The sequence below is a fragment of the Pseudocitrobacter sp. 2023LY-00077 genome, from assembly GCF_055796175.1.
The window spans coordinates 57,672-104,755 of record NZ_JBSPEI010000017.1; the positions used below are offsets into that span (position 1 = coordinate 57,672).

General features: G+C 51.4%; 41 protein-coding genes and 1 tRNA gene (1 of these 42 only partly in view). 27 read left to right on the forward strand and 15 right to left on the reverse strand.

Annotated features, from left to right (window positions below):
• The 8 genes from ACWWFX_RS19880 to ACWWFX_RS19915 all read left to right on the forward strand — a co-directional run.
• On the forward strand, positions 1–1,206 hold the 3' portion of the coding sequence (locus ACWWFX_RS19880; protein WP_473224593.1) for an NADH:ubiquinone reductase (Na(+)-transporting) subunit B. 33 nt of this gene lie to the left of the window's left edge; only the last 1,206 of its 1,239 coding nucleotides appear in the window; the start codon falls outside the window, past its left edge; its stop codon occupies positions 1,204–1,206.
• Positions 1,199–1,993 (forward strand): Na(+)-translocating NADH-quinone reductase subunit C, encoded by a 795-nt coding sequence (locus tag ACWWFX_RS19885; RefSeq protein WP_015965773.1) that lies wholly within the window; start codon positions 1,199–1,201, stop codon positions 1,991–1,993. Before ACWWFX_RS19880 ends, ACWWFX_RS19885 begins: the two co-directional genes overlap by 8 nt.
• Positions 1,986–2,624, forward strand: a complete 639-nt coding sequence (locus tag ACWWFX_RS19890) for an NADH:ubiquinone reductase (Na(+)-transporting) subunit D (protein ID WP_015965772.1) — start codon at positions 1,986–1,988, stop codon at positions 2,622–2,624. Before ACWWFX_RS19885 ends, ACWWFX_RS19890 begins: the two co-directional genes overlap by 8 nt.
• Positions 2,625–2,627: 3 nt before the next feature.
• On the forward strand, positions 2,628–3,224 hold the full coding sequence (gene nqrE / locus ACWWFX_RS19895; protein WP_015965771.1) for an NADH:ubiquinone reductase (Na(+)-transporting) subunit E: 597 nt from the start codon (positions 2,628–2,630) through the stop codon (positions 3,222–3,224).
• A gap of 12 nt (positions 3,225–3,236) precedes the next feature.
• Positions 3,237–4,460, forward strand: coding sequence for an NADH:ubiquinone reductase (Na(+)-transporting) subunit F (nqrF, locus tag ACWWFX_RS19900; RefSeq protein WP_015965770.1), 1,224 nt, complete (start codon positions 3,237–3,239; stop codon positions 4,458–4,460).
• Between the two features lie 2 nt (positions 4,461–4,462).
• Positions 4,463–4,678, forward strand: coding sequence for a (Na+)-NQR maturation NqrM (nqrM, locus tag ACWWFX_RS19905; protein WP_188016906.1), 216 nt, complete (start codon positions 4,463–4,465; stop codon positions 4,676–4,678).
• Positions 4,679–4,855: 177 nt separating this feature from the next.
• Positions 4,856–5,911, forward strand: coding sequence for a DNA polymerase IV (gene dinB, locus ACWWFX_RS19910; protein ID WP_276223005.1), 1,056 nt, complete (start codon positions 4,856–4,858; stop codon positions 5,909–5,911).
• Positions 5,912–5,913: 2 nt separating this feature from the next.
• Positions 5,914–6,357, forward strand: coding sequence for a GNAT family N-acetyltransferase (locus tag ACWWFX_RS19915; RefSeq protein WP_473224594.1), 444 nt, complete (start codon positions 5,914–5,916; stop codon positions 6,355–6,357).
• A 38-nt stretch (positions 6,358–6,395) separates the two neighbouring features.
• Here the strand turns inward: ACWWFX_RS19915 and pepD are convergent, their stop codons facing one another.
• On the reverse strand, positions 6,396–7,853 hold the full coding sequence (gene pepD, locus ACWWFX_RS19920) for a cytosol nonspecific dipeptidase (RefSeq protein WP_473224595.1): 1,458 nt from the start codon (positions 7,851–7,853) through the stop codon (positions 6,396–6,398).
• A 253-nt stretch (positions 7,854–8,106) separates the two neighbouring features.
• Here pepD and gpt point away from each other — a divergent pair, with 253 nt between their 5' ends.
• The 3 genes from gpt to crl all read left to right on the forward strand — a co-directional run bounded on the left by gpt (position 8,107) and on the right by crl (position 10,375).
• Positions 8,107–8,565, forward strand: a complete 459-nt coding sequence (gpt, locus tag ACWWFX_RS19925) for a xanthine phosphoribosyltransferase (RefSeq protein ID WP_015965764.1) — start codon at positions 8,107–8,109, stop codon at positions 8,563–8,565.
• 106 nt (positions 8,566–8,671) lie between these two features.
• Positions 8,672–9,916 carry an esterase FrsA gene (frsA, locus tag ACWWFX_RS19930; RefSeq protein WP_473224596.1) on the forward strand — a complete coding sequence of 415 codons (1,245 nt, stop codon included), beginning with the start codon at positions 8,672–8,674 and terminating at the stop codon, positions 9,914–9,916.
• 57 nt (positions 9,917–9,973) lie between these two features.
• Positions 9,974–10,375 carry a sigma factor-binding protein Crl gene (gene crl / locus ACWWFX_RS19935; RefSeq protein WP_276222996.1) on the forward strand — a complete coding sequence of 134 codons (402 nt, stop codon included), beginning with the start codon at positions 9,974–9,976 and terminating at the stop codon, positions 10,373–10,375.
• 182 nt (positions 10,376–10,557) lie between these two features.
• On the opposite strand, the gene phoE is transcribed toward crl, so the two are convergent.
• Positions 10,558–11,622, reverse strand: coding sequence for a phosphoporin PhoE (gene phoE, locus ACWWFX_RS19940; RefSeq protein WP_473224597.1), 1,065 nt, complete (start codon positions 11,620–11,622; stop codon positions 10,558–10,560).
• 298 nt (positions 11,623–11,920) lie between these two features.
• On the opposite strand from phoE, the gene proB reads away from it, so the two are divergent.
• From proB to ACWWFX_RS19980, 8 genes are all read left to right on the forward strand, one after another.
• Entirely contained in the window at positions 11,921–13,024 is a 1,104-nt protein-coding gene (gene proB / locus ACWWFX_RS19945) for a glutamate 5-kinase (RefSeq protein ID WP_107193098.1), read from the forward strand.
• Positions 13,025–13,034: 10 nt separating this feature from the next.
• Positions 13,035–14,288: a glutamate-5-semialdehyde dehydrogenase gene (gene proA, locus ACWWFX_RS19950; protein WP_473224598.1), complete on the forward strand. Its 1,254-nt coding sequence runs from the start codon at positions 13,035–13,037 to the stop codon at positions 14,286–14,288.
• A 115-nt stretch (positions 14,289–14,403) separates the two neighbouring features.
• A tRNA-Thr gene (locus ACWWFX_RS19955) sits at positions 14,404–14,479 on the forward strand.
• 163 nt (positions 14,480–14,642) lie between these two features.
• The gene (locus tag ACWWFX_RS19960; RefSeq protein ID WP_473224599.1) at positions 14,643–15,839 is read left to right on the forward strand and encodes a tyrosine-type recombinase/integrase; all 1,197 of its coding nucleotides are present in this window, start codon (positions 14,643–14,645) and stop codon (positions 15,837–15,839) included.
• Between the two features lie 471 nt (positions 15,840–16,310).
• Complete coding sequence (locus tag ACWWFX_RS19965; protein WP_039556197.1) at positions 16,311–16,673, forward strand: hypothetical protein; 363 nt, start codon at positions 16,311–16,313, stop codon at positions 16,671–16,673.
• Positions 16,674–16,690: 17 nt separating this feature from the next.
• Positions 16,691–17,242, forward strand: coding sequence for an ABC-three component system protein (locus ACWWFX_RS19970; protein WP_473224600.1), 552 nt, complete (start codon positions 16,691–16,693; stop codon positions 17,240–17,242).
• 16 nt (positions 17,243–17,258) lie between these two features.
• Complete coding sequence (locus tag ACWWFX_RS19975) at positions 17,259–17,465, forward strand: ABC-three component system middle component 6 (RefSeq protein ID WP_201792913.1); 207 nt, start codon at positions 17,259–17,261, stop codon at positions 17,463–17,465.
• On the forward strand, positions 17,452–19,143 hold the full coding sequence (locus tag ACWWFX_RS19980) for a DUF2326 domain-containing protein (RefSeq protein ID WP_096164794.1): 1,692 nt from the start codon (positions 17,452–17,454) through the stop codon (positions 19,141–19,143). The genes ACWWFX_RS19975 and ACWWFX_RS19980 overlap by 14 nt, the downstream gene beginning before the upstream one ends.
• A gap of 175 nt (positions 19,144–19,318) precedes the next feature.
• Here ACWWFX_RS19980 and ACWWFX_RS19985 read toward each other — a convergent pair whose 3' ends face one another.
• On the reverse strand, positions 19,319–20,944 hold the full coding sequence (locus ACWWFX_RS19985) for a UvrD-helicase domain-containing protein (RefSeq protein ID WP_473224601.1): 1,626 nt from the start codon (positions 20,942–20,944) through the stop codon (positions 19,319–19,321).
• A 1-nt stretch (position 20,945) separates the two neighbouring features.
• Complete coding sequence (locus ACWWFX_RS19990) at positions 20,946–22,646, reverse strand: ATP-dependent nuclease (RefSeq protein ID WP_473224602.1); 1,701 nt, start codon at positions 22,644–22,646, stop codon at positions 20,946–20,948.
• A 205-nt stretch (positions 22,647–22,851) separates the two neighbouring features.
• Between ACWWFX_RS19990 and arsR the strand changes: the two genes are divergently transcribed.
• Genes arsR through arsC form a run of 5 tightly spaced genes read left to right on the forward strand, consistent with a single transcriptional unit; the run spans position 22,852 to position 27,156 of the window.
• Positions 22,852–23,202, forward strand: a complete 351-nt coding sequence (arsR, locus tag ACWWFX_RS19995; protein WP_473224603.1) for an As(III)-sensing metalloregulatory transcriptional repressor ArsR — start codon at positions 22,852–22,854, stop codon at positions 23,200–23,202.
• Positions 23,203–23,249: 47 nt separating this feature from the next.
• Positions 23,250–23,612 (forward strand): arsenite efflux transporter metallochaperone ArsD, encoded by a 363-nt coding sequence (gene arsD, locus ACWWFX_RS20000; protein ID WP_473224604.1) that lies wholly within the window; start codon positions 23,250–23,252, stop codon positions 23,610–23,612.
• 17 nt (positions 23,613–23,629) lie between these two features.
• On the forward strand, positions 23,630–25,381 hold the full coding sequence (gene arsA / locus ACWWFX_RS20005) for an arsenite efflux transporter ATPase subunit ArsA (RefSeq protein WP_473224605.1): 1,752 nt from the start codon (positions 23,630–23,632) through the stop codon (positions 25,379–25,381).
• 47 nt (positions 25,382–25,428) lie between these two features.
• Positions 25,429–26,718, forward strand: a complete 1,290-nt coding sequence (arsB, locus tag ACWWFX_RS20010) for an arsenite efflux transporter membrane subunit ArsB (RefSeq protein ID WP_473224606.1) — start codon at positions 25,429–25,431, stop codon at positions 26,716–26,718.
• 12 nt (positions 26,719–26,730) lie between these two features.
• Positions 26,731–27,156 carry a glutaredoxin-dependent arsenate reductase gene (gene arsC / locus ACWWFX_RS20015; protein ID WP_473224607.1) on the forward strand — a complete coding sequence of 142 codons (426 nt, stop codon included), beginning with the start codon at positions 26,731–26,733 and terminating at the stop codon, positions 27,154–27,156.
• Positions 27,157–27,186: 30 nt separating this feature from the next.
• Here the strand turns inward: arsC and arsA (ACWWFX_RS20020) are convergent, their stop codons facing one another.
• The 8 genes from arsA (ACWWFX_RS20020) to betI all read right to left on the reverse strand — a co-directional run bounded on the left by arsA (ACWWFX_RS20020) (position 27,187) and on the right by betI (position 34,953).
• The gene (gene arsA / locus ACWWFX_RS20020; RefSeq protein ID WP_473224608.1) at positions 27,187–28,944 is read right to left on the reverse strand and encodes an arsenical pump-driving ATPase; all 1,758 of its coding nucleotides are present in this window, start codon (positions 28,942–28,944) and stop codon (positions 27,187–27,189) included.
• 20 nt (positions 28,945–28,964) lie between these two features.
• Positions 28,965–29,327 (reverse strand): arsenic metallochaperone ArsD family protein, encoded by a 363-nt coding sequence (locus tag ACWWFX_RS20025; protein ID WP_473224609.1) that lies wholly within the window; start codon positions 29,325–29,327, stop codon positions 28,965–28,967.
• A gap of 75 nt (positions 29,328–29,402) precedes the next feature.
• Positions 29,403–29,948, reverse strand: a complete 546-nt coding sequence (locus tag ACWWFX_RS20030) for a sigma-70 family RNA polymerase sigma factor (RefSeq protein WP_473224610.1) — start codon at positions 29,946–29,948, stop codon at positions 29,403–29,405.
• Between the two features lie 8 nt (positions 29,949–29,956).
• Positions 29,957–30,670, reverse strand: coding sequence for an arsenical resistance protein ArsH (gene arsH, locus ACWWFX_RS20035; protein ID WP_473224611.1), 714 nt, complete (start codon positions 30,668–30,670; stop codon positions 29,957–29,959).
• The gene (locus ACWWFX_RS20040; protein WP_456147213.1) at positions 30,667–30,996 is read right to left on the reverse strand and encodes an ArsR/SmtB family transcription factor; all 330 of its coding nucleotides are present in this window, start codon (positions 30,994–30,996) and stop codon (positions 30,667–30,669) included. Before ACWWFX_RS20040 ends, arsH begins: the two co-directional genes overlap by 4 nt.
• Before the next feature lie 205 nt (positions 30,997–31,201).
• Positions 31,202–32,866, reverse strand: coding sequence for a choline dehydrogenase (betA, locus tag ACWWFX_RS20045; protein WP_473224612.1), 1,665 nt, complete (start codon positions 32,864–32,866; stop codon positions 31,202–31,204).
• 13 nt (positions 32,867–32,879) lie between these two features.
• Positions 32,880–34,352, reverse strand: a complete 1,473-nt coding sequence (gene betB / locus ACWWFX_RS20050; protein WP_473224613.1) for a betaine-aldehyde dehydrogenase — start codon at positions 34,350–34,352, stop codon at positions 32,880–32,882.
• Between the two features lie 13 nt (positions 34,353–34,365).
• Positions 34,366–34,953 (reverse strand): transcriptional regulator BetI, encoded by a 588-nt coding sequence (betI, locus tag ACWWFX_RS20055; protein ID WP_473224614.1) that lies wholly within the window; start codon positions 34,951–34,953, stop codon positions 34,366–34,368.
• Positions 34,954–35,081: 128 nt separating this feature from the next.
• On the opposite strand from betI, the gene betT reads away from it, so the two are divergent.
• Entirely contained in the window at positions 35,082–37,115 is a 2,034-nt protein-coding gene (gene betT, locus ACWWFX_RS20060) for a choline BCCT transporter BetT (protein WP_276224764.1), read from the forward strand.
• Positions 37,116–37,227: 112 nt separating this feature from the next.
• Here the strand turns inward: betT and ACWWFX_RS20065 are convergent, their stop codons facing one another.
• Both ACWWFX_RS20065 and ACWWFX_RS20070 read right to left on the reverse strand, forming a co-directional pair.
• Positions 37,228–38,112 carry an SDR family oxidoreductase gene (locus ACWWFX_RS20065; RefSeq protein ID WP_473224615.1) on the reverse strand — a complete coding sequence of 295 codons (885 nt, stop codon included), beginning with the start codon at positions 38,110–38,112 and terminating at the stop codon, positions 37,228–37,230.
• Positions 38,113–38,290: 178 nt separating this feature from the next.
• The gene (locus ACWWFX_RS20070; RefSeq protein ID WP_473224616.1) at positions 38,291–39,490 is read right to left on the reverse strand and encodes an L-dopachrome tautomerase-related protein; all 1,200 of its coding nucleotides are present in this window, start codon (positions 39,488–39,490) and stop codon (positions 38,291–38,293) included.
• Between the two features lie 391 nt (positions 39,491–39,881).
• On the opposite strand from ACWWFX_RS20070, the gene ACWWFX_RS20075 reads away from it, so the two are divergent.
• A complete protein-coding gene (locus tag ACWWFX_RS20075) occupies positions 39,882–41,435 on the forward strand; it encodes a peptide MFS transporter (protein WP_327622018.1) in 1,554 nt (517 codons plus the stop codon).
• Positions 41,436–41,511: 76 nt separating this feature from the next.
• Here ACWWFX_RS20075 and ACWWFX_RS20080 read toward each other — a convergent pair whose 3' ends face one another.
• Positions 41,512–41,919 (reverse strand): DUF1398 family protein, encoded by a 408-nt coding sequence (locus ACWWFX_RS20080; protein ID WP_276224776.1) that lies wholly within the window; start codon positions 41,917–41,919, stop codon positions 41,512–41,514.
• A gap of 865 nt (positions 41,920–42,784) precedes the next feature.
• On the opposite strand from ACWWFX_RS20080, the gene ACWWFX_RS20085 reads away from it, so the two are divergent.
• Positions 42,785–47,084 (forward strand): ESPR-type extended signal peptide-containing protein (locus ACWWFX_RS20085; RefSeq protein ID WP_473224617.1); only part of this gene is annotated, 4,300 nt, incomplete at its 3' end.

The following is a 47,084-nucleotide window of genomic DNA, read 5'->3' on the forward strand; positions in this document are numbered from 1 at the left end:
CCGCACTTTACCCACGGCGGCAAGCTGGAAAAATATTATCCCCTGTATGAGGCGGCAGCGACGCTGCTGTATACGCCGGGGCAGGTAACGAAGGGCGCGGCGCACGTGCGCGACGCCATCGACCTCAAACGCATGATGATTCTGGTCTGGTTTGCGGTCTTCCCGGCGATGTTCTGGGGAATGTACAGCGTCGGTCTGCAAACCATCCCGGCGCTGCATAAACTGTACGGCGCAGAACAGCTTCAGCAGGTGATTGCCGCAAACTGGCACTACAGCCTTGCGCAGGCGTTGGGCGTAAGTTTCGCCCCTGACGCCGGCTGGCTCAGTATGATGACGCTGGGCGCGGTCTTCTTTGTGCCGATTTACGCCACCGTATTCCTGGTGGGCGGTTTCTGGGAAGTGCTGTTCGCGATAATTCGCAAGCATGAAGTCAACGAAGGCTTCTTCGTCACCTCCATTCTGTTCGCGCTGATTGTTCCGCCCACCCTGCCGCTCTGGCAGGCGGCGTTGGGCATCTCTTTCGGCGTGGTGATCGCCAAAGAGATCTTCGGCGGCACCGGGCGCAACTTCCTCAACCCGGCGCTGGCCGGGCGCGCGTTTCTGTTCTTTGCTTATCCGGCGCAAATCTCCGGCGACCTGGTATGGACGGCGGCGGACGGTTTCTCCGGCGCGACGCCGCTCTCTCAATGGGCGAGCCACGGCGGTGAAACGCTGGTCAACGTCGCGACCGGGCAGCCGGTCACGTGGATGGACGCTTTCCTCGGCAACATTCCCGGTTCAATTGGTGAAGTCTCGACGCTGATGATTTTGCTCGGCGGAGCCATCATCATCTACGGGCGCGTTGCCTCCTGGCGCATTGTCGCCGGGGTGATGCTCGGCATGATAGCCAGCGCCACGCTATTCAACGTTGTGGGTTCCGACACCAACCCGATGTTCGCCATGCCGTGGTACTGGCATCTGGTGCTCGGCGGTTTCGCGTTCGGCATGATGTTTATGGCGACCGACCCCGTCTCGGCGTCGTTTACCGATAAAGGGAAGTGGTGCTACGGCGCGTTGATTGGCGTGATGTGCGTGCTTATTCGCGTGGTAAACCCGGCCTATCCGGAAGGGATGATGCTGGCGATTCTGTTCGCCAACCTCTTTGCGCCGCTGTTTGACTACCTGGTGGTGCAGGCCAACATTAAGCGGAGGAAGTCGCGTGGCTGAAGTTAAAAGTAACGATAGCATCGGTAAAACGTTGCTGGTGGTACTGGTGCTCTGCCTGGTGTGTTCCATCGTAGTGGCGGGCTCAGCGGTTGGGTTGAAATCGCGCCAGCAGGAACAGCGCGCGCTCGATAAACAGCGCAATATTCTCGCCGTCGCCGGGTTGATGCAGCAGGGCATGTCTACCGACGATGTGGCCGATATCTTTAGTGAACGCATCACCCCGCGTCTGCTGGATTTGAAAACCGGCAACCTGCTTGATAGCGACCCGGCGTCATTCAATCAGGCGCTGGCGCTGAAAGACCCGGAGCAAAGCGTTCAGCTCGACGCCCATGACGATCCGGCGGGCATTAAACGTCGCAGCAACGTGGTGGAAATCTATCTGGTCAAAGACGCTCAGCAAAAGGTACAGGAAATTGTGCTGCCGGTTTATGGAAACGGGCTGTGGTCGATGATGTACGCCTTTGTGGCGCTGGATACGGATGGCCGCACGGTGAAGGGCATCACCTATTACGACCAGGGCGAAACCCCGGGGCTGGGCGGTGAAATTGAAAACCCGAACTGGCGCGCGCAGTTTATCGGCAAAAAAGTGCTCGATGATAATGGCCGACCGGCGTTGAGAGTGGTGAAAGGCGGGGCCCGTCAGGGTGATGAATACGCGGTGGATGGCCTCTCCGGCGCCACGTTAACCGCTAATGGCGTACAGCATAGTTTTGATTTCTGGATGGGCGACCTCGGTTTTGGTCCGTTCCTGAAACAGGTTCGTGAAGGAGTGCTGAATAATGGCTGAACAGGGCGATATGAAAGAAGTGAAGCGCGTGCTGGTGGGGCCGTTGATTGCCAACAACCCGATTGCGCTTCAGGTCCTCGGCGTCTGCTCGGCGCTGGCGGTGACCACGAAACTGGAAACCGCATTTGTGATGACTATCGCGGTAACGCTGGTCACGGCGTTTTCGAGCATGTTTATCTCGATGATCCGCCACCATATTCCAAACAGCGTGCGCATCATCGTGCAGATGGCGATCATCGCTTCGCTGGTGATCGTCGTCGATCAGCTGCTACGCGCCTTCGCTTATGAGATCTCAAAACAGCTCTCGGTCTTCGTCGGCCTGATCATCACCAACTGCATCGTGATGGGGCGCGCGGAAGCCTATGCCATGAAAGCGCCACCGCTGGCGAGCTTTATGGACGGCATCGGCAACGGCCTGGGCTACGGTGCGATCCTGATGATTGTCGGCTTCCTGCGCGAGCTTATCGGTAGCGGAAAACTGTTTGGCATTACGATTCTGCAAACGGTGCAAAACGGCGGCTGGTACCAGCCAAACGGCCTGTTCCTGTTAGCGCCGAGCGCCTTTTTCATCATCGGCCTGCTGATCTGGGCGCTTCGCACCTGGAAGCCAGAACAGCAGGAGAAGGAGTAACCGATGGCTCACTATATCAGCCTCTTTGTCCGCGCCGTCTTTATTGAAAACATGGCGCTGGCGTTCTTCCTGGGGATGTGTACGTTCCTTGCGGTATCGAAAAAAGTCTCGACCGCGTTTGGTCTTGGTGTTGCCGTAACTCTGGTACTGGGTATTTCTGTCCCGGCGAACAACCTCGTCTACAACCTGGTGCTGCGCGACGGCGCGTTGATGGACGGTGTGGATCTCAGCTTCCTGAGTTTTATCACCTTTATCGGCGTGATAGCCGCGCTGGTGCAAATCCTCGAGATGATCCTCGATAAATACTTCCCGGCGCTGTATACCGCGTTGGGGATCTTCCTGCCGCTTATCACCGTGAACTGCGCCATCTTCGGCGGCGTGTCGTTTATGGTTCAGCGCGACTATAACTTTGGCGAATCCATCGTCTACGGTTTTGGCTCCGGCATCGGCTGGATGCTGGCGATTGTCGCCATGGCTGGTCTTCGCGAAAAAATGAAATACTCAAACGTGCCTGCGGGGCTACAGGGCTTAGGGATCACCTTTATCACCACCGGTTTGATGGCGCTTGGCTTTATGTCGTTCTCCGGCGTGCAGCTATAAGGGGCGAAGAAAATGGAAATTATACTTGGCGTGGCCATGTTCACCCTCATCGTACTGGCGCTGTCGGTGCTGATCCTGTTTGCCAAATCGAAACTGGTGAATTCGGGCGATGTGGTGATTGAAATCAACAACGAAGCCGACCGACAGATCCGCACGCCGGCGGGCGACAAGCTGCTGAATACGCTCTCCAGCAACGGGATTTTCGTCTCTTCCGCCTGCGGTGGCGGCGGTTCCTGCGGCCAGTGCCGCGTGAAAATTAAAGAAGGTGGCGGTGACATCCTGCCGACCGAACTGGCGCATATCACCAAACGCGAAGCCAAAGAGGGCTGCCGTCTGGCGTGTCAGGTGGCGGTGAAGCAGGACATGAAAATTGAACTGCCGGAAGAGATCTTTGGCGTCAAAAAATGGGAATGCGAGGTTATCTCAAATGATAACAAAGCGACGTTTATCAAAGAGCTGAAGCTGGCGATCCCGGAAGGCGAGGTCGTACCGTTCCGCGCGGGGGGCTATATTCAGATTGAATGTCCATCGCATAAGGTTGCGTACGCCGATTTTGACGTGCCTGATGAGTACCGTTCCGACTGGGATAAATTCAATCTTTTCCGTTACGTTTCCGAGGTTAAAGAACCGACGGTGCGCGCCTACTCCATGGCGAACTATCCGGAAGAGAAGGGCATCATCATGCTCAACGTGCGTATTGCCACGCCGCCGCCGAGCGTGCCGGATGCGCCACCGGGGATTATGTCCTCTTACATCTGGTCGCTGAAAGCGGGCGATAAAGTGACGATTTCCGGGCCGTTTGGCGAGTTCTTTGCCAAAGACACGGACGCCGAAATGGTCTTTATCGGTGGCGGCGCGGGGATGGCACCGATGCGCTCGCACATTTTTGACCAGCTTAAACGCCTGCACAGCAAGCGGAAAATCAGCTTCTGGTACGGTGCACGTTCGCTGCGCGAAATGTTCTATCAGGACGAATTCGAACAGCTGGCGCGTGACAACCCGAACTTCACCTTCCACATCGCGCTATCGGACGCGCTGCCGGAAGACAACTGGACGGGTTACACGGGCTTTATCCATAATGTTCTGTATGAAAACTACCTGCGTGACCATCCGGCCCCGGAAGATTGTGAGTTCTATATGTGCGGGCCGCCGATGATGAACGCGGCGGTCATCAAAATGCTCAAAGACCTGGGCGTGGAAGATGAAAACATCATGCTCGATGATTTTGGAGGCTGATGATGCTCACGGTATTTCTGGCGACATTTGCGATTTTTGCGCTGGTGATCCTCGGCATGTCGCTGGGGTACATCATTAAGCGTAAAAGTATCCAGGGCAGCTGCGGCGGGATTACCTCGCTGGGGCTGGAGAAAGTCTGCGACTGCCCGGAGCCCTGTGATGCGCGCAAAAAGCGCATGGCGCGCGAAGCGTTGCAACAGCAGAAGAGGATTTTGTAAACCCTCGCAAGCTGCGTACATTAATGCCCGGTGGCGCTTCGCTTACCGGGCCTACCTATCACTCGAGCAGTAGGCCGGATCAGGCGTAGCCGTCATCCGGCAATGCAGACTGTTTTCTCTCTTCTCACGCCCTCTAATTATACTGTATACTTGTCCAGTAACATCCGGGGGCTATGTATGCGCAAAATTATCCACGTCGATATGGACTGCTTCTTCGCAGCGGTAGAGATGCGCGATAATCCTGCGCTGCGCGACATCCCCATCGCCATTGGCGGCAGCCGTGAACGACGCGGCGTCATCAGCACCGCCAACTACCCGGCGCGGAAATTCGGCGTACGTAGCGCAATGCCCACCGGCATGGCGCTTAAGCTTTGCCCGCACCTCACGCTTTTACCAGGCCGTTTTGACGCCTACAAAGAAGCCTCTGAGCACATCCGTGAAATCTTCTCTCGCTACACCTCGCTGATTGAACCCTTGTCGCTGGATGAAGCCTATCTCGACGTCAGCGACAGCGTGCACTGCCATGGTTCTGCCACGCTTATTGCGCAGGAAATTCGGCAGACTATCTTCAACGAATTGCATCTCACGGCTTCCGCAGGCATCGCCCCGGTAAAGTTTCTCGCCAAAATCGCCTCCGATCTCAACAAACCCAACGGCCAGTTTGTTCTCACACCCGCCGACGTTCCCGCGTTCCTGAAAACATTGCCGCTGGAAAAAATCCCCGGCGTCGGCAAAGTTTCGGCTGCGAAGCTCGAAAGTATGGGGCTGAAAACCTGCGAAGACGTGCAGAAAAGCGATCTCGCCATGCTGTTGAAACGCTTTGGTAAATTTGGCCGCATATTATGGGAACGCAGCCAGGGCATTGATGAGCGCGCCATCAATAACGAACGGCTGCGAAAATCGATCGGCGTGGAACGCACGCTGGCGGAAGATATTCACGACTGGTCAGCGTGTGAAGCGATTATCGAACGTCTCTACCCGGAGCTGGAGCGACGGCTGGCGAAGGTCAAACCCGACCTGCTGATTGCCCGCCAGGGCGTGAAACTCAAATTTAATGACTTCCAGCTCACGACTCAGGAACACGTCTGGCCGCGTCTGAACAAAGAAGACCTGATCGCCACCGCCTACAAAACCTGGCACGAACGCCGTGCCGGGCGCGGTGTCCGGCTGGTGGGGCTGCACGTTACGCTGCTTGATCCACAACTTGAAAGACAACTGGTGTTAGGACTTTAATCATGAACATTCGCCCCTGGCAGCCGCATGAACTGCCGCAACTGAGCCAGATTTTCCTGCGCGCGGTCCACGAAACCGCCAGTCAGCACTATTCCCCCGCGCAAATTGCCGCCTGGGGTCAGGTGGATGATGTGCAGTGGCGGCAGAAATTAGCCTCTTCCGTGGTGCTGGTAGCAGAGGTTGACGGCAAGGTTGTCGGTTTTATCACCGCCGCTGGGCATTACATCGACCTGCTTTTTGTCTCGCCAGATTACGCGCGGCAAGGGATTGCCGGGGCGCTGTTACGAGCATTGCTGGCGAAAATGCTACCGGGAAAAGTGACCGTTGCGGCGAGCATTACGGCAAAACCGTTCTTTGAAGGTCAGGGATTTGTGCTGGTGCGCGAGCAAAATGTTGAGGCGCGGGGAGAGTGGTTTATTAATTACCTGATGGCGCGAGAGGTATAAAAAAGCCGGGCAGTGATTGCCGCCCGGCTTAACGGATATTACTTCGCCGGAATCGCTTTCAGCAGTTCAGTCAGCAGCGTCCAGTAGTGGCCCACGCTTTCGATATGAACCTGCTCATCCGGGGAGTGCGGGCCCGTAATGGTTGGCCCGATGGAGACCATGTCCATTTCCGGATACGGTTTTTTGAACAGACCGCACTCCAGACCTGCGTGGATAACCTGAATGTTCGGCGTCTTGTTGAACAGACGCTGATAGGTTTCGCGTACCAGATGCATCACCGGAGAGTTTGCGTCCGGCTGCCAGCCAGGGTAGCTGCCTTTGGCTTCGGTTTTCGCGCCAGCCAGTTTACCCAGTGAATCCAGCATGCTGACCACATATTCTTTACCGGTGTCGATAAGCGAACGAATCAGGCAGTGGATTTCCACGTTGTCGTCAGTCATAGTCACAACGCCGACGTTCAGAGAGGTTTCAACCACGCCTTTTGCCACGTCAGAGTTGCGGATCACACCGTTCGGCGTAGCGTTCAGCAGGCGGACGAAAGCATCGCGAGACTGCGCGGTCAGCGCGGCTTTATCGTTGCTGACGGACTCCAGCAGCACGGTCAGGTTCTTCTCTTTCTCAGCCAGCTCGTTTTTCAGGATATCCTGATATTGGCCAACCAGCGCTTTCAGCGATTCTACTTTATCCGCCGCCACGGCAATGGTAGAGAAGGCTTCACGCGGAATGGCGTTACGCAGCGTACCACCGTTGAAATCAACCAGACGCAGATCCAGCTCTTCCGCGTGTCCTGCCAGGAAACGTACCAGCAGTTTGTTGGCGTTGCCCAGGCCGACGTGAATTTCGCCGCCGGAGTGGCCGCCTTTCAGGCCTTTCAGCGTCAGCTTAAAGCTCTGGAAGCCTGCCGGAATGGCTTCGCGATCGAGGTGCAGGTTGGAGGTAAAATCGATACCGCCCGCGCAACCCATGTAGATTTCACCCTCTTCTTCAGAGTCGGTGTTAATCAGGATATCCGCCTGTAACCAGTTGGCTTTCAGGCCGAACGCGCCGTCCATCCCGGCTTCTTCGGTCATGGTCAGCAGCACTTCCAGCGGGCCGTGCTCAACGTTATCGTCAGCCAGCACCGCCAGCGCGGAAGCCATACCGATACCGTTGTCGGCGCCCAGCGTGGTACCGCGGGCTTTCACCCACTCGCCATCGATATACGGCTGGATTGGATCTTTAGTGAAGTCATGAACGGTATCGTTATTTTTCTGCGGCACCATATCGAGGTGCGCCTGCAGAACGACCGGTTTGCGGTTTTCCATTCCGGCGGTTGCGCCTTTACGAATCAGAATGTTACCGACTTCGTCGCGTTCCGTATGGAAACCTTTTTCTTTCGCCCAGCCGATGATGTGTTCAGCAAGTTGCTCTTCGTGATAAGACGGGTGAGGAATAGAACAAATTTTGGCAAAAATATCCCACAGCGGTTGCGGGGAGAGTTGAGACAGTTCCGACACGATGAGTCTCCTTACGGCGTTATGCATCTGGAATAAGAGTAATAAATAGCGAAACAGACACCACAAGCTGCGCTTGCGAGATAGGGTCGAGAATACCACTTTCTGTCTTCTCTGGTAGAACAAACCACGGAAAAAGAGGGGCAGAGTGCCCTTAAGGCTGGTTTTTAGTGCGTCAGATCTCTATAATCTCGCGCAACCTATTTCCCCCTTGAACACTTTTTAAGCCGTATAACACAGGCTGGGATATTTTCACATGAGCGAAAAATACGTCGTCACCTGGGACATGTTGCAGATTCACGCCCGCAAACTGGCAAGCCGTCTGTTACCTGTTGAACAGTGGAAAGGCATCATTGCCGTTAGTCGTGGGGGTCTGGTACCAGGCGCTCTGCTGGCACGTGAACTGGGCATTCGTCATGTTGATACCGTTTGCATCTCCAGCTACGACCACGACAACCAGCGCGAGCTGACCGTCCTGAAACGCGCTGAAGGCGACGGTGAAGGCTTTATCGTAATCGACGACCTGGTTGATACCGGCGGCACCGCAGTGGCTATCCGCGAAATGTATCCTAAAGCACACTTCGTCACCATCTTCGCTAAACCGGCAGGTCGCCCGCTGGTTGACGATTATGTGATTGATATTCCGCAGGATACCTGGATTGAACAGCCGTGGGATATGGGCGTGGTCTTCGTACCGCCTATTGCTGGCCGTTAATCCCTGCAATAAATGCGATTCCAGCGCCCGGCAATGCCGGGCGTTGTTTTTTTTACTGCCCGGCGCGGTACAATAGTCCAAAGCTCGTATTCATGGAGATCATGCGATGTCAGAGGCGAATCTTAGCGAAACCCTGTTCAAACCGCGTTTCAAACACCCTGAAACCTCCACGCTGGTGCGTCGATTCAACCCGGGGAGCGATCCTGCGGTGCAGTCTGCGCTTGACGGTAAAACCGTCCCACACTGGTATCGCATGATTAACCGCCTGATGTGGATCTGGCGCGGTATCTCGCCGCAGGAAATTCTTGATGTGCAGGCGCGCATCGTGATGAGCCAGGCCGAGCGCACCGACGAAGGCATGCTTGATACGGTAGTCGGCTATCGCGGCGGCAACTGGATCTACGAGTGGTCAACCCAGGCGATGCAGTGGCAGCAAAAAGCGACGCAGGAAGATGATCCGCTGCTCAGCGGCCGCCACTGGCTACATGCGTCCAATCTCTACAGCATTGCGGCTTATCCGCATCTGAAAGGCGACGATCTCGCTGAACAGGCGCAGGTGCTGGCCAATCGCGCTTACGCCGAAGCGGCTAAACGTCTGCCGGGTGAAATGCGTGAGCTGGACATTCCTGTTCCAGGCGGATCGCCGGTCAGCGCATTCCTGCACATGCCAAAAGGCGACGGCCCGTTCCCGACGGTGCTGATGTGCGGCGGGCTCGACGGCCTGCAAATTGATTACTACAGCTTATATGAACACTACTTCGCGCCGCTGGGCATTGCCATGCTCACCCTGGATATGCCGTCGATTGGCGGTTCATCGAAGTGGAAGCTCACTCAGGACTCCAGCCAGCTGCATCAGCACTTACTGCGCGAACTGCCGAACATTCCGTGGGTCGATCACACGCGCGTTGCGGCGTTTGGCTTCCGCTTCGGTGCGAACGTGGCGGTGCGCCTGGCGTATCTCGAATCTCAGCGCCTGCGCGGCGTGGCATGCCTGGGCCCCATCGTTCACTGCCTGTTGAACGATCCGCTGCGTCAGGGCCGCGTGCCGGAAATGTATCTTGATGTGCTGGCTTCGCGTCTGGGCATGCATGATGCCTCTGATGAAGCGCTGCGTATCGAACTCAATCGCTACTCGCTGAAAACACAGGGCTTGCTGGGCCGCCGTTGCCCCACACCGATGCTGTCTGGCTACTGGAATAACGATCCGTTCAGCCCGGAAGAGGAGTCGCGCCTTATCGTTTCCTCCTCGTCAGAGGGTAAACTTCTGAACGTGCCGTTTAACCCGGTGTACCGCAATTTTGACAAAGCACTGAAAGAAATTGCAGGGTGGATCAATAATAGATTTAGTTAATAGATTGCTAAATTTTATTGATTTGGTAAAACAGTTGCATCACCAAAGGAGATCGCAATGACGTTACCGAGTGGACACCCGAAGAGCAGACTGATTAAAAAACTCACTGCGCTAGGCCCTTACATCCGTGAGGAGCAGTGTGAAGAGAACCGCTTCTTTTTCGATTGCCTTGCTGTATGTGTGAACGTTAAGCCAGCGCCTGAAAGCCGTGAATTCTGGGGATGGTGGATGGAAATGGAAGCGCAGGCGGACCGTTTCACCTACAGCTACCAGTTTGGTCTGTTCAATAAAGATGGCAAATGGCAGGCGACGGCGATTAACGATCCTGAAATTAATGAGCGCGTAGAGCAAACGTTACGCGGGTTTCACGAACGAGCACGCGAGTTACTGGCAACATTAGACCTGAAGCTGGAACCGGCAGAAGGTTTTGACGACGAGCCGATGCGTTTATCTGCTTAAGGCGATGAGAGTATGCCGGATGCGCTTCGCTTATCCGGCAACGGTGCCGAACTGCGCCTGATGGCGCTTCGCTTATCAGGCCTACGGATCGGTAGGCCGGATAAGGCGTTTACGCCGCATCCGGCACATACAAAGCGCACGTTGTCAGCAATATGAGCCCACCTGATTAGGCGGGCTTTTTATCAGAACTGGTAAGTCATCCCCAGCGCGACGATATCATCGTCGTTGATACCGAGTTTATTATCGCTTTTCAGCTGGTTGATGCGGTAATCAACAAACGCGGACATGTTTTTGTTGAAGTAATAGGTCGCACCCACATCAATATAATTTACCAGGTCTTCACTGCCGACGTTCTCAATATCTTTGCCTTTAGATAAGACATAACCCAGCGATGGGCGGAGGCCGTTATCGAACTGATACTGTGCGACGACCTCAAAGTTTTGTGCTTTATTAGCAAACCCACCTGAAATCGGTGTCATGTTGCGGGTTTCAGAATAGAACGTCGCCAGATAAATATTATTGGCGTCATATTTCAGGCCCGTAGCCCACGCTTCCGCTTTATTACCCTGACCACGCGGGGCAAGGGCGATATTTTGCTGGTCCGCCGTACGATCGGAAGACGTGTACGCGCCGCTGATGGCGAAATCGCTGCCGCCAAAGTCATAAGCCAGTGAGGTGCCAAAACCGTCGCCGTTTTGTTTCTTCACGTCGCGGTTTTCGTTTTTCCCTTGATATTGCAGGGTTAAATCAAGGCCATCTACCACCCCGAAGAAATCGGTATTGCGATAGGTCGCCAGGCCGCTGGCGCGTTTGGTCATAAAGTTATCGGTTTGCGCTGAAGAGTCACCGCCGAATTCCGGGAACATATCGGTCCAGGCTTCAACGTCATACAGTGCGCCCAGGTTACGACCATAATCGAAAGAACCGAAATTTTTCAATTTCAGACCGGCAAAGGCCAGACGTGTTTTTTGTGTAGAATCACTTTCGGTTTTATTGCCGGAGAATTCAGATTCCCAACGGCCATAGCCGGTTAAATCTTCATTAATCTGCGTTTCACCTTTAATACCAAAACGTACATAAGTCTGATCACCATCTTTGCTATCATAATCACTGATATAATGCATGGCCTTTACTTTGCCGTATACATCCAGTTTATTGCCATTCTTGTTATACACCTCAGCCGCCTGTACTGCGGAAGTGGTGGTTAACGCGCTAATCATCATTAATGCCAGAGTGCTTTTTTTCATTTCCATTTCCTGATTTTTTAATAAGACAAAATTTATAAAAATGTATCCAGACGAAAAAACAGGAAGGGTTGTAACGTTTCTCAATGAAAGATTTATGACAATGTCAGGAGAATGTCAGAATTATATTAAAAAAGTGCCGTTAATTAGATTTGTCATAAAAGCGTCAAAACGTGCGGTTAAGCTTACTGATCGCGCGCAATAAAATCCCTCGCTTTCCGCGCTGCCTGTTGGCAAGCGGGCTGACTCCTGATAAAACGTGAACCTGGTTTCATTTTTTCACTTTTAACGGCAGAGAATCATGAGTGATAGTCAGACGCTGGTGGTCAAACTGGGCACCAGTGTTTTAACGGGCGGATCGCGCCGCCTGAATCGCGCGCATATCGTTGAACTGGTTCGCCAGTGTGCTCAGCTTCACGCGGCCGGGCATCGAATTGTCATTGTAACGTCAGGAGCAATTGCCGCCGGGCGTGAGCATCTGGGTTACCCTGAACTGCCCGCGACTATCGCTTCGAAACAACTGCTGGCCGCTGTCGGCCAGAGCCGCCTCATTCAGCTGTGGGAACAACTGTTCTCTATTTACGGTATTCACGTCGGGCAGATGCTGCTGACCCGTGCGGATATGGAAGACAGAGAACGTTTTCTCAACGCGCGCGATACCCTGCGCGCGCTGCTCGATAACAATATCGTGCCGGTGATTAACGAGAACGACGCGGTCGCCACCGCTGAAATTAAAGTCGGCGATAACGACAACCTGTCTGCGCTGGCGGCGATTCTGGCCGGTGCCGACAAACTGCTGCTGCTGACCGATCAACAGGGCCTCTTCACCGCCGACCCGCGCAGCAATCCGGATGCCAAACTGATTACCGATGTACACGGCATTGATGATGCGCTGCGCGCCGTTGCGGGCGACAGCGTCTCTGGCCTCGGCACAGGCGGAATGGGCACCAAATTGCAGGCTGCCGATGTCGCCTGCCGCGCCGGTATTGAAACCATTATCGCCGCAGGCAGCCGCCAGGGTGTGATTGGCGACGTGATGGCGGAAGTCTCCGTCGGTACGCGCTTCCACGCGCAGGACACGCCGCTGGAGAACCGTAAACGCTGGATCTTCGGCGCACCGCCCGCAGGTGAAATTACCGTCGATGAAGGCGCAACCTCCGCTATTCTGGAACGCGGAAGTTCATTACTTCCAAAAGGCATTAAAAACGTGACGGGTAATTTCTCCCGTGGTGAAGTGATCCGCATCCGCAGCCTTGAAGGGCGGGATATCGCGCACGGCGTTAGCCGTTATAACAGCGATGCGCTGCGCCTTATTGCCGGACACCACTCACAGCAAATCGATGCTATTCTCGGCTATGAGTACGGCCCGGTTGCCGTCCATCGTGACGATATGATCACCCGCTAAGGAGTTCACCATGCTCGAACAAATGGGCATTGCTGCCAAACAGGCTTCTTATAAGCTGGCGCAGCTATCGAGCCGTGAAAAGAATCAGGCTCTGGAAAAAATTGCTGATTATCTGGAAACATTCAGCGCAGAGATCCTCGACGCTAACCAGCAGGATCTGGCTGACGCGCGCGCCAACGGCCTGAGCGAGGCGATGCTCGACAGGCTGGCGCTCACCCCGGCGCGTCTCTCCGCCATCGCCAGCGATGTGCGCCAGGTTTGCACGCTCGCCGATCCGGTAGGGCAGGTGATTGACGGTGGGCTGCTCGACAGCGGCCTGCGCATTGAACGTCGACGCGTCCCGCTCGGCGTGATTGGCGTGATTTATGAAGCGCGCCCGAACGTCACCGTTGACGTCGCCAGCCTGTGCCTGAAAACCGGCAACGCGGCGATCCTGCGTGGCGGGAAAGAGACACATCGCACCAACGCCGCCACGGTGAAGGTCATCCAAAAAGCGTTGCAGGAGTGCGGCTTACCAGCGGGCGCCGTTCAGGCGATCGACAACCCGGACCGCGCGCTGGTCAGCGAAATGCTGCGCATGGATAAATACATCGACATGCTGATCCCACGCGGCGGCGCAGGGCTGCATAAACTGTGCCGCGAACAATCGACGATCCCGGTGATCACCGGCGGGATTGGCGTGTGTCATATCTATGTGGATGACACGGCTGAAATTGAACCGGCGCTGAAAATCATCGTCAACGCCAAAACCCAGCGCCCAAGCACCTGTAACACGGTGGAAACACTGCTGGTGCATCAGAATATCGCGGAACGTTTCCTGCCCGCGCTGAGCAAGCAGATGGCGCAGAGCGGCGTGACGCTGCACGCGGCAGACAACGCCATGGCGCTGTTAAAAGCGGGCCCGGCGCAGGTTGTGGCGGTGAAAGCGGAAGAGTTCGATAACGAATTCCTGTCGCTGGATCTTAACGTGAAGGTAGTGGCTGGTCTGGACGACGCTATCGCCCACATCCGCGAGCACGGTACCCAGCACTCCGACGCCATCCTGACGCGCACCCTGAGCAACGCCAACCGCTTCGTCAACGAGGTCGACTCCTCGGCAGTCTACGTGAACGCCTCCACGCGCTTCACTGACGGCGGCCAGTTCGGCCTGGGCGCAGAAGTGGCCGTCAGCACGCAAAAACTGCACGCGCGCGGCCCAATGGGCCTCGAAGCGCTGACCACCTACAAGTGGGTTGGCTTCGGTGACGATACCATTCGTGCCTAATTAAAGCCGGGTGATGCAAAAGTAGCCATTTGATTCTCAAGGCCATTGACGCATCGCCCGGTTAGTTTTAACCTTGTCCACCGTGATTCGCACTCGTGAACATGTCCTTTTCAGGGCCGATATAGCTCAGTTGGTAGAGCAGCGCATTCGTAATGCGAAGGTCGTAGGTTCGACTCCTATTATCGGCACCATTTCAAACTCTTCCCAAGTCTACCGAAATCAACTTAAAGCCCGTATACTGCGGTTTCTGGCCCGTATTTTATCTCCTGTTATCAACAGGACTCAACCGGAATCAAGTCACAGTTGGGGGCATAAGTGGGGGCATTCTGTGTTCGGTCCAGGGAGATGCCCCCAATGAAGCTTAATGCACGACAGGTAGATGCTGCTAAACCCAGAGAGAAAGCCTACAAGCTGGCTGATGGCGCTGGTTTGTATCTTGAAGTCGTTCCCTCTGGTTCTCGATACTGGCGAATGAAATATCGCTTCAATGGAAAAGAGAAGCGTATGGCTTTTGGGGTCTATCCGGCAGTGTCTCTTGCACAAGCGAGGGCACTGCGTGATGAAGCCAAGAAAAAGCTGGCCGAGGGTATCGATCCATCGTTTGCCAAGAAAGAAGAAAAGCTGGTTCGCGATGTGCAGCTCAATAATACGTTTCAGGCAGTGGCGCTTGAATGGCACGGAACGAAGGTGAGCCGGTGGTCAGAAGGCTATGCCTCCGACATTATCGAAGCTTTCAATAAAGATATTTTCCCCTATATCGGCCAACTGCCGGTGAATAACATCAAGCCTTTGGTTCTGCTGAATGTGCTGCGTCGAATGGAAAGCCGTGGCGCGACAGAGAAGGCTAAGAAGGTTCGCCAGCGCTGCAGCGAAGTCTTTCGTTACGCCATCGTTACTGGCCGTGCGGAATACAATCCTGCGGCGGATCTAACCAGCGCGATGTCAGGACATGAATCGAAGCATTATCCCTTCCTTACAGTTGAGGAGTTACCAGACTTTTTTAAAGCTCTCGCAGGCTACACAGGAAGCCCGTTAGTTGTTCTTGCCGCTCGTTTGCTGATCCTTACGGGAGTTCGTACTGGTGAGCTCCGAGGTGCTTTCTGGAGTGAATTTGATCTTGAGAAAGCAGTGTGGGAAATTCCTGCCGACCGAATGAAGATGAAACGGCCTCACCTTGTCCCCCTCTCTACCCAAGCGCTGGAAATCGTACAGCAGCTCAAAGTAATGTCCGGGCAATATCCACTGGTGTTCCCTGGACGTAATGATCCCCGCAAGACGATGAGTGAAGCGAGTATTAATCAGGTGTTTAAGCGGATTGGATATACGGGGAAGGTAACGGGGCATGGTTTCCGTCACACGATGAGTACGATTTTGCACGAGGAAGGGTTCAATACGGCATGGATTGAAACCCAGCTTGCGCATGTCGATAAGAATGCGATTCGTGGGACGTACAACCATGCGTTGTATCTGGAAGGGCGGAGGGAGATGATGCAGTGGTATGCGGATTACATTGATAACATTGGTAAATTTAATCTAATCATAGCATCATAATTTCACCTACAAACTTAGCTACTTATTCGTTAGATAGAATGAAAACACAAGCTGAACTCCTCTAAACGGAGGGGTTCAATAACAGAAAATTTCTTTTTTTTACTGAGTTGCATTTACTCTTGCTTCAGAAAGATTAGATCTGCGTATTACGGTACTGCTTAGTACCAGAAGCGAAGGTTACCCATACCACATTGTATTAATTAATGTGGGACAGGTTACCGCTAAACTAAGAGTTTACTGACTATGGCTGGTTGTGTAAGGGCGACATATCAGAGGCCAGATGCAGCGTGGGCAGAAAGAGAAAACATCTTCAATGTCTTACTCTGTACGAGGGCAAGATGGAACACTTATCCGCTGAGCAATTCAGACGAACTCTTTTATAATTATGAGTAAGTTATGCACCTTTTAGTGGCACACTATGTGTGTGAATTGTACAATGTATGTTCACATGTATAGACGTCGAGATAAGAAATGCAAGAATTTTGGAAACTCTTTGGCAGCGAACCTTTCGTAGCTATCGCTTGGATCTGTACCGTTGCCAGTTGCATATATGCCTTTGTACAAAAAAGCAACGTGACCAAGATTGAACAGAAATTCAGGGACCTACACATTACACATAGTGACCTAAAATTTCAAAATAATACTCTTAAACAGAAAGTTGAGACTCTAGAAATATCTAACAATGAATTAAATGTTCAGAATACAATTCTGCAACAGAAAATAATAAATACCGAAAAAAATGATATTCATGATAATTATCAAGAAGTGCATCAACACGGAAAAAATAACTTTAACCAAGGTGTAATTAAAGGCGACTTTATTTACAACAAATAATTTTTCTGGGCTTACCTATGTATGAAACAAGATTTGACATTCATAACATTGAAGGTGACTTCTACAATGTGGAAGCTCCAGAAAATAATGTTGATTCTATTATCAATGTTATAATTGGAGATATTGCATCAGCTAAAGTTAATATCGACCGCAGTGATCGTTCTTTCCCTGCTAATGTTGCTAACAAAATAGAACATAATATGCTTAATAGCAAGCGCCGTATAGTCTTGCAATACAAATCTTACTCCTCTCATATTGAAAGAGCCTACACTCTTGCAGAACAAAATATAATAAATGGTAAACAATCAGCTATGGAGTTATTAAATGGAATGTACTGTAATTCATTAGATAAGTATGAGATCGATTCTTTTGAACCAGACATAACAAAAGTACGACAGCATGCTGACGACATAATCAGTGATGTAATTAAACAACTGAGGAAATTCGTTTATAGTTCAGCAAATGTCACTCAATACAAAGAGCAAGTGGAAATTGGCTTAAATGTTGTCGTTGCGCATGCCTTTGTAGAGTGCTGTGTCTTGGAGAATCCAAATAATGCTACCAACTAAAGGATCTCATCCAGAGATGAACGTGCTCTACATCGGTGGATTCATTTTGAAGCAGCTACAAGAGTGCAAAAGAGGGCGTATAAAGATCACTCAACTAATGAAAACTGGGGAAAAAGAGCTTTCTGTTTCTGTAGACCATATAATTTTAGCGCTGGACTGGCTGTATATAATTTCAGCTATTAGCTACGATCGGAACGAGGTTTTTATTAATGAAGTTGCTTAGGTTTTTATTGGAGATAGATGGAAAAGAAATACGCTCGATACCGTTTTTCGAGAATTTAAATATAATAACAAGTAAAAAGGAGTCTGATGACCCAGGTAATAGTGTTGGTAAATCTACGTTGGGAAGGGTTCTGGACTATTTGTTTGATGGCTCAATTAAACCTATCTATATTGATGAAGAGTTTCAAACACCTAAAAAAGAAATTGAACAACTTTTCACTAGAAATGAAGTGCACGTATCATTAGAATATTTAGGTTTAGACAACCAGTATAGTATTATTAAGCGTAGGCTCTCTACTAATGTAGACTTGCAAAGTTATATTTTAAATGGGAGAGAAGTAACAAGTAAAGAATATATCCATCATATCATGGGTAGTGTTTTTAATGTTAGCTCTGCTAAACCAACGCTTAGAAAACTCGCTCCAAAATTCTTTAGAACAACGCAACACCGTATGACAAAAACAGTTAACTTTGACAATGGCAGGAACGTTTCAAAGTCAGATGTTAGTACTGTTTTTTTATATTTGTTTAACTTTAATGACACTGAAATACTTACCAAAATACATAAACTAAAGACTGCTATAAAAGGTTATGAAAGAAACCTAAAAGCGTTTAATAGTGTTATTTCTCAAGATAAGATTGTTAGTTCGATAACCCATATGAGACGAGAAATTTCTAAGTTGGAGAGGTCTCTTTTATCGTCTGAAAAAGGAATCGATAAGCTAGAAATAGTCTCTAAAATTAATAGGGTAGATGATGAGCAGAATGCCTTGTCTGATGAAATATTGTCGTTAGATTTAAAGATAAAAAACATCTTAGAAACTAATGAAATACTTAAGAGTAATGAACAAGTTCATTTGTTAGATGAATTACAGGCAATTTATGAATACGCATCAGTTAAGATAGAGTCTACCCTTCAGGATTACCAGCAAGCACTTGCGTTCCACGCACATCTTCTAAGTACTAAGCGTGAATTTGTTTCTCATGGGTTGGATAAGCTTCAAGCTGAACATGAAAAAGCAACGGTTAAGTTCGGTCAGTTAAAAAATCAGAAGCAGAGTCTTTTCGACGAGCTTAAATCTAAAAAGAAAATAGAAGAGATTTCTGATGCAATGAAGGAAATCGGTAAACTAGATAAAGAATTAGCCAAGCTGACAGCCATAATTGACAAAAAAGATGATATTGATTCAAAGTTGGCTATAGAAAGGCAAAGCTTAACTGAATTATCAGGGCAGCTGGAAGCTGAACTTACTAGCGTAACCTCTTTCGAAGATAAATTCATAGATAATTTCAAAGAATACACTCGTGGTTTTTATGGTGTTGAGTACAAATTCAGTCTCAATTTAGATCAAGAAAAGGGCGAATGTACCCCACATGTAGATGATGTGGAGTCAAATAACGAAGGTGGGTTAAAGAGACTTGAGGTTGTTACTTTCGATCTAGCATATATCAAGACCGTTTGTGATAAAAAAGCTTTGAGACCTAATTTTGTACTACACGATTCTATTGATGAAATCGATATTCAACACGTTCGCAAAATTTTTGATGAGTCGATTAAATTGTCAGGGCAACATATAGTATCTATGCTGTCTGATAAATTAATAAAAGAAGATTACCAGAAATATAATCGTTATATTATTCTTGAATTATCTCAAGATAATAAATTTTTTAAGATTTAATTCTGCAGGCTGCTAAGTTAGCAGCCGTTCTTCTGGAATGTTACTCCTTATAAAACCAATTGCGAAAATTAATAATCGGCATATTGGTGTTCATATTTTTACACTTAGTGTGTTGAGTGTTAAAATTAAAGGAGGTTTTTTTGAATTATCCCTCCTATGTAAATGATTACAAAGTTCAACTATACAGATTATTTAACTGCGGTAATTTGAAGAAATATGATTCATCTGTGTTTTTAAAGTCCCCAGATGCATTTTCTCTGAGGGATGAGTTAATAAGGATGCAACAATTCTCAGCTCTGGTTATACCAACGTAGTGGAGGTTAAGTTCTTGTTGAAGCGTCGGGTATCGAGGTGTGTATCTGTCTTCACTGTTATATTCTCTAAATGGGAAAGACCATTCATCTAAATCTAGGTGAAATACTAATTTGAATTCCAGTCCTTTAGATTTATGAAGGGTCATTACTTGTATCTCATTATCATCTAATGGTTTGAATTGTTTGACTAAAATATCGTCTGAGATTGTTCTTATTACAGCCCCATCAGTATGTTCTGTTGAATTTATCCCTAAAATATATGCAATATCGTGAAAATTATGTATTAAATCTTCATTTTTTAATTCATTTCTAATTGTTTTTATTTTTTTTCTTAGTAAGAGCAGAGTGTTATCATCTACTATAACCCCATCAAAAACTTTGTTAATAAACTCTTGTGCCGTACTTATAGAGCCGTACTTGTATGCTAACAGATCTTTGTATAGATCTGAGCAATCAGTACCAATTTTATCTAGAGGGGTGTCAACATAAAGCCTGAAGTTTAAGTTTAATCCAGAGCAGAATAATGTTAGTGATTTTTCTTTTCTTGCTAAAATGGCTATTTGATTTGCTTTTTCTAACTTCCATTCGCCACTACTCAGCCATCCTGAAATCCAGGAGGAAATCGTAACAGCAGCATCTTTAAGATTTCCATTAAGTCGTCTCCTAAATACTCTTATCTCATCCGCAGGTAGTAAAACATAGGATGGTTCAAGCAATCTTGAAGCATAATTGCTTATTGATGGGTGGCATCTATGGTTGAAATTTATCTCAAAATGCTTAAAGCATTCTGTATTACTTACCAATTCTAAAAGAAGCTCCGAATTCCCTCCTCTAAATTCATAGATTGATTGCCAAACATCACCAACAGCAATGGAGCATAAGCCAAGTTCGTTTATTTTTAGAAATAGCTCATGCTGAGATAAAGACGAATCTTGGTACTCATCTATGAATATATGGCTATATCTTGCTTTGATATACCGCTTCGCAGCAGATGATTCATTAATTATTTTTAATGCTAAGGCCGAGAATGACCCCATCCAAAGTATTCCCTCATCGTATAGTTTTTTATATCCAGGGTCCTCATTGATATTAATAACTGATGGTGTGCCAGCAAAATTGCTTTCTATGAAATGGTTATATGGAGATTCCAATTTCTTTAAGACTTTGCATTCTGTTGGTGTTCCTCCCCATACCCTTGAAAGAAATGGAATAATTATTTCCTTTAAGCAAAAACTATCAATAGTACCAAAGAAACTATGTTTTACATTGTGTCCTTCAGCCTTGCATCTACGTTCCAGTTCTGAACTTGCTTTCTTTGTGAATGTAATTGCAATGATCCCTTTATGCTCTGGAAGACAGTCGGTAATATTTCTGATTTTTTCTTTTATAACCGTGGTCTTACCGCTTCCCGGACATGCTGTTATTACCATGCTTCCAGTGTAGTCGATGGCTAATTTTTGCTGAGGTGTTGGTGAGAAAGTACTCATTTCATTCACCTCTAATTATTTTTACAAGATGGTTTAACGGTTTAACTAATTCACCGGCATTAAGTTTGTGAAGGTCTGTTTTTATATCTTTAAGAAGTTCACGCATTCTTAATGCTTTTTTCTTTTGTAAGTACTCTATCGCACCTTGGTCATTTTTCTTACCTAAAGCGTTTAAAATTGGTGCGCTTAATTCTCCTACCAGATCAGTTTCTAAATCAACTTTGGATAAATATACCCCGCGTTTATTTATTTCTTCAGAAACTGTTTGCCAATCACCGCTGGTCAGAGTATCTTTAGGTACTATTTGTATGTCGCTATGTTCAAACTTTTCCAAACCGACTATATCTAAACATCGGTTTATACCTGAATATTGCCACTTTTCTTGATCTTTAAGTTTAGATATATCGTTATCCGTTCGCATTACCCATGGGATCTCTAAAGCATCTAGTATAGCTACGTAAATTTTAAATGATATTCCGTCCACTGAAACCAGTGAAATATTTAAATAATCAAGATCAATGTTTAAATTTTCGGCTAAAGAATGGTAAAATAAAACTTCTGATGGTCCTTCGATTAAGAAAACTCCATTTGAAAAAAACGATTCTGCTGGCAATATACTCATCCGATAGCTCATTCCTTCCCAGCCATCTGAAATATCTTTAGAACACCCTTTACTTGCGGCTACTGTGTGTCCAGCACGGTCAAGCAACCTTATTACTGAGCCTGGTTCAAAGTTTACAGCTATTTGTGGTGAGTGGGATGAAATGATCGTTTGACCTGGAAGTTCTGATATCAAATAATCAGCCAGTTTTCTTTGTTGGTGAGGATGTAGGTGTGCTTCAGGTTCTTCGATAACATAGAAGATAACCTCGTTCTCGATATCATGTTCCTTAATACTTTTCGCTTTCCATAATGCTAATAATATTTGATTGTTTCGCCCGTCTCCTCCAAGCATAACATTAGAACCATTTGTATTAGCTCCAAGTTGTAGGTTGTCAATAAAGTCGTTTATTCCAATTGCCCCAGTATCTAGTTGCACAGAATACTCTGAGTAATGATGCGCAAGTTTTTTTAGCTCATCGTTGACATCTTTTGTAGCTCTTTCTACATATATAAGTTGAGATATTTTATCATTAATAGACTGTAAATCTATACTTATCTCTCCTAACAAATCGTCATCTTCTTCTCTTTCTTCAGAGTTCAATGATTGCTGTGCGATTTTTAATAGTTGTCTTTTTTCTTTACGGATAAATCGCTCTAAATCTCGTTGTGATTGAATATATTTTAAATTAACGAATTTAAGATAATAGCGAGAGTTGATTTCTTGTAAAGAGTCTAAAGACTCACCAATAAAAAGTTTATAGCTGAGATCGGATTTTTGTGCAATATACTTAATGAACGATTCACCTGAGTCACTGACATTCCCTTTCAAAATTGAAAGTACTGCATCTTCATTGATATCTTTAAAATGAATAATAATTTCAAATTCTTCACATGACTTTCCATTTTCTAAATGAAAGTCAAGTTCATTTGGTTCAATTTCTGAATCTGATATACTTTTATCTAATAGCATTCTTAGCGAATGCAACATATTACTTTTGCCAACATCATTGGCACCGATGACCAGAGTATTTGAGTTAAAATTGATGTGTGCATCTTTAAAGTTTCTAAAACCTTTGAGTTTCAGAGATGATATTTCCAACTTAAAATCCCTCTTTAAAGTAAAAAATCTATTTCATGATGAGGTATCACGTAAACTATGCAACCGAATTTTGCTCATTTTTTGCGGAAGATCTATTAGTTGATTTGGTTAAACGAAGGGACTACTATGATGCTAAATATATGATTTACCATATGCAATGCATCTATTCTTTAAGCAACACAATTTCAAGGCTTCGTTAAATTTGATGAAAATCATAGCATTACAACTCTTCAAAAACCTCTCCGATGAAACCCGCCTGGGAATCGTGCTGCTGCTCAGGGAGATGGGAGAGTTGTGCGTGTGCGATCTCTGCACGGCACTGGAACAGTCACAGCCCAAGATCTCCCGCCATCTGGCGATGCTTCGGGAATGTGGACTGTTGCTGGATCGCAAACAGGGCAAGTGGGTTCACTACCGCTTATCCCCGCATATTCCTTCCTGGGCTGCTCAGGTGATTGAGCAAGCCTGGTTAAGCCAACAGGACGACGTACAGGCCATCGCCCGTAAGCTGGCATCAGCCAACTGCTCTGGCAGCGGTAAGGCTGTTTGTATCTAAAAAATTTGCCTAAACATATATGATTTTACGAATGTGATGTGTCAAAGATGAAAACGTTAACCGTGTTTGATCCGGCGATGTGCTGCAGTACCGGCGTTTGTGGTTCAGATGTTGATCAGGTTCTGGTCGATTTTTCTGCTGATGTGCAGTGGCTGAAAGGGCGTGGCGTTCAGATCGAACGTTACAACCTGGCACAACAACCGATGAGCTTCGTTGAGAACGAAAAAGCGAAAGCATTCCTTGAAGCTTCTGGAGCCGAAGGGCTTCCGCTGCTGTTACTGGATGGTGAAACGGTGATGGCCGGGCGCTACCCAAAACGCGCTGAACTGGCTCGCTGGTTTGGTATTCCGCTGGAAAAAGTGGGCGTGGCTCCGGCAAGCTGCTGTGGTGGTAATACTTCCTGTTGTTGAGTATGTCAGGAGGACATATGAATTTTTTACAGAATATCCCGCCTTATCTGTTTTTCACTGGTAAGGGCGGAGTAGGTAAAACCTCAATTTCCTGCGCAACAGCTATACGCCTGGCAGAACAGGGCATGCGCGTCCTGCTTGTCAGTACCGATCCAGCTTCTAACGTCGGTCAGGTATTCGATCAGACTATCGGCAATGCTATCCAGCCCGTGACTGCTGTACCTGGACTTTCGGCTCTGGAGATCGACCCACAGGACGCTGCCCAGCAATACCGCGCCAGAATCGTGGACCCCATTAAAGGTCTTTTGCCAGACGACGTCGTTAATAGTATCAGCGAGCAGCTTTCAGGCGCTTGTACGACAGAGATTGCGGCGTTCGATGAGTTTACTGGCTTACTGACCGACGCTTCTCTACTGACCCGCTTTGATCACATCATTTTTGATACTGCCCCAACCGGCCACACCATTCGCCTTCTCCAGCTTCCCGGTGCCTGGAGCAGCTTTATTGAAAGTAACCCGGAGGGTGCTTCCTGTCTTGGTCCAATGGCCGGGCTGGAAAAGCAGCGTGAGCAGTATGCTCATGCGGTAGAGGCGTTATCCGATCCTGAAAGTACCCGCCTGGTTCTGGTTGCACGACTGCAAAAATCTACGCTGCAGGAAGTCGCCCGCACCCATGAAGAACTCGCCGCAATTGGCCTGAAAAACCAGTACCTGGTTATTAATGGTGTGCTGCCTAAAGCCGAAGCTGAACATGACGCCCTGGCCGCTGCAATATGGCAACGGGAGCAAGAGGCGCTGGCAAATCTTCCTTCCGGGTTATCTGAGTTGCCGACAGACAGCTTATACCTCCAGCCGCTGAACATGGTTGGTGTCTCCGCGCTGAAAGGCTTGCTAAACGAATATGCCGAATCAGTATCACTTCCAGTTCAGGACATGCAGAACAAGCCAGAGAATATGTCGCTGTCTGCCATGGTTGATGATATCGCCCGCAGTGAACACGGTTTGATTATGCTGATGGGCAAAGGTGGCGTAGGTAAAACCACGATGGCTGCTGCTATCGCTGTCAGGCTGGCGGATATGGGATTTGATGTCCATCTCACCACCTCCGATCCCGCAGCACATCTCAGTACAACGCTCAATGGCAGCCTCAAAAATCTGCAGGTCAGCCGAATCAACCCTCACGATGAAACCGAACGCTATCGTCAGCATGTTCTTGAGACGAAAGGCAGGGATCTGGATGAGGCCGGGAAACGGCTGCTCGAAGAGGATTTACGTTCTCCTTGCACAGAAGAGATTGCGGTGTTCCAGGCGTTCTCTCGCGTCATCCGTGAAGCAGGCAAACGGTTTGTGGTCATGGATACGGCACCGACCGGGCATACGCTATTACTGCTTGATGCGACCGGGGCTTATCACCGTGAGATTGCCAGGAAGATGGGGGATAAAGGTCATTTTACCACGCCGATGATGCAGCTTCAGGACCCGGAACGCACCAAAGTCCTGCTGGTCACGCTGCCTGAAACCACACCGGTACTGGAAGCGGCAAACCTGCAGTCCGATCTTGAGCGTGCGGGTATTCATCCCTGGGGCTGGATTATCAATAACAGCCTTTCGATTGCACAGACCCATTCACCACTGCTTTGCCAGCGTGCCCGACAAGAACTTCCTCAAATCGAGGCGGTGAAGAACCAGCATGCAAGCCGCATAGCGTTAGTACCGGTAATGGCTTCTGAACCCACTGGCATCGAAAAACTCAGAGAGCTGGCAGTTTAATTTTTTTGTATATGCAGGGCGGCAGAGCCGTCCTGTCTGGAGGATTTATGTTACTGGCAGGCGCTATTTTTGTCCTGACCATCGTTTTGGTTATCTGGCAGCCGAAGGGATTAGGGATCGGCTGGAGTGCGACGCTTGGCGCAGTGCTGGCGTTGATCTCTGGCGTAGTCCATTTTGGTGATATCCCTGTTGTGTGGAATATCGTCTGGAATGCGACGGCGACCTTTATTGCCGTGATTATTATCAGTCTGTTGCTCGATGAATCCGGCTTTTTCGAATGGGCGGCGCTGCACGTTTCACGTTGGGGCAATGGTCGTGGGCGGTTGTTATTTACCTGGATCGTTCTGCTCGGTGCAGCGGTGGCGGCACTGTTTGCCAACGATGGTGCGGCATTGATTCTGACGCCAATCGTCATCGCCATGCTATTGGCATTAGGGTTTAGCAAAGGCACGACACTGGCATTTGTCATGGCCGCCGGGTTTATTGCCGATACGGCCAGTCTGCCGCTAATTGTGTCGAACCTGGTTAACATCGTTTCTGCCGACTTTTTCGGGCTGGGTTTCACTGAGTATGCGTCGGTAATGGTTCCGGTGGATATCGCCGCTATTATCGCCACGCTGGTGATGCTGCATCTGTTCTTCCGCAAAGATATTCCGCCGACTTACGACCTGGCTCTTCTGAAAGCACCGGCGAAAGCGATTAAAGATCTGGCAACCTTCAGAACCGGCTGGATAGTGTTGATCCTTCTTCTGGTTGGCTTTTTCGTCCTTGAGCCGTTGGGTATCCCGGTCAGCGCGATTGCTGCTGTAGGGGCTGTCATCCTGTTTGCGGTAGCGAAACGAGGCCATGCCATTAACACGGGTAAGGTGCTGCGCGGCGCGCCATGGCAGATCGTCATCTTCTCTCTGGGGATGTATCTGGTGGTGTATGGTCTGCGTAACGCCGGACTTACAGAATATCTCTCAGGCGTACTGGACGTGCTGGCAGATAAAGGACTTTGGGCCGCGACGTTTAGTACTGGCTTCCTGACGGCTTTTCTCTCTTCCATCATGAACAACATGCCTACCGTGCTGGTTGGCGCGCTCTCTATTGATGGCAGCACCGCAACTGGCGTTATCAAAGAGGCGATGATTTATGCCAACGTGATTGGCTGCGATCTGGGGCCGAAAATTACACCGATTGGTAGCCTGGCAACGCTGCTCTGGCTGCATGTCCTTTCACAGAAGAATATGACCATCACCTGGGGATACTACTTCCGCACCGGGATCGTCATGACCCTGCCTGTGCTGTTTGTAACGCTGGCCGCGCTGGCGCTACGTCTCTCTTTCACTTTGTAATGAGATACTGATATGAGCAACATCACCATTTATCACAACCCAGCCTGCGGCACGTCGCGTAATACGCTGGAGATGATCCGCAACAGCGGTATCGAGCCGACCGTTATTCTTTACCTTGAGACTCCACCTTCGCGCGATGAACTGATCAAACTCATTGCCGATATGGGGATCACGGTACGGGCTTTGCTGCGTAAGAACGTCGAGCCGTATGAGGAACTGGGTCTTGCAGAAGATAAATTTACTGACGACCAGCTCATCGACTTTATGCTGCAACATCCGATTCTGATTAACCGTCCGATCGTAGTGACGCCGCTGGGAACTAAACTCTGCCGTCCTTCGGAGGTGGTTCTGGATATCCTTCCAGATGCTCAGAAAGCGGCTTTCACCAAGGAAGACGGTGAAAAAGTCGTTGATGATGCAGGTAAAAGATTGAAATAAAGATGAAGGGGGCAATTGCCCCCTTCATTATTACTTCGCCATTTCTTCCAGCAGGTCAATACCAACCGGCTCTTCGCTCTGTAGCGCTGTTAATGCAATGCGTTCTGCATACTGTTCTTCCACATCAGAGATGAGAGGCAGCTCGCGGTTCGCCCTGGTCTTCAGGAAAGGTGAAGACGGTTCAGCTGCCGCCAGGCTGTTATTAACAACCCATGCCCACGGCTCGATGCCAGCGCGACGCAGATCCTGCTGCAGGTTTGCTGCTTCCAGTACAGGTGTCGTTTCGGCAAGCGTCACGATAATCACCTTTGTCTTCTCCGGGTCCTGCAATTGCATCATTGGCGTCATCACATGGTCATATGTTTGCCCCATCTGACGCACCATTTCCCGGTGGTAGGCTCCCGTCGCATCCAGTAGCAGAAGCGTATGGCCCGTTGGCGCGGTGTCCATAATGACAAAATGGTCGTCTGCCTCTTTGATTACCCGCGAGAATGCCTGGAAGACAGCGATCTCTTCAGTGCATGGCGAGCGGAGGTCTTCCTCCAGCACTGCCAGCCCCTCAGCGTCTAATCCTTTGCCCTGATTTTCCAGGACAAAGCGGCGATAACGCTCTGTCTCAACTTTCGGGTCGATACGGCTGACCTGAAGATTGGGCAGCGAGCCATCCAGCGTGTAAGACAGATGTGCTGCCGGGTCGGATGTGGTCAGGTGGACTTTGTGGCCACGTTTCGCCAGCGATACCGCCACCGATGCCGCAACGGTCGTTTTACCCACTCCGCCTTTACCCATCGTCATGACCAGCCCTTTTCCTGTCCGGCTGAGCTCATCCACCAATGAGGATAGTCTCGGCAAATCCAGAGTATTCAGCCTAGTAGCAGGGAGAGCCGGTGAGGCTTTGCTCTGGGTAAATAATTCCCGCAATGCTTCCAGACCGACCAGGTTAAATGGCTTCAGAGACAGCTGTGAGCGGGGAAGATTAGCCAGATTATCAGGCATTGCCTGTAATGCTTTTTCTTCCCGAGCCAGAATACTTTGCGCTAGTGGATCATTTTCACCCGCAAACGGCGGCAGCACACCATTGATGGCAAGGTGCTGATGCTGCAAACCGATAGCAGACAGCTCATCGTGCGTATGAGAAACCTCTTTCAGCGTTGAAGCCTGGGCGCGGGCAACCAGCACTAAGCGTGTGAGGGCGGCATCAGACAGCGCTTTAACCGCATCGGAGTACTGGTGCTGCTGTTTCTCCAGCCCTACCAGAGGTCCAAGGTTAGCGGCGGCATCGGGGTTCGCTTCGAGATAACCGCTCCAGGCTCCCGGCAATTCAAGCATGCGGATGGTGTGACCGGTTGGCGCGGTATCAAATACAATATGGTCATATTTTTCCCGCAGCTCATGGTTGGTCAGCAGACCGGTAAACTCATCAAACGCAGCGATTTCCGTGGTGCATGAGCCGGAAAGCTGCTCTTCAATGCTGCTGACCACATCGGCTGGCATCAGCCCGCGAACCGGATCGAGCACACGGTCACGATAGGCTTGCGCTGCAGCCATCGGATCAACTTCCATTGCGGTAAGATTTTCTACGGTACTGATATCTGTAATTCGATGGCCGATAATCTGGCTAAATACCTGGCCGACATTGGACGCCGGGTCGGTACTCACCAGAAGCGTTCTCTTTCCCTGATCGGCCAGCCATACCGCAGTAGCACAGGCCAGGGATGTTTTACCCACGCCACCTTTGCCAGTGAAGAAGATGAACGGGGGAATGTCTTTTAAAAATGACATATTCATCAGTGATTGCTCCTCCGGAATTAAGGCATACGTGGAATGTTGCAGCAGCGTGGTTGTGTGCTGTCTTCACTCCAGTCCTGAGTAAGCGGAATACCTGACCAACGGGCGATATCTTCACGCGTCGGGAGTTTGCCTGCCATCACGACTTTGCCGTCGAGCAAGGTGACGGGGAGGGATTCCATTCCTGATGTGTTCAGAAACTCTTTAATGACTGGCGTATTCAGGAACTGCTGCGGGTTCTTCGCAAGGCTGTAGCGCTGAATATCAACGCCATTCTTTTTCGCCCATTCGGCGCTGGCGTTCCATTTGATGGCTTCGTCGCTGACCACAACGCTACTGGTTGCGCAGCAGCCTGCTGCTTCAAAGATCTCAATTTTTGACATGGACTGTTTACCTCAGTGTTTAGTCATTTGGCTTTACACTGAGGTAAACGAAGAGGGTGGGAAAAAGATGCGCGATTAATTCATTTTTTTGTGGCAGCAGACGGAAGAAGTGTCATCCGTCTCAATTTGGCAAAGTTCTGTCATCGCTTCTTTCAGATGCTTTCTGGCCCGTAGCAAGCGGGATTTAAACGCTGTAAGCGTGATTCCCAGTTCATCGGCCAGAGACTGCTGAGGACGCCGGTTAAGGTCGGACTCTTCAATCAGCCAGCGCTCATCTTCAGGTAAAGCCTGCAATGTTTCAGGCAGGCAAATATCCAGCGTTGAGATTGCATCAGGGGATGCATCTGTGAATGGAGCATCTTCTTCCAGTTCAACAAACTCCCTGGTGCTGCGGTACTCATCAATCAGCAGATTCCTCGCCGCCCGATACAGCCAGGCTCGTGGATTTTCCATCTCGCAAAAACTGTCTGAATGCGCGCGGGCACGCAGGAATAGCTCTTGCAGAAGGTCGGCTGCTTTTTCGCTATCACCTGTCTTCGATGTCAGAAAGCGAGAGAGTTCGGCTTCATGTTGCCGCCAGAACACGCTCATGCAGTTGTTGAATGCCGTTACATCACGCATACCAGACCTCAAATTTTGCTCTGATTTACCCGCCGGGAAAGTTCTTCTGCTGACTCTTTTCGTTCGCTGTAGCGATCAACGAGATAAGCGGAGTTGCCTCGGGTCAGCAGCGTAAATTTCACCAGTTCTTCCATTACATCAACGATGCGGTCGTAATAAGACGACGGCTTCATTCGCCCATCTTCATCAAACTCCTGCCAGGCTTTTGCCACAGAGGATTGATTCGGAATAGTGATCATCCGCATCCAGCGGCCAAGAATGCGCATCTGGTTTACGGCATTGAAAGACTGAGAGCCACCGCAGACCTGCATGACGGCCAGCGTCTTACCCTGAGAAGGGCGAACAGCGCCTTCCGAAAGGGGTATCCAGTCAATCTGGGCCTTCATGATGCCGGTCATCGCACCATGGCGTTCCGGGGAACACCACACCATCCCTTCGGACCAACGAACCAGCTCGCGCAGTTCCATAACTTTAGGATGCGAGTCAGGCGCATCATCAGGAAGAGGCAACCCGGAGGGATTGAAGATCCGCACCTCTGCGCCCATGGCGGTCAGTAACCTTGCCGCTTCCTCAGTTGCCAGTCGGCTGTAGGAACGTTCGCGCACAGAGCCGTACAGCATCAGGATACGAGGAGGATGGGGAACGGCAGGTACACCAAGTTTTGCCTCTGTGATTGAGGTATCGAACAGGCTTGCATCAACATTCTGAAGATTTTCTATCATTTTTCATCACCGTGATTTTGAGGAGTGACAGCGCAATCATTAGCACCTGAACAGCATTCTTCTGTCAGGAAGGCAATCAGCGCCTCAAGTCTTTCATAGCAGGGCTGGCAGCTCAGTACCCGTCCCTGTCTTTCTTGCCTGACTAAATTCACGGAAAGCAGAGCTGCTATATGGTGACTTAAGGTTGATGCCGGGATGGATAGCTGTTTTTGAAGCTCTCCAACGGGCAATCCAGCATGTCCTGCTTTTACCAGCTCCCGATAAATCGAGAGCCGGGTTGGGTGACCGAGCTCTTTCAGGGCATTTGATGCTTCAATCAGATTCATTTGTCATTCTCATTTGATTCTATATTTCCAGAATAATCGAAATAATATTTATGACAAGTCTGAATATTGGGCTTGGGTAAGGTGGGCAGCTATCGTTGACGCTTTAAAACGGAAACCGCAGAATTGGCGCTGGACTTCAGTCGATAAATCTTTCCCTTGTAGGGCGATCGCAATAAGCACTTCCCTGTGCCATAACCCTGACGGGCTAACGCCTTACCGGCATCCCATTCGCCACAAAATACGCCGCCAGACTTCTCGGCAGCGCTTCTTGCCCACGAATCATATCCGCCATTTTCTCGCCAATCATAATGGTCGTGGCGTTTAAATTGCCGGTGATAATCTGCGGCATAATCGACGCATCCACTACGCGAAGGCCTTCCAGCCCGTGCACGCGGCCTTCGCCATCCACTACGGACATCTCGTCGTAACCCATTTTACAGGTACCGCACGGGTGGAAGGCGGTTTCGGCGTGATTACGCACAAATTCATCGAGCTGCTCATCCGTCTGACATTCCGCGCCGGGGCTGATTTCGCGGCCACGGTATTGATCCAGCGCGGGTTGATGCATGATCTCGCGGGTGATGCGAATTGCATCGCGGAATTCCTGCCAGTCCTGCTCGTGCGACATGTAATTAAACAGAATTGCCGGATGCTGGTGCGGGTCGCGGGATTTAATCCGCACATGCCCACGACTTGGCGAACGCATCGAGCCGACGTGGCACTGGAAACCGTGCTCTTTCACCGCGTTCGAGCCGTTGTAGTTAATGGCCACCGGCAGGAAGTGGTACTGAATGTTCGGCCATTCAAATTCCTCGCGGCTACGAATAAATCCGCCTGCTTCAAAGTGGTTGCTGGCACCCACACCAGTGCCGCCAAACAGCCACTCCGCACCGATTTTCGGCTGATTCCACCACTGCAGGGCAGGGTAGAGGGAAACCGGTTCTTTGCACTCATATTGCAGATACATCTCCAGATGATCCTGAAGATTTTCGCCGACGCCGGGTAAATCATGCACCAATGGAATATCAAACTCCGCCAGCAGTTCAGCGTTGCCGACACCCGAGCGTTGCAGGATTTGTGGTGAGGCTATCGCCCCTGCGCACAGCAGCACCTCTTTATTCGCTGTTGCGCGGGTAGGAATAGTGCTATCGCCTTCCAGCCACTCGACGCCCACCGCGCGTTTGCCGTCAAAAATGATGTGATCGGTCATGGCGTGAGTACGAATGGTCAGGTTCGGGCGCGATTTGGCCTGATCGAGATAGCCGCGCGCGGTGCTGGCACGACGCCCCTGCGGCGTGACGGTGCGATCCATCGGGCCGAAACCTTCCTGCTGATAACCGTTGAGATCGTCCGTGCGCGGGTAGCCCGCCTGTACGCCCGCTTCAATCATCGCTTCAAACAGCGGATTGACGCCGGGTTTGGAGGTGGTGACGCTCACCGGGCCGTCGCCGCCGTGGTAGTCGTTCTCGCCCACATCGCGGGTCTCGGCCTTGCGGTAGTAGGGCAGGCAGTCGAGGTAGCTCCAGTTTTCCAGACCGGGTTCTTTGGCCCAGTTATCAAGATCCAGCGCATTGCCACGGATGTAACACATACCGTTGATCAGCGACGATCCGCCCAGACCTTTACCGCGTCCGCACTCCATGCGGCGGTGGTTCATAAACGGTTCCGGCTCGGTCTCATAGGCCCAGTTGTAGCGTTTTCCCTGTAGCGGGAATGCCAGCGCGGCAGGCATCTGGGTGCGGAAGTCAAAGCGATAGTCCGGGCCGCCCGCTTCAAGCAGCAGCACGGAGGTATTCGGATCTTCAGTCAGACGGGTAGCGAGGACGTTGCCGGCAGAGCCGGCACCGATAATGATGTAGTCAAATTGCAAATAAACCTCCTGGTTAGAATATGGACTGGAATTTAGCCATCTCAACCTGGATGGACTTCACCTGGGTGTAACTTTGGAGCGTCATCACGCCGTTCTCGCGGCCAATGCCGGAGTGTTTGTAGCCGCCAACGGGCATCTCTGCCGGGGATTCACCCCAGGTGTTGATCCAGCAAATGCCCGCTTCCAGCTGATGAATGACGCGATGCGCGCGGTTCAGATCCGCCGTCACGATGCCCGCCGCCAGGCCGTAGTCGGTATCATTGGCGCGGCGAATGACTTCCTCCTCAGATTCATAAGTGAGGAGCGACATCACTGGCCCGAAGATCTCTTCGCGCACGATGGTCATTTCGTCGCTGCAATCGGTGAACACGGTCGGTGCAACCCATGCGCCGTTATCGAAGCCATCGCCTTTCAGTACATCGCCACCGCACAGTACGTGTGCGCCTTCCTCTTTGCCTTTGGCGATATAGCGCAGTACGTTATCGCGGTGCGGGAAGCTGACCAGCGGGCCGAAGTTAGTTTGCGAATCGAAAACGTCGCCCGCACGGATGCGCTCAACGCGCGCCAGAATTTTTTGTTCAAATGCGGCTTTGCATTTCGCCGGAATAAACACGCGGGTGCCGTTGGTACACACCTGGCCGGAGCTGAAGAAGTTCGCCATCATGGCGATATCGGCGGCGAGATCGAGATCCGCATCGTCGAAAACGATCAGCGGCGATTTACCGCCCAGCTCCATGGTCACTTCTTTCAGGGAGGAAGCCGCCGAGTTAGCCATCACTTTTTTGCCGCTGGCGACGCCGCCGGTAAACGACACTTTGGCAATGCCAGGATGCTCGGTCAGATATTGCCCGGTCTCCGCGCCCACGCCCGGCAACACGTTAAATACGCCGTCCGGCAGGCCCGCTTCGCTGTAAATTTCAGCCAGCTTTAACGCGGTAAGCGGGGTGACTTCGCTCGGTTTGAAAATCATCGCGTTGCCCGCTGCCAGCGCGGGGGCGGATTTCCATAAAGCAATCTGAATCGGGTAGTTCCATGCGCCAATCCCCGCCACCACGCCCAGTGGTTCGCGTCGGGTATACACAAAGGACGTCTCGCGCAGTGGGATCTGGCTGCCTTCCAGCGACGGGATCAGCCCGGCGTAGTACTCGAGTACGTCCGCACCGGTAACGATATCGACGGTTGAGGTTTCCGAATACGCCTTCCCGGTGTCGAGGGTTTCCAGTTTTGCGAGTTCGTCATTGCGCTCGCGCAGAATATCAACGGCCCGACGCAGAATGCGCGAGCGTTCCATGGCGGTCATCGCCGCCCAGATTTTTTGCCCCTGCTGGGCGCTCTTCACGGCGCGATCGACATCTTCGCGCCCGGCGGCCTGCACGGTCGCCAGCACGTTACCGTTGGCCGGGTTAATGGTCTCGAAGGTGCGACCGCTGGTGGCGGATGTATAACCACCATGTATATAAAGCTGCTGTTCTGCCATTCGGGACATCACGTCTCCTCGGTTAATCGGTGGGTAAATGCTGAGTGATAAAGTGGCGGGTCAGTGAGTTAGCGCGAGTTTTTTCCAGCGGTTTGCCGCTCAGAGCTGCGCGCAGCCATAATCCATCAATCAGCGCAGCCAGGCCGTAGCCCGCTTCCTGCGCCTGTTCGCGCGGTAATTCACGGCGAAACTCGCTCACCAGATTCGACAGCAAGCGGCGGCTGCTGACCTGCTGTAAGCGATAGAGCATCGGCTGATGCATGCTGCTGGCCCAGAAAGCCAGCCAGGCTTTCATCGCCGCGCCACTGACCTGGGTTTCATCGAAATTCCCGCCGACAATCGCCTGAAGCCGCTGCTCTGCACTGCCGTCCGGCAGGGCGTGTAATCGATTCAAAACCGCGTCGCGCAGCTGGCTGGTGATATCACGCATGGTCGCTTCCAGCAGACCATTTTTGTCTTTGAAATAGTGGCTGATGATCCCGGTGGAAACACCCGCCCGGCGGGCGATCTGCGCGATCGTCGCATCGTGCATGCCTACTTCATTTATTGCTTCCAGCGTGGCGTCGATCAGTTGTCTGCGCCGGATCGGCTGCATCCCCAGTTTGGGCATTTTTGCCACTCCATTCATCAGCGTTGGTTATACATTAAAGCGGTTTTTGATTGGACGTTCAATATAAAATGTGTCTTAATTGTTGCGGATTTTGTTTTTAATAGTTACAAAAACAGTGGGGATACTGGATGACAGACCTTTCACACAGCAGAGAAAAGGACAAAATCAATCCGGTGGTGTTTTACACTTCCGCCGGACTGATTTTGTTGTTTTCCCTGACAACGATCCTGTTTCGCGACTTCTCGGCCTTGTGGATTGGCCGCACGCTGGACTGGGTCTCTAAAACCTTTGGTTGGTACTATCTGTTAGCGGCAACGCTCTATATTGTCTTTGTGGTCTGCATTGCCTGTTCGCGCTTTGGTTCGGTGAAACTCGGGCCCGAGCAGTCTAAGCCTGAGTTCAGTCTGCTGAGCTGGGCGGCGATGCTGTTCGCCGCCGGGATCGGTATCGACCTGATGTTCTTCTCCGTTGCCGAGCCGGTAACGCAATATATGCAGCCGCCGGAAGGGGCAGGGCAGACGATGGAAGCCGCGCGTCAGGCAATGGTCTGGACGCTGTTCCACTACGGCTTAACCGGCTGGTCGATGTACGCGCTGATGGGCATGGCGCTCGGATACTTCAGCTATCGTTATAATTTACCGCTCACGATCCGCTCGGCGCTGTATCCGATTTTCGGTAAACGAATTAACGGGCCGATTGGTCACTCGGTGGATATCGCGGCGGTAATCGGCACCATCTTCGGTATTGCGACCACGCTCGGTATTGGCGTGGTGCAGCTCAATTATGGGCTCAGCGTACTTTTCGATATTCCGGATTCGATGGCGGCGAAAGCGGCGCTGATCGCACTGTCGGTGATTATCGCGACTATCTCGGTGACGTCAGGTGTCGATAAAGGCATACGCGTGCTGTCGGAACTCAACGTTGCGCTGGCGCTGGGGCTGATCTTGTTCGTGCTGTTTATGGGCGACACTTCATTCCTGCTCAATGCGCTGGTGTTGAATGTTGGCGACTATGTGAATCGCTTTATGGGCATGACGCTCAACAGTTTCGCCTTCGACCGTCCGGTTGAGTGGATGAATAACTGGACGCTCTTCTTTTGGGCGTGGTGGGTGGCATGGTCGCCGTTTGTCGGCCTGTTCCTGGCGCGTATCTCACGCGGACGCACCATTCGCCAGTTCGTGCTGGGCACGCTGATCATTCCGTTCACCTTCACGCTGCTGTGGCTCTCCGTGTTCGGTAACAGCGCGCTGTATGAAATCATTCATGGCGGGGCCGCTTTCGCGCAGGAAGCGATGGTGCACCCGGAACGCGGCTTCTACAGCCTGCTGGCGCAGTATCCGGCGTTCACCTTTAGCGCCTCCGTTGCCACCATTACTGGCCTGCTGTTTTATGTAACCTCGGCGGATTCTGGTGCGCTGGTACTGGGGAATTTCACCTCGCAGCTGAAGGACATCAACAGCGATGCGCCAGGCTGGCTGCGTGTTTTCTGGTCGGTCGCCATTGGCCTGCTGACGCTCGGCATGCTGATGACCAACGGGATTTCAGCGCTGCAAAACACCACGGTTATCATGGGGCTGCCGTTTAGCTTTGTGATCTTCTTCGTGATGGCAGGGCTATATAAATCACTGAAAGTTGAGGATTATCGTCGAGAAAGTGCGAATCGCGATACCGCACCGCGACCGCTGAGCGTTCAGGATCGCCTGAGCTGGAAAAAACGTCTCTCGCGCCTGATGAACTACCCTGGCACGCGTTACACCAAACAGATGATGGAAACAGTCTGTTATCCGGCGATGGAAGAAGTGGCGCAGGAACTGCGGCTACGTGGCGCGTACGTCGAGCTGAAAAGCCTGCCGCCGGAAGAGGGCGAACATCTGGGGCATCTGGATTTGCTGGTGCATATGGGCGAAGAGCAAAACTTTGTCTATCAGATTTGGCCACGGCAATATTCGGTGCCGGGCTTTACCTACCGCGCGCGCAGCGGGAAATCGACCTACTACCGGCTGGAAACCTTCCTGCTGGAAGGCAGTCAGGGTAATGACCTGATGGACTACAGCAAAGAACAGGTGATTACCGATATTCTCGATCAGTACGAGCGGCACCTGAACTTTATCCATTTACACCGGGAAGCGCCGGGACACAGCGTGATGTTCCCGGATGTGTGAATAAAAAAGCAGGATCGGATGATCCTGCTTTTTTGTCGGCTGGCGCTGCGCTTACCCGACCTACGGATTATCTGCGGTCCGTAGGCCAGATAAGCGCCGCGCCATCAGGCAATTACAGTGTCCCGGTTCCGCCATCAGAACACCATACCTGCCCGGAAGCATACGAACACTCGTCGGATGCAAACAGCACATACAGCGGCGCAATTTCCACCGGTTGCCCCGGACGACCCAGTGGGGTGTCTGCACCGAACTGCTCTACTTTTTCCTGCGGCTGCCCGCCACTGGTTTGCAATACCGACCAGTACGGCCCTGGCGCTACCGCATTAACCCGTATACCACGAGGCCCCAGTTGCTTCGCCAGCGATTTGGTCAGCGCCACCAGGCACGCTTTAGTTTGCGCATAATCAACCAGAATGGGGCTGGGTTTGAACGCCTGGACGGATGTGGTATTGATGATAGACGCGCCCGCCTTCAGGTGACGAAGTGCGGCTTTGGTCAGCCAGAAAGCAGCGTAAACGTTGGTTTTGAAGGTGGCGTCAAACGCTTCGGTAGTGAGATCTTCCAGTGATTCACAATACTGCTGGCGCCCGGCGTTGTTCACCAGAATATCCAGTTTACCCAGTTGTTCTACTGTCTGTTCGATCAGCGAATGACAGAAATGTTCATCTCGCAAATCACCCGGGATCGCCACCGCGTTAACCCCTTCCGCTTTCATTACCTCAATGACGCTTTTGGCATCAGACTCTTCTTCAGGCAGATAATTAATGACGACATTCGCGCCTTCTCGGGCATAAGCAATGGCTACCGCGCGACCAATCCCGGAATCACCACCGGTGATTAAGGCACATTTACCTTTCAGACGTCCGCTACCGCGATAGCTCTTTTCGCCATGATCGGGTTCTGGGATCATTTTCGAATCAAGGCCTGGCGGTTGCTGGGTTTGCGTCTGGAAAGGGGGGCGTGGATATTGCGGGTTAAGTGTGTCGCGATCGACCATAAATATCTCCTTCAAAATAGGTTATTAATGGTGAATTTGAATGGTTTCCTTCAGTGCAGTGATATAAATATCAATAACTATTAAGCCTATACGAAATCGTTTCAGCAGATTTATATTTGAGATTTTTCTTTGTCTGGCTGATGATATTTCCGCCCCTCATTGAGGGGCGGAAAAAAGATTAACGTGTACTAACCGGTGCGGCGTCGATTTTAATTCTTAACAGAGAATAGGGTTTCTGGCGCATATCTTTACCCTGATGGAATCCGGGTTGACGATGCAATTGGTTTACCGTGAAGTAAAGATAGCCATCGTGCCCGACAGAGAGCGTATCCGGCCAGAGAATTTGTGGGCCATGGGCGATGGTTTGCCAGGTACCGTTTTTATCCATTTTACGGATGGCATTGCGTTCATAATCGCCAGCATACACCGCCCCATTGGCATCACTTTCGAGACCATCCGATGCGCCTTTTTCACCCAGATCCTGCACTGCCGCGGGTAATTGCGCCTCGGTAATGGTCGGATCGCGCAGTAATGCTGTTGAAATGGCATACAGATGACGGCCTGACAGCGGGCAGTAATAAAGTGTTTTGCCGTCCGGGGAAAGGGCAATACCATCCGACGCCACGCTGAATGGCGCGGTGGTACCATCCGGATGACGTTGAAGCAGCGTTTCGCCCTCGACGACCGGCACAAAACCTTTCTCCGGGGAGGTTGAACGATCGCCCGTTAAGCGACGCACCGCCTTACCTGAATCCAGATCCACGACAATAATTCCGCCGATACCGGATAACGAAGAGTCAGTGATATAAGCGACGCCTGCTTTACCGACGCGATAATCAAATCGCACATCATTGATATAGGTTGCGGGCAGAATAACATCCGAATGCATGACGATCGTTTTAACGATTTTGTTGCTCTGTAAATCAATCGCGACAAGTTTCGCGCCACCCTCAACCGGTTTTGAAAATCCGGGCGCAGCCGTATCCAGCACCCACAGTTTTCCCTGACCATCGGCGACGACGCTCTGCACACTTAAAAAGTGTTCGCCGGGGCGTGCGTTATCCGCTTTGTTCACCGCGGCATCCGGGTAAGGAACCGCAGTACCCTTTTTAATTTCAGCAACGGTGTAGGGAACGTTGTCTCCCCAGCGCGGGAAATTCACAAAAATACGCCCTGTTTCGGTAACCGTGACGCCTGTTGGCATCGCGCCGGTAAAGGTCGCGACCACTTCGGGATGACCGATGGCGCGATCGGCGGGCAATTGCGCCAGAGAGACCGATGCCGGAACAGATGTGGCAAATGTACTGAAGGATGTAGCAGCAGAGGCTAAGGTGATAGCCAGTGCGATAAGGGTTTTACCTGTTTTAACGTTACTCATTTTTTCCTGCCTGAATAGAATCAATTGTGACATAACGAGCAGAAGAGTAGGGGGGGAAGGCGGGGAGAAAAAGCCGTTGAAATGAACAGGACTTACATGCAAAAAGCGAAAATACCCGGAATAATCGCCCGGGAAATGAATTCTGCCAGGCGATTTATACCAGACGATGTCAATAAAAGAACGATATATTGTGACATAAAATCTTTAAAACTAGACAGTTGTCGAGTTTTTATCTTAAAGTTTTGTGTTCTGCACCGGACAAAATTAGTATCCGGTTGCTAAATAGTTAAATAATATTTTGCCTTATGTAAATGACTGACCCGTCTGATAAAGGGCCAGCGTGCATGACGGCGCTTGCAAGCAAGACAACACACCTCTTTTGGGAGAATCTATGCGTTCCTCTGTGAATAACACTGAAAGCCGAACTTTCTTCGGTCATCCTTATCCGCTCGGCTCACTCTTCTTTACGGAGATGTGGGAGCGTTTCTCGTTTTACGGTATTCGTCCACTGCTGATTCTGTTTATGGCGGCAACCGTATATGACGGCGGGATGGGGCTGGCGCGTGAAAATGCCTCGGCGATTGTGGGGATTTTTGCCGGTACCATGTACCTGGCGGCATTGCCAGGAGGCTGGCTGGCGGATAACTGGCTTGGTCAGCAAAAAGCGGTCTGGTACGGCTCGATTCTGATCGCGCTGGGTCACCTCTCCATCGCGCTGTCGGCGTTTATGGGGAACAACCTGTTCTTTATCGGCCTGATGTTTATCGTACTGGGTTCCGGCCTGTTCAAAACCTGTATCTCGGTGATGGTCGGCACGCTGTATAAAAAGGGCGATGCGCGTCGTGACGGCGGTTTCTCGCTGTTCTACATGGGCATCAACATGGGCTCATTTATCGCGCCGTTGATTTCCGGCTGGCTGATTAAGTCACACGGCTGGCACTGGGGCTTTGGTATCGGGGGCATCGGGATGCTGGTGGCGCTGATTATCTTTCGCGTCTTTGCTGTTCCATCGATGAAACGTTATGACAGTGAAGTGGGTCTCGACTCCACCTGGAATAACCCGGTGGCGAAGAAAAATGGCGTAGGCGCGTGGCTGCTGGCGCTGGCCGTAGGTGTGGCTATTATCATCACCCTGATTGCGCAAGGCGTCATTGTGATTAACCCGGTTGCGGTCGCCAGCGTGCTGGTGTACGTCATTGCCGCGTCGGTTGCGCTCTACTTTATTTATCTGTTCGTCTTTGCTGGCCTGAACCGTAAAGAACGCGCGCGTCTGCTGGTGTGCTTTATCCTGCTGGTATCCGCCGCGTTCTTTTGGTCTGCTTTTGAGCAGAAACCGACCTCGTTCAACCTGTTTGCCAACGACTACACCAACCGCATGATCGGCGATTTTGAAATCCCGGCGGTATGGTTCCAGTCAATCAATGCCCTGTTCATCATCCTGCTGGCCCCGGTATTTAGCTGGGCGTGGCCGATGCTGGCGCGCAAAAACATCCGTCCAGGCAGTATCACCAAGTTTGTGATTGGTATTCTGTGTGCGGCTGCGGGCTTTGGCCTGATGATGCTGGCGGCGCAGAATGTACTGAGCAACGGCGGGGCGGGCGTATCGCCGTTCTGGCTGGTGGGCAGTATTCTGATGCTGACGCTGGGTGAACTGTGTCTGAGCCCGATTGGCCTGGCGACCATGACTTTGCTGGCCCCGGAAAGAATGCGCGGCCAGATGATGGGGCTGTGGTTCTGCGCCAGTGCGCTGGGTAACCTCGCGGCGGGCCTGATTGGCGGTCACGTGAAGGCCGATCAGCTCGATATGCTGCCCGATCTCTTTGCACGCTGCTCCATCGCACTGCTGATTTGTGCGGCGGTTCTGATGGTGTTGATCGTCCCAGTACGTCGCATGCTGGCGAATGCCCAGACACCAAATGAGCAAAAACCGGCAACCAACGCGTAAGTGTGCCTCTTTGAAAATCGGCGTGTAAGCGCCGATTTTTTTTTATCATCGCAAATGACAGAACAGTTGTATCTGCTTACGTTGTTGTTTTTTCGCAGGGAAGCACATTCTCGCAGTAAAGCAGATGATTGTCCTTTGACCAGTAAAATCGCATATTTTCATTTAAATCAACGATCCACTTAAACACCCCTGCGTTCGCTAACTCTAAACAATACTGTTCATACGATGTTCTTCCCGCGAAGTGTCTTTTCGCCGCTACGCGCGTTAAAAATTTACTGGCATTTGCGCTTATTTTGATAATCCCCCGGCTACCTTCAACGGACACGTAATTATCTGATGTCGTTATCACCTTGACGTTTCCTGTCGCAACAAAATAGATGTAGTAGGAAACGTTATTGCGCTGGAGCTCTGTTAAAAAAGTAAGGAAATCTGACTTGCATCTGACCTGCTCGAAATACGATTTGAGCATTACCCTAAATTCCATCTTGCCCCTGCTATAAGTTCGTAGTCTTAAGTGTTGTTTAAGTGTTATGGGTTGTAAAATAATTGATTGGTCAACTAATTAGGATTCTTATAGTTAACAATGCGCATCTTAAGTGCAATTTAAGAATGGGAATAGCATTTCATTTGTTACTGAATATTGCTAACAACTCAGGTGGGGCATGCTCTGGCGGTAAGCGGGTGGTGGTAAGATTGCGCAATGGTTCATTCTGTCTGCGCAAACAAATATTTTTACTCGGAAGCTAATGTTTCGGTAATTCGAAAGTCGCAGAAAGGCTACTCATTCTCATGACTAATCAATGGATGGTCGTTAATTCGCCGTATTTAGCAATTTGTGCTGTGAGTGAATGTTGTGAAAATAGCATTTTTAGGTGTGTAAATCCTAAATGTGCATTTAAATTTCTGAGTGCAAATTGTAGCGATTAATGTGCTGAAAGCGGCGCTGACTTTTTATAAAAGGTAAGGATAAGAATTTTTCTTCTAAATGGTTTCTTAATGTTATTAATTCAATGTTTGCTTCGTTGTGGCTATGTTGACAGCTTTTTTTGACGATGTGAAACTGGGACGACATTTTTATTAACAGGTTAAGTAAGTCGCCGCCTTCTGAGGGGGCAGTTTCGTATTGAACTGAAATAAAAATATCACCTGTCTGGAATGATTCTTAATACTCGTTCTTTCTTATTATCTTATTTTGATGTGGCGAATTTATAAGATAAATAAGTAAAAGGAATGAATGCATTGCACTGAAATATAACGCTTTTAAGCGTTTGCGGCTTCTGCTCGCCTGTCAAAAGGTCAGCCGGCTGCTGGTATTGCCTGTGAGAGCACCAAAACAAGGAGTAATAATAATGAATAAGATCTACCGCGTTGTCTGGAATTGCACCTTACGTGTTTATCAGGTTTGCTCGGAGCATACTCGTCGACTGGGTAAAACCGCGTCTGTTCAGCAAGCAGTCACGGGTTCACCCGGATACGCTGCGCTGAGCGTTAAATCTTTTCGTCCTCTGTCACTGCTGGTCATGCTGGCGCTATCCGGCACCGTGCAGGCTGAAGTTCTCACTATCGATAATGGCGATAGTCGTACCTATAGCAATGCGCTGACGGTTGAGGGCGTCGTTGTTGGGAATCAAACTAACGGAACACTGATAATCACTGACGGCGGCAGTATAACCAGTTCGTCGAGATCATCGGTTATCGGCGCGTATGCAACTGGCGTCGGTACTGCCACCGTACAGGACTCGGGGATCTGGAATCTGGTCCAGGCCAGGCTCTCAATTGGTGATAGCGGTACCGGTACATTGAAGGTACTGAATGGCGGAACAGTCATCACAGGCGATACCGACCTGGGTTATCGCACTGGCGGGAAAGGAACGTTGCTCGTTGATGGAGCGGGCTCCACCCTCAGCACTGCCGGTATGTATGTTGGTCGGTCTGGCAATGGCGACATGACGATCCGTAATGAAGGGCGTGTTACCACGACTGAAGATACCATTATTGCCTCTGGTACTGGCGTTGTGGGGGCGGTTGAGGTGTCGAATAATGGTCGTTGGGATCTTATTAACAAGACGGGGCAGTTGCCGAATTTGAATATCGGTTATCACGGTACCGGCACCTTAGACATTAATTCGAACGGCAGCGTGACAACCGGCGTCATGACGCTCGGAAGCTTTGAGGATGGCAAGGGGAGCGCCACCGTATCGGGGAGCGGTTCCGTACTCACAACCACCTCCTTGCGCGTCAGTGATTATGGCGAAGGTGAACTGACCATTGCCGATTCCGGCGTTGTCTACAGCAATGGCAACAGCACTATCGCCCGCAGCGTAACGGGAACGGGCACCGTGACGGTATCTACTGGCGGCGAGTGGGAAGTGCTTAATGGCCAGCAGTTATTGGTGGGGCAAGCGGGCTCCGGGACGCTCAACATTAACAGCGCAGGGAAGGTCATTGCAGGAGATACCTCGATTGGCTTGAATGCCGATGCGCAGGGCCGCGTCACCGTTGACGGCGAAGAATCGAAAATGACCACCGCCGAACTGGTTGTTGCCGATTCAGGAACAGGCAACCTGTCGATCTCCAACCTTGCTGTTGTACAGAGCACCGGCGCAAGCGCGATCGGGCTTAATGGCAATTCTGACGGCGTAGTCGGTGTCACAGAGAACGGTCAGTGGAATCTGACAAATGCTAGCGGCAGCGCGCAAACGCTGGCCGTCGGCACTGGCGGCAACGGTACGCTGAACATTGCCAGCGGCGGTAAAGTGGATGCCGGAGACGTCTCGCTGGCGCGCTGGGAAATGGCCACGGGGGAAGTGAATGTCAAAGGCGAAGGCTCCCAACTCAATACCGCTGAAATCATCATCGCCGAGAGAGGCGCTGGAACCCTCAATATCAGCGATGCCGCTGAAGTGAACACGTCCTCGACGGCGACCATTGGCGATGTGGGGGACAGTGTCGGCGTAGTGAACGTGGGCACCAAAGGCCAATGGAATGTTGTCTCGGCGGGTAACAGCCTGCAAACCCTGATGATAGGTGAGTGGGGGAACGGCACGCTCAATATTGCGAGCGAAGGCACGGTTACCGCAGGCGGTACCACGGTGGGGGTCAATAACACCGGGGTCGGCCTGCTGAATGTCAACGGCGCGGGAGCGGTGATGAACTCTGCTGCTTTACGTGTGGGCCATGCGGGGCAGGGAACCCTGAATATCACCGATGCAGGTGTCGTTAACACCGCTTCCACCGGGCAGGTTGCAACCTATTTTAACGGCACCGGCGTGGTCAACGTGAATACCAACGGACAGTGGAACGTCGCGAGTAACTTACAGGTAGGCGTAACGGGCAACGGTACGCTGAATATTGCCTCGGGTGGCCAGGTTAACGGTGAAGATGCGATTAGCGTCGGGACTAACGATCGTGCTTTGGGCCGCGTGAACGTGGATGGAGAAGGTTCACTGCTGCGAGGCACCACCATCGATATCGGCGCACACGGCGATGGCGCAGTGACGCTCAGCAATGAAGGCACGCTGGCGTTGACGAATGGAAGCGTCTTGCTGGGTTTTGCTGAGGGAAGCACCGGCTCGCTCAACATTGGCGCGGCGCACGATGATATCGCGGCGGTAGCCGGGCATCTTATTGGCGCCGACAGCGTGGCATTCGGTGCGGGCAACGGTTCGCTGGTCTTTAATCATACCGATGATTCTGCAACGGGCTATGCCTTTAATCCGCTGATCTCAGGCGAGAACGGCGCGGTCATTCAGGACGCGGGTCACACCGTCCTTACCGCCGAAAATACCTACGGTGGGCGTACGGAGGTGAACGGCGGCACGCTTACCGTGGCCTCGCACTCCAGCACCGGCAACACCGGGCTGGGCAGCAGCGCGGTGAATATTGCCGATGCGGGTACGCTCTCGGTGACGGGAGCCAGTGAGGCTTCTGGCAATTATGCCCTGAGCAACGTGCTGACCGGTAACGGCCTGCTGCAGGTTAATCTCGCCAGCGCGGATAACGCCTTCAGCTTTACCGACACCACCGGCAGCGCCTTTACCGGTACGGCAGAGCTTAAAAACAGCATCTTCGATCTTTCCGGCGACAATACTCTGACGCTGGCTCAGGCGACGCTGAAGCTGGATGCGGGTAACACCACCACCGTTGGCGACGGCGCACAACAGATTGGCGGCCTGCATCTCAACGGCGGCAAACTGATTTTCAACACCGAGATACCCGCCAATACCCAGGCGCAGGGCGCGATTCAGACCGGCACGCTGACGGCGGATACGGGCACGGTGCAGGTAACCGTCGCCAGTCCGTGGAACGATCCGGGTGCGATGAACCCGGACACCACGCTGAACTTGCTGGAGCAGGATGACACGGACATAAGCGTACAGCTGGTGCAGGCGCAGGAGGTCACCGGCTCGGGCGGCGCGCTGACCCTGACCGACCAGAACGGTGACGCGGTGGCAGAAAATGAACGCGTCGCCATTGCGCAGAACGGCACGGTAGTGGCGGACGGGGATTACGGTTTCCGCCTGACTACCGCGCCGGGCGATGGCCTGTATGTCAACTACGGCCTGAAGGCGCTGGATATCCACGCCGGGCAGACGCTGGTGCTGGCAGAGCACGCCGGGGCGCAGGGGGCGGCGGCAGATATGTCGGCCGCTATCTCAGGTGAGGGGAATCTTGGCATTAATACCGCCGGGCTGGTGTCGCTGTCGAACGCGAGTAACCGCTACAGCGGCGAAACGCAGGTGCAGGCGGGCACGCTGCGCACCGATGCGGACGGCGCGCTGGGCAACACCTCGGCGCTGGTTATCAGTGACGGTGCTCTTGCCGACCTGAACGGCACCACGCAGACGGCGGGCAGGCTGACCGGAGAGGCGGGCTCCACGCTGGCGCTCAACGGCGGCAGCCTGACGCTGCAGAACGGCGGCACTAGCCAGGGCAGCCTGACGGGGGCGGGCAATCTCGGCGTGGCGGGCGGCGTACTGACGATTGACGGGGCGAACGCGGGTCTGAGTGCCACCACCACCATCGAAAGTGCAGCGGAAGTGGTGCTGAACGATGCGCAGGGCGCGGGCAGCGGCAACGTGATTGATGACGGCACCCTGACGCTGAACGGCGTCACCGGGGAGCAGCTCAACAGCCTGAGCGGTACGGGCATTGTTGACGTGGCGCAGGCATCGGCTGTGGCGGTGTCCGGTGAAAACCAGAGTTTCAGCGGGCAGTTCCGTATCGATGCGGACAGCGCCATGACGGTCACGGACGCGGCGAACCTCGGTACGGCTGGCGTGACGGACAACGGCCTGCTGACGGTGGCTACCGACAGCGACTGGACGCTGAGCCATGCGGTCTCCGGCAGCGGCAACCTGAACAAACAGGGCAGCGGCACGCTGACGTTAACGGCGGATTCGGCGGGGTATTCCGGCACCACGGACATCACCGGCGGCGGGCTGGCGCTCGGCGCGGATGCTGATGGCGTAGTGGCGATGGCGAGCCAGCAGGTGAATATCCACGACGGGGCGATGCTCTCAGGCTTTGGCAGCACGGCGGGGGATATGGATATCCGTCAGGGCGGTACGCTGGCGGTGGCGAATACCACGGTGGGCGGCAATCTGCATAACAGCGGCACGGTGCTGATGAACCAGCCGGGCGCACAGC

Coding starts and splice junctions, on each gene's coding strand:
- betB (WP_473224613.1), bottom strand. CDS start 34,352: ATGTCCCGAATGGCAGAACAGCAGCTTTATATACATGGTGGTTATACA.
- dinB (WP_276223005.1), top strand. CDS start 4,856: ATGCGCAAAATTATCCACGTCGATATGGACTGCTTCTTCGCAGCGGTA.
- betI (WP_473224614.1), bottom strand. CDS start 34,953: ATGCCCAAACTGGGGATGCAGCCGATCCGGCGCAGACAACTGATCGAC.
- ACWWFX_RS20080 (WP_276224776.1), bottom strand. CDS start 41,919: ATGGAATTTAGGGTAATGCTCAAATCGTATTTCGAGCAGGTCAGATGC.
- arsH (WP_473224611.1), bottom strand. CDS start 30,670: ATGATAGAAAATCTTCAGAATGTTGATGCAAGCCTGTTCGATACCTCA.
- arsR (WP_473224603.1), top strand. CDS start 22,852: ATGAAAATCATAGCATTACAACTCTTCAAAAACCTCTCCGATGAAACC.
- ACWWFX_RS20025 (WP_473224609.1), bottom strand. CDS start 29,327: ATGTCAAAAATTGAGATCTTTGAAGCAGCAGGCTGCTGCGCAACCAGT.
- crl (WP_276222996.1), top strand. CDS start 9,974: ATGACGTTACCGAGTGGACACCCGAAGAGCAGACTGATTAAAAAACTC.
- arsA (WP_473224605.1), top strand. CDS start 23,630: ATGAATTTTTTACAGAATATCCCGCCTTATCTGTTTTTCACTGGTAAG.
- ACWWFX_RS19985 (WP_473224601.1), bottom strand. CDS start 20,944: ATGAGTACTTTCTCACCAACACCTCAGCAAAAATTAGCCATCGACTAC.
- ACWWFX_RS19980 (WP_096164794.1), top strand. CDS start 17,452: ATGAAGTTGCTTAGGTTTTTATTGGAGATAGATGGAAAAGAAATACGC.
- frsA (WP_473224596.1), top strand. CDS start 8,672: ATGTCAGAGGCGAATCTTAGCGAAACCCTGTTCAAACCGCGTTTCAAA.
- nqrF (WP_015965770.1), top strand. CDS start 3,237: ATGGAAATTATACTTGGCGTGGCCATGTTCACCCTCATCGTACTGGCG.
- ACWWFX_RS19975 (WP_201792913.1), top strand. CDS start 17,259: ATGAACGTGCTCTACATCGGTGGATTCATTTTGAAGCAGCTACAAGAG.
- ACWWFX_RS20040 (WP_456147213.1), bottom strand. CDS start 30,996: ATGAATCTGATTGAAGCATCAAATGCCCTGAAAGAGCTCGGTCACCCA.
- ACWWFX_RS20030 (WP_473224610.1), bottom strand. CDS start 29,948: ATGCGTGATGTAACGGCATTCAACAACTGCATGAGCGTGTTCTGGCGG.
- phoE (WP_473224597.1), bottom strand. CDS start 11,622: ATGAAAAAAAGCACTCTGGCATTAATGATGATTAGCGCGTTAACCACC.
- ACWWFX_RS19965 (WP_039556197.1), top strand. CDS start 16,311: ATGCAAGAATTTTGGAAACTCTTTGGCAGCGAACCTTTCGTAGCTATC.
- arsC (WP_473224607.1), top strand. CDS start 26,731: ATGAGCAACATCACCATTTATCACAACCCAGCCTGCGGCACGTCGCGT.
- proA (WP_473224598.1), top strand. CDS start 13,035: ATGCTCGAACAAATGGGCATTGCTGCCAAACAGGCTTCTTATAAGCTG.
- ACWWFX_RS20065 (WP_473224615.1), bottom strand. CDS start 38,112: ATGGTCGATCGCGACACACTTAACCCGCAATATCCACGCCCCCCTTTC.
- ACWWFX_RS20070 (WP_473224616.1), bottom strand. CDS start 39,490: ATGAGTAACGTTAAAACAGGTAAAACCCTTATCGCACTGGCTATCACC.
- ACWWFX_RS19970 (WP_473224600.1), top strand. CDS start 16,691: ATGTATGAAACAAGATTTGACATTCATAACATTGAAGGTGACTTCTAC.
- arsA (WP_473224608.1), bottom strand. CDS start 28,944: ATGAATATGTCATTTTTAAAAGACATTCCCCCGTTCATCTTCTTCACT.
- gpt (WP_015965764.1), top strand. CDS start 8,107: ATGAGCGAAAAATACGTCGTCACCTGGGACATGTTGCAGATTCACGCC.
- arsB (WP_473224606.1), top strand. CDS start 25,429: ATGTTACTGGCAGGCGCTATTTTTGTCCTGACCATCGTTTTGGTTATC.
- nqrE (WP_015965771.1), top strand. CDS start 2,628: ATGGCTCACTATATCAGCCTCTTTGTCCGCGCCGTCTTTATTGAAAAC.
- ACWWFX_RS19915 (WP_473224594.1), top strand. CDS start 5,914: ATGAACATTCGCCCCTGGCAGCCGCATGAACTGCCGCAACTGAGCCAG.
- arsD (WP_473224604.1), top strand. CDS start 23,250: ATGAAAACGTTAACCGTGTTTGATCCGGCGATGTGCTGCAGTACCGGC.
- nqrM (WP_188016906.1), top strand. CDS start 4,463: ATGCTCACGGTATTTCTGGCGACATTTGCGATTTTTGCGCTGGTGATC.
- ACWWFX_RS20075 (WP_327622018.1), top strand. CDS start 39,882: ATGCGTTCCTCTGTGAATAACACTGAAAGCCGAACTTTCTTCGGTCAT.
- ACWWFX_RS19890 (WP_015965772.1), top strand. CDS start 1,986: ATGGCTGAACAGGGCGATATGAAAGAAGTGAAGCGCGTGCTGGTGGGG.
- betT (WP_276224764.1), top strand. CDS start 35,082: ATGACAGACCTTTCACACAGCAGAGAAAAGGACAAAATCAATCCGGTG.
- proB (WP_107193098.1), top strand. CDS start 11,921: ATGAGTGATAGTCAGACGCTGGTGGTCAAACTGGGCACCAGTGTTTTA.
- ACWWFX_RS19960 (WP_473224599.1), top strand. CDS start 14,643: ATGAAGCTTAATGCACGACAGGTAGATGCTGCTAAACCCAGAGAGAAA.